The following is a 57,671-nucleotide window of genomic DNA, read 5'->3' as shown; positions in this document are numbered from 1 at the left end:
CAACCAACAACAGCTGCGGCTAATGCAAATAAAAAACCTGGTTTATTCATAAGCACAATATGCATTGCCATTAAACCACCAATAATGAGCGCTCCAAAAATAATGAGTAAACCTGTTGCAAACTTTTCATAATCATCCATATTTTGCTCCTTATAGCGCTCAATTATTACACACTTTTTAACGCATATGCACATAAAAACGAAATGTTTTTTATTGAATATGGTTAAAACGGGGGGTGTCTTTTATTGATCAGATGTAAAAAATGCAGGGATATGCTGTGGCCAACGCCAAGGTAAAATTGCAACCAAATCAAAGCGCACAGACAAAAGGGCATAATCTTTTTGCCGTGCGAGCCAAATATCAGCAGCTGCTTCAATTCGCCTTTCATTCATTCGGGAAACCGCTTCCATTGCTTCAACCAACGTTGAACGTGCTTTAACTTCAACGATTAACACAAGATTTCCGCGTCGTGCAATTAAATCAATTTCCCCACATTTTGTTTTAAAACGCCTTTCGGCAATGTGAAACCCTTTGCAACGTAGCCACCAAGCTGCCAATTTTTCTGCACGTACCCCTCGATAAAAAGACTTTTGTCTGCGTTTTTTTTGCATCATTTTATGCATTTTTTAAAAAGATTAATCGCTGAAAAAGTTCCTGCTTTTTTAAACCGGTTTTTTTTGCAACAAAAGCTGCCGCTTGAGCAGCAGAATATGTCCGTGCGCGTTCTAGTAGCATTTCATCAATTTCTTGATCACTTATCACATTTAAAGAAGAAGATGATTCTCCTACAACTACAACAATTTCCCCACGAATATGTGCTTGTTTTCTGTAATTTTCCAACAAGTTCCCCAAATTGGAAACATCTACTGTTTCAAACTTTTTTGTTAATTCACGACAAATGGCAGCAGGTCGATCAGCCGAAAAAAGTGTGACCATATCCTGTAAAGTTTCAACAAGACGATGCGGTGATTCATAAAAAATCAAAGTTGCTGGAATCTCTTTTAATTGTTCCAACCGTTTTCGGCGTTGTAGCTTTCGTGCACTCAAAAAACCTGCAAAAAAAAAGCTATCAGTAGGAAGCCCTGTCGGTATAAGAGCGGCTAAAAGAGCGGATGCTCCAGGAATAGGAATAATTTTATGACCAGCTTTACGGGCCTCTTCCACCAATCGAAATCCGGGATCAGAAATAAGTGGTGTTCCGGCATCTGAAACAAGTGCTACTGTTTTGTTTTCTGCTAAAGCCGCTAAGAGCTTTGGACCCGCTTTTTGCGCATTATATTCATGATAGAGAAAAGTTTTTTTTTGAATACCGTAACGTTCTAACAAAACACGTGTTACTCGCGTATCCTCACACGCTAAAATATCAATTCCTGCAAGCACTTGCAAAGCACGAAGCGTAATATCTGCAAGATTTCCGATAGGTGTTGCCACAAGATAAAGCCCTGATTCTATAACGGGTGCAGAATAAGCATGCGCACCTATAAAATATGCTTTTTCACACATGCTCTTTTCTTTTCATTAAATTCTCCTCACCACAAGATTTTTATCCATACTCATAAGCCATTTTGGCTTATTTTTTACCAGCACATTTTTTATCATTACAAAGGCTTACCTTACTCGAATAATCGATTACACTACAATAAGATAATTTCATATTTAACGTCTTAATTTAACATTATTATCTATTTTGGTCCGCATTATTTTTTCCAGTAAAACAAATTCCAAATGTAACCAATATTCTATCAGCCCCATGATTTTCTATAAAGTTTTTCCTTCGAGAACCAAAAAACAATTTTACCCATGTTATCATCTCATGCTTGGTTATGCTCTTTTAAAAGCTAAGCTTTTTAGATTATTTTCATAATGCCGATTTTTCAAATATTCTATTGATATCCAAACTGTTTTTCTGAGCAAATATAAACAGCCTCTTTTGAAGCACAAACAGTTAACTGGCAGCTGACTGTATTGTTATTGATTAAATATAAGCTCTTATCAGCAAAATACTTTATTTTTTCATATTCTCTATAGCTTTAACAGTATAATGAGTACCTTGGAAACGTTTAAGGCTAATTTTTATCTTAAAGATTTGATTTGTAATGGAAAATTTATTATTTTGCCTATTAATTAGGAGCTTTAAATATCGTAACATTATCTCAGCTCTTCTTATAGTCATTAATCAAAATTATTTTCGTGCATCTTGAAACTTTCTCAAAGCAAAGATTATCGCATCATTGGGGATCGCAGAGAAAATGATGCTGCTAGCTTGTACTTTTTATTTCGTAAATATAGAACTGTTCGTTCACAGGAGTGTGTTATACCTTTTTCGGATAGTGTCGCGAAATAATTGTTTGATATGAGAGCTATCTCTTAAAAACAAGCCCATGATTGAACAACACAAGTCTGCTTTAATTTTGGATACCTTATTTTTTTGAAGGATATGCTCCTATAAAAAAACTTAAGTAATAAAAGCGGGGACAATACGTTATCTCTTCTTTTTAGAGGATATTGTGATGCTTTTGAAAGTTTAAAAACCAAATGGACAGATGATAGTAAAGAGGAAAACAGGTTTTTTCCTTTCAGGTTTCATATTCTTGCTAAATGAAACTGTATTTTCGTTTCAGAGATTACTCAAATAGAATATGCAATATTTTTGCTCTAGCTACAAAATCTGGAACGGCGTGCAGAGCTTTCATTCATCTTAATCTTTCTTTTAAATATACCACTATGTTCAATTTGGATGTTGATTTACAAGCAACAGCGAAAGCACAAGCTTTATAAACAAACAACTCTATAAAACGCGTCATAGAGTGGTTATGAAAGCTATTTTGGTTTTTATCAGATGTTTTGCTAATAGCGATAGTCTCCATGGCTTGGTATCTGCTTATTCTTACGGTATTTGCATACATTCATTGCAGTATATTGATAAAGGGCAGTATATTGGTAAAGGTTAGATGCAAGGCGATTATCTTTAATGCAAAAATAAAAGGTTAATGTAAGATTTTTTCGTGTCATTATCATTAGAAACATAAAAAGGGCTTGAGCAAGCATGCTCTTTATCTCTTTATCTCGCAATGTTTTTTCTACATTTGTTTGTGGTTTTCTTGAGTGAGCATTACTTGCCAAGTGTAGGAGAAAAAATAAACTTGAAGTGTACCTCCGTAGGTTTTGCTCTTGGCTAGTTAAAACGATTGATGTTTCTTATGAGATGGCTAAAAGCATTTTGGATCATGTGGGAGAGGGGGTAAAGTAGAACGGGCTTATTTTCTTTCAGATTTTCGAGAACCGCGGTTTTTCCTTTATTGCAGAATTTTCAAGAATATATTCATTATTGTTTTGTTATTTAGATAAAAAAATTTTGATAAAAATATGTTATGTTTTTCTATTGAAAAAAGTCATGCGGTGAAGAGAGTATATTATATGAGAATAGAGTTCTTTTTACATTGTGAAAGAACGTATGAAGGAAGGTGATTGATAGATTTCTGATCTGGGAAATATTTTTATTCAATGTGTTTTGTATATTTCAATTTTAGGAAAATGAACAATGATTACATATTGGGATAGAAGGGGCCCTCATTACCTTGCGGACAGATCCAAGTGATATTTTGGTTTGGATCTTTGATATCGCATGTTTTACAATGTATGCAATTTGAAGCGTTGATCATATAAGTCAGATGATCATTATCCTCTAGCCACTCGTAGACAGCGGCGGGACAATAGCGTGTAGAGGGTCCTCCATAGATCGTATATTCAGAGTCTTTTTGTTTTTTTAATGAGGCTATTTTTAAATGACAAGGTTGATTTTCTTCATGATGCGTATTGGAAAGGGCAACACTTGAAAGGCGATCAAAGGTTACAACGTCATCTGGTTTTGGGTAAGAAATGGGTTGAAATTTTTCTGCTGGTTCAAGGCATGCATAATCTTCCTTTCCATGGGAGAGTGTTTTAAATAAGGAAAATCCGAACAGTTGTTGCCACCACATATCAAAACCAGCAAGTTTAATTCCATATTTTGTCCCATATTTTGCCCAAAGCGGTTTGGCATTTCGCACTTTATAAAGATCTTTTCCAATGAGCCCTTTTCGCCATTGTTCTTCGATTTCTTTAACCTCATCATGGGCACGCCCTTGTGCAAGAGCGGTAGCAATTTTATCGGCAGCTAATATGCCAGATAAGATGGCATTGTGTGATCCTTTGATACGAGGAACATTGACAAATCCAGCAGAGCAGCCAATAAGCGCCCCACCAGGAAAGGTGAGTTTTGGTACAGATTGCCAACCTCCTTCGCTGATAACACGTGCACCATAGGAAAGACGTTTTGCGCCTTTAAAGATTTTATAGAGTTTTGGATGTGTTTTAAAACGTTGAAATTCTTCAAAGGGAGAAAGGTAAGGATTTTTGTAATCTAAGTGCACAACAAAACCGACAGAAATGATATTGTTTTCTTGGTGATAAATAAAGCCACCGCCACCGGTATTATTGTCTAAGGGCCAACCAGTGAAATGTTGTACTAAACCGCGTTGGTGTTTGTTGGGGGCAATTTCCCAGAGCTCTTTGAGACCAAGACCAAATTTTTGTGGTTCTCGATTTTTGCTAAGATTAAAATGTTGTATCAGTTGTTTTGCAATTGAGCCGCGTGCTCCTTCCGCAATCAGAGTATATTTTGCCAATAAAGCCATCCCAGGCATATAATTTTTTCCAGGGGTTCCATCTTTGTTAAGCCCCATATCTCCGGTGAGAACACCAATAATAGCTCCGTTATCTTTTTGGATGATGGGTTCTGTTGCTGCAAAACCAGGATAGATTTCAACACCCAACGCTTCAGCTTTTTTGCTTAGCCAGCGGCAGACGCTCCCAAGCGAAACGATATAACATCCGTTATTTGATAAGATTTTAGGGTGCAAAATATTGGGAAATACTGTGGACTTTTGAGGCTTTAGAAAAAAAAATTGGTCCTGTGTGACAGGGGTTGTGAAGGGATGGTCGTTATCATTTCGCCATTCTGGTAAGAGTGTATCGATACCAATGGGGTCAACAACTGCGCCAGAGAGAATATGTGCACCAACTTCGGTCCCTTTTTCAACAATTGTGACAGAAAGCTCAGGATTAATTTGTTTAAAACGAATTGCGGCAGAAAGCCCTGCAGGTCCTGCTCCGACAATGACTATATCAAACTCCATACTTTCACGTTGGTCATGCAGAGGTGCTTTCATGGCTTATAAAGCTTTCTCCAATTCTGGAATAATTTGGTGGAGATCACCTACAAGGGTGTAATCGGCAATTTGCATGATGGGAGCTTCTTCATCTTTATTAATGGCAACAATAATTTGTGCATCCATTATACCGGCTACATGCTGGATTGCACCGGAAATGCCAACGGCGATATAGAGTTCAGGGGCAACGACTTTTCCTGTTTGTCCAATTTGCCAATCATTGGGAGCATAGCCTGCATCCACTGCTGCGCGGCTGGCACCTAAAGCAGCATTTAATTTGTTTGCAAGAGGAAGAAGCAGGGCCATAAATTTCTCTTGAGAACCAAGACCACGCCCGCCTGATATAATAACACGTGCTGAGGTGAGCTCAGGACGATCACTTTTGTTTGTCTCTGCTTTTACGAAAGAAGAAAGATTTGGATTGGGAGCTGGTGTTATTGTTTTAATGGGAGCAGAATTATTTTGGGAAGGCGTTGGGGTGAAAGAAGCGGTGCGAACTGTTATAATCTTTTTATAATCATTGGTGCGGACAGTTTCAAATGCATTGCCTGCATAAATTGGTCGTTTGAAGGTATTGGGTGAAAGAATGGCGGTAATATCTGAAATTTGCATAAGATCAAGAAGAGCTGCTACGCGCGGCATCACATTTTTCCCAGTACTGCTGGATGCTGCCATGATCACATCATAATCATTTGCTAACGTGAGAATTGTATCTGCCATAGGCTCGGCAAGTTGATGGGCTAAATAGTCTGCTTTTGCAATAAGAACTTGCCGCACACCATTAAGTTTAGCACTATTTTCCGCTATCGTTTGAATTTTTTCTCCGCAAACCAGAATATCGATATCATTACTGAGTACGCGTGCAGCGGTGAGTGCTTTTGCTGTTTCTTCTGTATTATGATCGGCCAATAAAAGAATTGCCATAAGTTTTTGCCCTTTTATGTGAGTGTTGCTTTTACTCTAGTGGTGAGAATATTAAATGCAGTTCTTCTGTTTTAAGGCTCTGACAAGTTCTACTACATTTGCCACTTTTATACCGGATTGACGGGGTTTTGGCTCTTCAACGCTTAAAATTGTTAAGCGTGCTTTCGTATCGACGCCAAGATCAGTAAGAGATTTTTGTTCAATGATTTTCTTTTTTGCTTTCATGATATTGGGGAGAGAGGTGTAACGCGGTTCATTGAGCCGTAGATCGGCGGTCATAACCATGGGAAGGGGAAGACAAAGGGTTTGTGTTCCATTATCAACTTCACGAGTAACTGTAGCATGCCCATTTTCTATGTTAAGATGTGAGGCAAAAGTTGCTTGTCCCCACCCAAGAAGAGCAGCGAGCATTTGTCCTGTTTGGTTGCTATCGTCATCAATTGCTTGTTTTCCTAAAAAGACCATATTAGGTTTTTCTTCATCAACAATGGTTTTGAGAACCTTAGCAATTGCTAAGGGTTCAAGTGTTTGATCCGTTGTGACAAGAAGTGCGCGATCAGCTCCCATTGCAAGTCCTGTTCGTAGAGTTTCTTTGGCTGCTTCTGGGCCAATTGAAACAAGAAGAACTTCTGAAATTTTACCGGATTCTTTTTGGCGAATGGCCTCCTCCACGGCTATCTCATCAAAAGGATTCATAGACATTTTTACGTGAGACAGATCAACGCCTGTATTATCAGGTTTGACGCGTATCTTGATGTTATAATCAACAACACGTTTGACAGCGACAATTATCTTCATAATGATCCTCTTTGTTTGTACGTCATAAGTTTATAGCAATACTCATAAGAAACCAAATTGTTTAGAATGAAGTCTCAATTTATAACTTGTGTTCTCTTTCATATAAGCTTTTTTTACGTTTACTTGTACTTTCTCGTCGTCATTTTCAATCTTCATATTTTTGCATTGCCATAATTGCCCTATTTGCTTGAATAAAAAGTAAAAAAATCAATTTGTCTTGTGAGAATATTTTTTTAGTTTCTTATGCTTTGTTTATGATGGTGCAATAGGTCCTTTATGCAATGAAAAATTAAGTAAAAAAGATAAAAATGGGGGAATGATTTTTCTCTTCAAATCTTGAATACAGAAAAATTAAAGATTTTTCTTTCAAATATTTTAGATAAAGATTGGGGAAAATATTTCTAACAAAAAAGTTTTTGGGAGTTCTTAAAGCTCTATTTACTAAAATAGAGCACACTTTCTCATCATTTGTTGCGATTCTTTTCAAAAAGGTTAATGAGGGGTAGGCGTTTGTGAATACGAAGGGTCATACGATCGGCCAGGCGACCAAACAGGTTAGGAACGATAAAGTCTTTTCTTTTGTTGAACAGAAAGAGAGCATGGATACTTCTGTAGAAGTAACGATGTCGGATATTGCTCAAAAATTACGCACCGTTTATGCGCAAATGCAAATGAAGCATTCGCCTCGTTCTTTAATGCAGCAGAGTTCGGTAGAAGAGCATTTTAAATCTTACTTAGATGATATTAGTCGGGCCATTTTGGCTGAACATTATATACGTCGTCAAAGAGAAAAAAAGCTTTTCCAGTCTTTGGAGCAGATTAAAACAATTGTTCAAAGTTTGCAGAGTGAAAAAAAAAGCTTAGAAGAAGCAGCGGTAACACGACGGGTGTCTCGTTCAAAATCACCTGATTCTGTTGTACAAAAACTTGCTCACATGGAATGTGAGGGAAATCAAGAACGCTTATTACTTCAAAAGGTGCAAAATTTTTCGAAAGAAAACAGCATAATTTCACTCCAAACAAATGTTGAAAATACGGTGCAGCAAGAAGATAGAAGCCCTTTGCCCAGTGATGCTCTGAAATCTTCTTTTAAAAAGGTTGAGGGGGTAGTGGAGCATGCTGTGATAGAAGAAAAAGGTATGATGGGTGCTCAGGCATCTAATCATTGTATTGAGAATGATTTTTCTTCTTTAAGGACGCAGTCTCGGGAACATGTGTCGTTTTTATCTTATTTGCTAAAAAAAGGTGTTCTTTGTTTTTTAACCGTTGCATTTGTGGTAGCGATAACGTTATGTTTTTATAGCTTTTTAAAAGGAGCTCGTTTTTTTTAATTTTTATGATGTTGATGTTAATAGATGTGAAATGTATTGCGCATTCGTGTTTGTGCGGAAGCTATAGCAACTAAAATTATCCTTTTAAACACGCAACAGAGATTATTGGAAAAGAGGATAATTGGAGAAGGATTCTCTAATTGTAAAAAAACCTCAAATTATCTTGAAGGTTCTGTAAGTGAGTATTTATTTACCAATTGCTGAAATGTCACTCAATATGCTGATCTTGATTGGTATGGGAGTCGTTGCTGGTTTTTTTTCAGGACTTTTTGGAATCGGTGGTGGGTTTCTCATCACGCCGTTATTGATTTTTTATAATATTCCTCCTGCTATTGCTGTTGGAACAGGTGCTAACCAGATGATTGCGTCATCTGTAACAGGAGCAATTACACATTTTAGAAGACGTACGCTCGATATTAAACTTGGTATTCTTTTGGCGATTGGAGGAGGGATTGGTTCTTTAATCGGGATTCAGGTTTTCTCTGTTTTGAAAAAGTTAGGTCAATTAGACTTAATGATTTCGCTTCTTTATGTGATTCTTCTTGGAAGTGTAGGAAGCTTGATGATCGTTGAAAGTTGGTATGATATGATGCGCAAGCGTAAGGCAGGAAAAGCCAATATTCGTCTTGCTGGTCGACATAATTGGATTCATCGCTTACCCTTAAAAATGCGTTTTCGGACATCTATGATATATGTTAGCATTATTCCAGTTTTAGGGATTGGTCTCATTGTGGGGTTGTTGTCTTCTATTATGGGAATTGGTGGGGGGTTCTTTATGATACCAGCATTGATTTATCTTCTGCGTGTTCCAACCAGTGTGGTGATTGGGACTTCACTTTTTCAGATTACATTTGTGTCTTCTTTCACGACAGTTTTGCAAAGTATGACTAATCAGTCCGTTGATATTGTCTTGGCTTTTTTGTTAATGCTTGGAGGAAGTATTGGTGCGCAATATGGAACACGGGTTGGACGGAAGTTAAAGGCTGAACAATTGCGTATGGCACTTGCATTTTTAGTGTTGATTGTGTGTATGCGTCTTGCTTTTCAATTATTTATACGCCCTGATAATCTTTTCTCTCTGGATATTCTTATGAGATAAAAATGGGTAGATTATTTTCTTTATACATCATTACAGGTTGCTTTTGTTTTATTTCTTTTTCTACATGGTCACATGTTGGGACGCCAGCTACATTCATTGATCAAGTTGACCACGAAACTGTCCAAATTATTGTAACAACGAATACGATTACTGTGGATGCAAATTTTGCTGGTCGTGATCTTTATATTGCTGGTGTTTTGGAAAATATTGATCCGTTATATTCTCGACAGAACCGTTATGATATTGTTGTAAGCTTGGAGGGACAAGATCGGACAATGGTGATGCGAGAAAAAAAACGCAATGCCGGTGTATGGGTCAATACAGATTCTCTTATTTTTAAAAAGGTTCCTCTTTTTTACTCTATGGTCACAACACGTGAAATTTACGATATTACGAGCATTGAAGATTATAAACGCTTAGGGTTAGGATTACTCTATTTGCCATTGCAGACGGATGAACAAGATCAGAAAAAAATACAAATCTTTCGCGATGAACTTATAAAATTGCAAAAAGCTAAAAGCCTTTATTATGAGGAAGTGGGTGGGGTTCGTTTTGGTTCTGACACACTTTTCACAGCGCATTTTCGTTTGCCAGCAAATATCCCGGTTGGACATTATAAAGTTCGTGCTTATCTTTTTCGTGATGGACAGTTTATTGATAGTGCAACAACGACTCTTGAAATTGTTAAAGCACATATCACCTATACAATTTTTTATGCAGCGCACAAGTATCATTTTTTATATGGTATTGTTGCAGTGATTATTGCTATTACTACAGGATTTTTGTGTCGTTTGATTTTTCGAAAAGATTAACGCAAGGAAAATGTTAAGGCTTTTATTTTTTATGAAAAATTCGTAAGATAAGAAAAATAGGCACAACAACAATAGCTCCTGTCATAGTTATATGGAAGAAATTTGTAAGCGTTATAAATCCTGCTTCCCATAGTGATTGAAAAAAATCGACTATTTTTTGTATGAGGTTTCGAGGTGTCCATCCCAAAAAATTCATTACGATACCAATGAAGAATGAAAGGATAAGCAATTTTAGACTAACGCGGCTTGATTTTTCTCCAAGAAACGCATGAAAAGAATCTAATAATTTTTTTTTTCGCTTCATTTTAATATACTTTCAAAGATCGTGTTTTTTATTGTATTATCATGGTACAGCGATGTTATTATCATAAAGGAAAAACATTTTTTTATTTTTTCTTACTTTTTGAGTTTATCACCTTAGTCTGGTTAACGGTGCTGGTTTTTGAAATATACACATGTTTTATTGCATTTTTTGCGATATTTTCATGGCCCTTTTTTATTAAATAAAGGGATATTCTTTCGTTTCTGAGAATTTGTAGAGAAATTTTATAACGTTTCGATATTTCACATCAGAGTGAGAGTTCTAGTATATTGAAGATTTTGTAACGAACTTATTATTGTCGTGTATAGAAATAATATTTCAAGACAGTTTACTTAAAAAAAGACTATCTATTCTAATAAGGGTGTGCTTATATAAGTATTATATTTAGATATTTCAACCTTGGTGCATTGAAAAGATCTTTTTTTCTGAAAAAATGTAAGCAATGATAAGCAATGAATTGAGTGTTGTTAAAGGAGCAAAGATATTAAAAATACGATATTGAAAAAAGTTTTGTTATGTATATCCGCGTGAGGGAATGTAAGAGGTTTGTGGTGCCCGTGCTCCTTTTATTTGGAAATAAGATATAATTAGAAGCCGTTATTTAGTGGGGAATTATGGAAAAATTCAAAATTCCTCTTGCAGAAGGGGTAGAGGTGTTTCATGTTAGCCGATGGGTGAATTTTTCTGTTTTGTTAAAATATCAAATTATTATTAGGGTTCTTCGTTATTAAGGCGCTTGAGTTAACAGGGGAGAGCCCTTTGATGGCATAAAAACGCTAGAAGAAAGAAGTGACAAGCTTGCCTGATAATAGAGAAGAAGTCTTTGTCTTATCGCGTTCAATGGTAGACGTTGTAATATTATCAATAGATTTGTGATGGGTTATGTCATTCATCATATATTAAATTGCTTTTCGGTGCATATTGGGGGCTTGTTAAGTATGGACAGGAGAAAAGGTTGGAAAGTGGTGCTGTTTGAAAGTTTTAATACTTTGTTTTAGGGGCCTATGGATCGTCTAACCTTATGATTAAGCATGTTCTTGTTGCGTGGGAAATTTATATAATAAACTTTATTTAAAAGGAAAAGTTATGAACTTGAAGAAAAAAATATTGAAAGGGAGCAGCTTTCTTGTTTCTGCTTTTATTGCACTGGGGGTAGTTGGACAACAGGTTTTAGCAAAAACACCGGCTGATACCCTTGTGATGGCTTGGAATCTTGATGCAATCAGTACGTTTGATCCTGCGCAGCTCAATGATGTTTATGGAAGTGAAATTGTTCGCAATGTTTGTGATAACTTGGTGAGTACTGCGACAGATGATCCTGCTAAAATGGTTCCTGCTTTAGCAACGCATTGGGATGTTTCAGGTGATGATCACAGTACGATGATTACTTTTCATTTGCGTGATGGTTTGAAGTTTAATAATGGCAGATCAGCCAATGCCAATGATCTTGTTTGGGGTATGAAGCGGGTTGTCAAATTGAAGATGGGTAATGCGGCAATTTTTAATGAATATGGAATTACAGAACAAAATGTTGATGATGCTTTGCAAGCTCCTGATAAGAAAACAGTTGTGATGAAATTTGATAAACCTTATCCAGCAGAACTTATTCTTAATAATATTGTTGCAAGTCCTGCAACAGCTTTGCTTGATCGTAACACGATTATGAAACACGAAAAAGATGGTGATTTGGGAAATCAGTATTTGAAGAGTCATGCTGCTTGTGTTGGTCCTTATCAGTTAAAAAGTTGGCGCCCTGGAGAAGCTCTTTTGTTGCGTGCAAGCTCTCACTATTGGGGACAAGCGCCTAAATTGAAGCAGATTTTAATTCGCCATGTTGCAGAGCCCGGAACACAACGCTTGTTGTTGCAAAAACATGATATTGATGTTGCTCGTAATTTGACACCTGAAGATCTTGCAGATCTGCAAAAAACAACAGATGTTAAAATCAAGGAAGTGTTAGAACCATCCATGATGTACTGGGGATTCAATATGACAAATCCCATTTTTGCTAAGGAAAAAGTACGCTTGGCGATGCGTTATCTTATAGATTATGAAGGTCTTGGCAAGAAGCTTCTTAAAGGGATTGGTGTTCCACGGGCCAGTTTTATTCCTCTTGGTAATCTTGGAGCTTTGGATGAAAAAGAGGGGCAACCCTTTAAGCTTGATATTCAAAAAGCAAAACAGCTTTTAGCAGAGGCCGGTTATCCGAACGGATTTGAAGCAAATTTTATTGTCTCAAATGCTCCTTATACTTTGTTACTTGCTCAGTCACTTCAAGATAGTGCAGCACAGGCGGGCGTGCGTCTTAAAATTGAACGTGTAGCAGGTACACAGTTGTTTTCAAAAGTGAATGCACGGGCTTTTGATACGGCTTTTATCGGATGGAATAATGATTCTGCGGATCCTCATACAATGGCTTCACGTCTTGTTTATAATCCAGATAATCGGCTTGAGGCTAAAAATACAGCCTATCCTAGTTGGCAGCATGGGTATTTTGATGCCAAAATGAATAAAAAAGTTGAAGAGGCGTTGTTTCAAAAAGATCCGCAAAAACGGGCACAAATATATGCTGATTTACAACGTGAACTTATGCAAAAAGGACCTTATGCGTTTATCTATCAGAAATATACTGTTATTGCGATGACGCCTGATGTCAAAAAGTGGGTTTGGAATAGTGCGCCACATATTTTTTATAGTAAAATTGAAAAATAAGAGTGTCTTCAATGCTGTTCAATAGATAAAGGGCATCGTCATGATATATTCGGCGTATTGTATAAATTTTCAAGTTTTGCAATGCGTCGAAGATCATAGGTAATGCGTGATATATTGTTGAATGTCTTTTCAAGACATTCGTTTAAAGATATTTTTCATTCTCATTAGAGGTGTATTTAAGTGGATGTTAAGATCGATATTTCAATTTCTCTGAATTAGAAAGTGGTCAATTTATTTGTTAAAAAACTGAGTATAACATAAAGAAACTAAGTGTAACAAATATCGCGGAATTTAGTGGTGCTAAAGGTGCAAAGGTTTTGCTGTGTTGAAGGAAAGTTTTGTTATGGGTGGGTACACAAGGGATATCAGTTTTTTATAGTGTTCATATTTTCTTTTGCTTTGAAAGATGATGAGATGTCATTTGGAGGGTGTTATTTTACGGGGAGTGATGAAAAAATTAAATTTTCTTTTGAAGAAGGAATAAAAGTCGTTGCACTTGGCAAACTGACAAATTTTCCTGTTTTATCAAATCGTCAAATTATTATGAAGGCTCTTTGTTATTAAGGTACTTGAGCCAAAAGGGGTAGTGCTTTGATGGTATAGAACACGCCGGAAGAAATACGAGACAAGCTTGCTTAATAAGATAGAAAAAATACAGGTTTTATAGTCTTTAATAGTAGGCGTTATGATATCGTGAATAAGCTCTGTTGTTGGTGAGCGTTCATTGTATATCAGAGTGTTTTCCTTTGTATGTTTTAGTTTGGCTTATAAGTGTAGACAGGAGGAGTCATTGACAAGAGGTGCTTGTTCTTGAAGGTTTTAAAGTTTGATCTTTAGGAGCCTATCGTTCGTCTAAACTTAATTATTAAGCACGTTTTGCTGCATGGGGAATTTATACAATAAACGTTAAAAGGAAAATTCTATGAACGTGAAAAGAAAAATATTGAAAAAGGGCGGTTCTTTTGTTTCTGCTGTTCTTGCAATGGGGATGTTTGTGCAACAAGTTTCAGCGAAAACACCTGCTGATACGCTTGTGATGGCTTGGAATCTTGATACAATAAGTACATTTGATCCCGCACAAATCAATGATCGTTATGGTAATGAAGTTCTTGTCAATGTTTGTGATAATTTAGTCGTTTCTGCTACAGATGATGCTGCTAAAATGGTTCCTTCGTTAGCAAAGAGTTGGGATGTTTCAAGTGATGATCAGAGTACTGTGATTACTTTTCATTTGCGTGATGGTTTGAAGTTCAACGATGGTCGTCCTGCGAATGCCAATGATCTGATTTGGAGCATGAAGCGGGTTGTTCAATTGAAGATGGCTACTGCGGCGACATTTAATGAATATGGGATTACAGAACAAAACGTTGATGAGGCTTTTCAAGCACCGGATGACAAAACGGTGGTGATGAAATTTGATAAACCTTATCCAGCAGAGCTTATTCTTAGCCATTTTGCCACTAGTCGTACTCTTGCTTTGCTTGATCGTGAGACACTGATGAAACACGAAAAAAATGGTGATATGGGAAACCGGTATTTGGCAAGTCATTCTGCTTGTGTTGGTCCTTATCAGCTAGAGAGTTGGCGTCCTGGAGAAGGGATTTTGTTGCGTGCAAGCTCCAATTATTGGGGGGAGGCGCCTAAATTGAAGAAGATTTTAATTCGCCATGTTGCGGAACCTGGAACACAACGTTTATTGTTGCAAAAACACGATATCGATGTTGCACGTAATCTGATGCCAGAGGATTTGGCAGATCTTCAAGCAACAACGGATATTAAAGTTGAAAGAGTGTTAGAGCCATCCGTGATCATATGGGGGTTCAATGTGACAAATCCAATTTTTGCCAATGAAAAAGTACGTTTAGCGATGCGCTATCTTATTGACTATGAAGGACTTGGTAAGACTCTTCTCAAAGATGTTGGTATTCCACGTGCAAGTTTTATTCCTCTTGGTAATCTTGGGGCTTTGGATGAAAAAGAAGGACAACCCTTTAAACTTGATCTCCCAAAAGCAAAGCAACTTTTAACAGAGGCAGGTTATCCGGATGGTTTTGAGGCCAGTATTTTTGCCGGTGCCTCTCCTTATCCTTTTGCTTTGCCTATTGCTCAGTCTCTCCAAGACAATGCAAAAAAGGTGGGGGTGCGTTTTAAAATTGAACGTTTCGTAGGCACGCAGTTATTTTCAAAACTATCTGCACGTACTTTTGATACGATTTTTTTCGGATGGAATAATGATTCTGCGGATCCCCATACAATGGCTTCACGCCTTATTTACAATCCTGATAATCGGTTTGAGGCTAAAAATACAGGCTATGCGAGTTGGTGCCATGGGTATTTGGATGAAACTATGAATCAAAAGGTTCAAGATGCATTGTTTCAAAAAGATCCAAAAAAACGGGCGCAAATGTATGCTGATTTGCAACGTGAATTTATGCAGAAAGGACCTTATGCTTTTATCTATCAGACGTATCACACGATAGCGATGACACCTGATGTTAAAAAATGGGTTTGGAATAGTGCACCACGTATTTTTTATAGTGCAATTGAAAAATAAGAAGGATCAGGTTTATAAAATATAAAAAACATGATCATGATATATTTGATGTATTGCAAAGCTCTTTAACACTTTGCAATACGTTGAATTTTATCTGGAATGGATTTCTATGTTGTGTAGAGAATTTTATTTCAGGAATTCTTATAAAAGATGTGTTTGTGTGAATGTTAAGATTGAATATTTAAACTTCTATTGATACAATTTTCGAATGAAATAATGACTCTAGATATCCCCATAAAACGGCTTCAAGTTTTTTTACAACCCTGATAATCGATTTGAAATTAAAAATATAAACTACTCTAGCCGGTGTTATGGGTATTTTGATGAAGCTATAAATCAAAAGTTTAAAGATGTGTTGTTTCAAAAAGATTCACAGAAACGGGCGTAAAGAATTGAAAAATGGTAAGTTTGTTTAGTGAAAAAACAGGTGTAACAAATGTGGCAGAATTCACTGTTTCCGAAATAGCAGGGGCCCTAAAGCGTGTTGTTGAAGAAAAGTTTGGTTATGTACGGGTACGTGGGGAGATATCAGGTTACCGTGGTACTCATGCTTCGGGACATGCTTATTTTGCTTTAAAAGATGATAAGGCACGGTTGGAAGCTGTTATTTGGCGTGGAATGATGGAAAAGCTCAAATTTCCTCCTGAAGAAGGGATGGAAGTGATTGCTGTTGGTAAACTTACGACGTATCCAGGATCATCGAAATATCAAATTGTCATTGAGGCTCTTGAACCAACAGGGATTGGTGCTTTGATGACACTCCTTGAAAATCGTAAGAAAAAGTTTTTAGAAGAAGGCTTGTTTGATGAAGCTAAGAAAAAAACTTTGCCTTATATGCCTCGAACTATAGGCGTTGTAACATCACCAACAGGTGCTGTTATTCGTGATATTATTCACCGTATATCCGATCGTTTTCCGTTGCATATTTTGGTTTGGCCTGTACGTGTTCAGGGGGAAACAAGTGGGAAAGAAGTGGCTGTTGCTGTTGAAGGTTTTAATGCGTTGCCTTTAGGAGGAGTTGTTCCTAAGCCTGATCTTATTATTGTTGCACGGGGAGGGGGAAGTTTAGAAGATTTGTGGGGGTTTAATGACGAAGCTGTTGTTCGTGCTGTTTATGAATCTTCTCTTCCTGTTATTTCTGCTGTTGGGCATGAAACGGACTGGACCTTGATTGATTATGTGGCTGATTGGCGTGCTCCAACTCCCACCGCCGCAGCAGAACGGGCTGTTCCTGTTAAGCTTGATCTTGAGGTGCTGGTGGCATCGCTTGCTGCACGTTTGCGCAAGGGACTAGCGCGTTATTTGGATTTTTATCGACAAAAATTGCGAGCTACTCTACGAGCTCTTCCGACTGCCGATCAACTTTTTGCTCTACCACGGCGTGGTTTGGATGAAACTTCAAGTCGATTGCAGCGTGCTCTTTGTGTGAGCTACGATAAAAAACGTTTTTCTTTTCATGCACTTGGTGTGCGTCTTTCACCGCGTTTGTTAAATAGTGAAAAAGCACAACGCAATACAAAGGAATATACGGCACGTCTTCAGCGTGCTTTTGTGCGTAGTGTGGAAAAACAACGTGCTGGGTTAGAGGTAGTATCTAGGCTTTTAAAAAGCACTTCATATCAGAATATTTTGGAGCGCGGTTTTGTTTTGGCTTTGGGGAAAGAGAATAAGCCCATTAAACGCTTGGCTCAGTTTCCAGAAACAGGGCACATAAATTTACGTTTTTTTGATGGAGATATCAGTGTTGCAACACAAGAGCCTATTTCCGCTAAACGTTCAAAACACAAGCAAATAAAGTCGCCTAGCGATGATCAAGGAATGCTCTTTTAATACGAGGGTTAATGCCATGCTTGCGGAAGGTCTTCTTAAGGGAGTGGATGGAAAAGTTCGTTGCGCATGGGCTGGAACGGATCCACTTTATTGTGCTTATCATGATACCGAATGGGGAAAGCCTATTTTTGAGGATATTCGTTTGTTTGAGAAAATTTGTCTTGAAGGTTTCCAAGCGGGACTTTCTTGGTTTACAATTTTAAAAAAACGCTTTTTTTTTCGCATTGCATTTGATCACTTTGACTTTGAAAAGATTGTTCATTATGATGAGCTAAAGGTGCAAATGTTAATGCAGAATAAAGACATTGTTCGCCATCAAGGAAAAATTCAATCAGTGCTTAATAACGCATTGAGAGCACAAGAAATTATAACAGAGTGGGGAAGTTTGTCCCACTATTTTTGGTCTTTTCAGCCACCACCATCAGAGCGTTATGAAAAAATAGATTTTCAAACACTGTTGGCTAACCCTATGACACCTGCTTCTCTTCGTCTTTCTCAAGACTTGAAGAAACGTGGCTGGACATTCGTTGGTCCCACAATTTGTTATGCTTTTATGCAGTCCGTAGGGATTGTTAATGATCATCTTGAAGGATGTTTTTGTCGATAAATTGGCAAACTGTCTTTTGTAAGAGTAATGATCAATAGGATAATAATTGAATTATTTAATAAATGTATAGATTATACAATTTCACTGTATAAGATAATTGAAATATACAAACTATACAATATTAATGATTTTCTACTGTTGTTGGCACTAAAAACGATAAAGGTATAATTTTGAGGATGAAAAAACAGACGCCAAAAGGAGTGATACCTTAACTGTTATGTATCTGAAGTGAGATAATGGTAATATCTTGTATGTTTTAAAGAAACATTTAGTACACCAAAACCCATTTCGCGGTGGCGCCTGTGAATGGTACAACGGTAAATCCATTGAGCACCTCCATCTTTACGCTTATGAAGGAGCAAATCGGCACCATCACACACTTTACTAGCTCTCAATGTTGTGCAACAGTCTTTGGCATTTGTAATGGTTGAGAAGAGTTTTTTTTATTTCTGTTAATGACATGACCGTTATAATTAATGAATATTTTATTCATGCTTATTGACGAATGCAAAGTGGTTTTTAGATGGGGTGCTGTTGTTGCATTGTTTTACTTTGCTTGTATGACTGTCGGTTTATTTATATGTAGGTCGATTGCTCAATGCTTACCTAGGTAATAAAAATAAAATACAGCGATGAAAAATTGAAGTTAAATGACTCAAGCTGCTTGTGTTGGGTTTTATTATCTGATAGCTTTCCTCTATTAGTAGAGTGATCTTGCCGCGTGTGCGCTCCAATTTTTTGGAAGATGATTAAGCTCATGCAGGCTTGTATCCACTACATTGCTTCGTTGAATCTCTGTATGTTTCCGCTGGAAACGAGAGTTCTGTTGCTGTATGTTGTTTTATGCTCTATTTTTATAGTGGCAAAGCAATGATGCACACTAAAGTTTAGAAGGGGTTATATTCGTTATGTCTTTAGGGGGGAAGCGTCTAATGAATTTTGTTTTTATCAATGGGGGAATGCATTTTAGTGTGTATTCTTTTATTGTAAGCTTTATTTTTCAAAAGATAAAGCGTGGAAGGAATGATTCTTCTCATTTTTCCTTTATCTTTGTTAACGCGTTTGGTTTTGTTGGTAAAAACGTAAAACTTTTGACACTTATTTTTCAAAAGATTAAGCAGCTTTTTGTGGGGGATAGCGTTTTAGAAAAGATATTTTCTTATGTCTTTCTGCTATTCCAGTGTCGTTTTTGTCATGTAGTAAAGATGCGCCGCATCTTGAAACTGAGTGTTTGAGGGGGATAACTATTTTTAAAGTTTGCATATTTTATTTTAAATATCGCCTAAAGGAATAGAATAATGAATTCATAAATTTTTGCGTAATGATTTTTTAAAGCTCACTATTTTTTGGGGCGATAAGGCTTATTGATGATTAATAGGGAACTGATATAGTGCATTATCATATGCAAAGAAAGGTTATGAAAAGAATGTAATACTGGTTAGTAAAACATATATTGTATGTTCGCTATGGTTTATTGAGACGTAAGTCAATGAATTTATCAAGTAGATGACTCTGTGTAGGTGATTAAAAATATAAGCGATTAGAACGTATTTATTCAATGTTATAATTATAAATTTGCTATATTATTTCAGCGTCATTAATTGATAAAAAATAAATAAAGGGAAAAGTTTATGAACTTGAAGAAAACAATATTAAAAAGTAGCAGCTCTCTTGTTGCTGCTCTTATGGCTTTGGGGGTAGTTGGACAACAGGTTTCAGCAAAAACACCGGCTAATACCCTTGTGATGGCTTGGAATCTTGATGCAATCAGTACGTTTGATCCCGCCCAAAGCAATGATGTTTATGCAAGTGAAATTATTTACAATATTTGTGATAACTTGGTGAGTACTGCGACAGATGATCCTGCTAAAATAGTTCCTGCTTTAGCAACGCATTGGGATGTTTCAGGTGATGATCACAGTACGGTGATTACTTTTCATTTGCGTGATGGTTTGAAGTTTAATGATGGCAGATCAGCCAATGCCAATGATCTTGTTTGGGGTATGAAGCGGATTGTCAAATTGAAGATGGGTAATGCGGCAATTTTTAATGAATATGGAATTACAGAACAAAATGTTGATGATGCTTTGCAAGCTCCTGATAAGAAAACAGTTGTGATGAAATTTGATAAGCCTTATCCAGCAGAGCTTATTCTTAATAATATTGTTGCGAGTCGTGCAACAGCTTTGCTTGATCGTAAGACGATTATGAAACACGAAAAAGATGGCGATTTTGGAAATCAGTATTTGAAGAGTCATGCTGCTTGTGTTGGTCCTTATCAGTTAAAAAGTTGGCGCCCTAGAGAAGCTCTTTTGTTGCGTGCAAGCTCTCACTATTGGGGACAAGCACCTAAACTGAAGCAGATTTTAATTCGCCATGTTGCAGAGCCCGGAACACAACGCTTGTTGTTGCAAAAACATGATATTGATGTTGCTCGTAATTTGACACCTGAAGATCTTGCAGATCTGCAAAAAACAACAGATGTTAAAGTTGAAAGAGTGTTAGTGCCAACTATGATGTACTGGGGATTCAATACGACGAATCCTATTTTTGCTAAGGAAAAAGTACGCTTGGCGATGCGTTATCTTATAGATTATGAAGGTCTTGGCAAGAAGCTTCTTAAAGGGATTGGTATTCCACGGGCCAGTTTTATTCCTCTTGGTAATTTTGGGGCTTTAGATGAAAAAGAGGGGCAACCCTTTAAGCTTGATATTCAAAAAGCAAAACAGCTTTTAGCAGAGGCCGGTTATCCGAACGGATTTGAGGCAAATTTTCTCGTGTCAAACACTCCTTATACTTTGTTACTTGCTCAGTCACTTCAAGATAGTGCTGCACAGGCGGGCGTGCGTCTTAAAATTGAACGTGTAGCAGGTACACAGTTGTTTTCAAAAGTGAATGCACGGGCTTTTGATACGGCTTTTATCGGATGGAATAATGATTCTGCGGATCCTCATACAATGGCTTCACGTCTTATTTTCAATCCAGATAATCGGTTTGAGGCTAGAAATACAGCCTATCCTAGTTGGAAGCATGGGTATTTTGATGCCAAGATGAATCAAAAAGTTGAAGAGGCGCTGTTTCAAAAAGATCCGCAAAAACGGGCACAACTCTATGCTGATTTACAACGTGAACTTATGCAAAAAGGACCTTATGCGTTTATCTTTCAACAATATAGCGTTGTCGCGATGACGCCTGATGTCAAAAAGTGGGTTTGGAATAGTGCACCGCGTATTTTTTATAGTGCAATTGAAAAATAAGTGTGTCGTTTTAATGTTGTCAAAGCTAAAAAGAGCTTAATCATATAAAAAGAGCTTAATCATAATTGCATGATGAAAATATTCTCCCATATAAAAGCTCTTCAGTTTTTTAAGGATGAAATTGTGAGGGATGTTTGTGCAGTAGCAGTATATAATTAAGATCGTTTATAGGGAGCGATGAATATAGAAAGTTATATTGGGGAGGATCTTTGTTTATAGTTATAGATTCTCTGCATCCAGAATATAGACTGATGTATAAGAAAATTATTTTATAGATGCTTAGTTTGATGAAATGAAATTGATGTCTAATGCTATGCTATTTAAAAGATGAAAGAGCAAAATCAAAATCACTTTGTGTGAAAAGGTAGAAGAATACAAAAGGAAGAGATAAAATGGGAAAACAAAGAATATTGAAAAATTTTTCTATTTTATTAAGCTCAATCGTTTTTTTTAATGGGGCTGTAACATCGGCATTCAGTGCTTCATCTAAAGATATATTGGTAATGGCGTGGAATATTGATTCAATTAGTAGTTTTGATCCAGCGCAAACTGTTGAGGTTGTGACGAGTGAGTTATTGACGAATATTTGCAGCGCGTTAGTGCAATATGACGAGCATGATCCTACAAAAATTCGCCCTGCTATGGCAAAATCTTGGGATGTTTTAGATAATGGCAAAAGAATAGTTTTTCATCTTCGTGATGATTTAAAGTTTAATGACGGAAGGACGGCTACAGCGCAAGATCTGGTATGGTCGATGCGACGGATTATTAAATTAGGATTAAGCTATGCTCAATCTTTAATGGATTATGGGTTTACCAAAAACAATGTTGAAACAAATATTCAGGCACTTGATGATAAGACTTTACAATTAAAATTAGATAAACCCTATCCTATTCAGCTCATATTGACTGTTATTGGACAATCTTATGCTTCTGCTTTGCTTGATCGGGAAACAATTGAAGCACAGAGTATTAACGGTGATATGGGGAATAAATATTTAGCAACACATTCAGCTTGTGTTGGACCTTATAAATTGGTGAGCTGGTCTCCAGGAGATAAAGTTGTATTAGAGGCGACACAGCATTATTGGGGCGATGTGCCTAAAATTAAGCAGATTGTTGTGCAGCATGTAGCGGATTCATCAAGTCAAAGACTTCTTTTGGAAAAAGGTGATGTGGATATAGTGCGTGATCTTTCTTCAGAGGATATTTTAGATCTTGAAAAAAAGGGAGGCTCAGTCAAAATTAGTCGTGTTTTGCGTCCGCAGATTATTTACCTATCGTTAAATAATAAGAATGCAATTTTTGCGAATGAAAAGGTCAGACTGGCACTTCGTTATTTGGTTGATTATGAAGGTCTTGGAAAAACTGTTTTGAAAGGAATTGCTATTCCTAGGGCAACTTATATGTCTTTAGGTGTTCCAGGTGCTTTAGATGAAAAAGAAGGTTTGCCTTTTCAGTTGGATTTGAAAAAAGCAAAACAACTGATTACTGAAGCTGGTTATCCTAATGGGTTTAAAGCTAATCTTTTAGTTGGAAGCCTTAGTTATATGTCGTCTGTTGCACAGTCTATTCAAGCCAATGCACGCAAAATTGGTGTTGAGCTTACAATTGAAAAAATGGCACAAAATCAATTGTTGAGCCGTGTACGTGGTGGAAATTATGATACTGCACTTATGGGGTGGGGGAGTGCTGATCCTGATGGACATCCTGCTTCATTAAATCACGTGTTTAACCCTGATCCAACATTTACAAAAAAGCACAATATGTATTTAGCTTGGCGCGCTGGGTATTATGATGAAAATATTAATAACATGGTGATGGATGCTTTGTTTGAGCAAGACCCCAATAAGCGCATTGTGCAATATCGTACTTTACAGCATTATGTGTTAGAGCATGGTCCTATGGTTTATTTATTTCAGACATATTATACCGTTGGTATGGGACCTGATGTCAAAAAATGGATTTGGAACAGTTATAGACTTTATTACAATGAAGCAGAAAAATAAAAGAAGCATGTTATAGAGAAGGATTGTAGAACATGCTTCATAAGAGGTTGTTTCGTTATATAAAAAGAGGTATTTGCTTTATGTTTTGTCGCTACAGAGGGGATTTTTATAATGGTTTTGCCACTTTCAGAGACTGAAAGAGCTGTATCAGAAAAGCAGAAAAAATTATTTTTATGGGATTTTTTATGCAAAGGATTGAAACTTCTTATTTCAGTTTTTATCACATTGCTTGGGTTGGTGACGATCACTTTTTTTCTTGGTCATCTTCTTCCTCTAGATCCGGTTCTGTCTATTCTTGGTGATAATATCAGTCAGGAAGCTTATGATGCAATGTATTATAAGCTGGGTCTTGATAAGCCGTTGATTGTCCAATATTGGAAGTATCTTCATAATGTATTTTTGTTTGACTTTGGAGATGCTTTAACTTCTGGGCGACCTGTTCTAGCCGATATTATGCGTGTATTTCCTGCAACATTAGAGCTTGCAACCGTTGCTATTGTTATTGGCACAACTCTTGGAATTCCATTTGGTGTTTTTGCAGCAATGTATCGCGATTCATTTATTGATTATGTTGTCCGTGTTTTTACACTTGTAAGTTATTCTACTCCAACGTTTTGGCTCGGATTAATGGCGTTGTTAATATTTTACGCCAAGCTTGGCTGGGTTGGTGGCCCAGGACGTATTGATTTTCTTTATGAATATTCTTTTGAACCAAAAACAGGATTTTTCCTTTGGGATACGGCAAGCCAAGGACAATGGGAGGCTTTTGGTAATGTTTTTAGTCACGTTATTATGCCTGCTTTGATCTTGGCTTTCGGTGCTATGGCTTATATTAGCCGTATGACTCGTGGGTTTATGATTGAGCAGCTTAATCAGGAATATATCATTACTGCACGTGTAAAGGGATTATCGTGGGCGCGAACCGTTTGGGGGCATGCCTTTCGAAATGCTGCTGTTCAAATTATTACTGTTGTTGCGCTTTCTTATGCTTTTTTATTAGAAGGGGCTGTTTTAACGGAGACAGTTTTTGCTTGGCCTGGTTTTGGACATTACTTGACAAATGCTCTTTTAGCCGGAGATATGAATGCAGTTGTAGGATGTACTTTACTTGTAGGATTTATCTTTGTCGCCATTAATTTATTTTCTGATTTGCTTTATCGCATTTTTGATCCAAGGACACGTTGAATATGACAGTAAGTAATCATCATAAATCGCAATCATCATCTTCTTTGGGTAGTTGGTTAAACGATCCTGTTCCAAACTCCATAATTCAAGCGAACATACAAAGAATTTATCACGCACTGGCTAAGTTTTTTCATAACTTTTCGGCTGTATTCGGTCTGCTTATTATTTGTATTATTATCATATGTGCATTTTTTGCTCCTTGGATTGCTACGCATGATTTTCTTAGCAATGATCTAGGGCATCGGTTGCAGCCACCCTCTATGGCGCATTATTTTGGAACAGATGAATTGGGACGTGACATTTTTAGTCGCCTTGTTTTTGGTTCCCGTATTACTCTTTATGTTGTTTTTCTTACAACAGTTATTGTAGGTCCAATAGGGCTTATTGTTGGAACTGTATCTGGTTATATGGGCGGATGGGTTGATACTGTGCTCATGCGTATTGTCGATATTTTTCTTGCTTTTCCAGGTTTGATTTTAGCTCTTGCATTTTCAGCCGCATTGGGACCAGGGATTGAAAATGCTTCTATTGCAATTTCAATTGCAGCATGGCCGCCAATTGCACGTTTAGCACGTGCTGAGACTTTGACAATACGTTCTTCTGATTATGTTTCTGTAGTTCGTTTGCAAGGGGCCTCTGCTTGGCGAATTATTTTGTTTCATGTTGCGCCCATGTGTATTCCTTCAGTGATTGTACGATTAACTTTGGATATGTCTGGAATTATTTTAACGGCTGCTGGTCTTGGTTTTTTAGGGTTGGGAGCTCAACTTCCAAGTCCTGAATGGGGTGCGATGCTTTCTTCAGGGCGGGAATTTATGATGACAAATTGGTGGTTGGCGGCAATACCAGGCTGTGCAATATTATTTGCAAGTCTTGCTTTCAACCTTTTAGGTGATGGTCTTCGTGATGTATTGGATCCACGCAATGGGTAATAAATTATTAGAAGTAGAAGATTTACGTATTTCTTTTCCTACAACGCGCGGCATTTCAGAAGTTGTGCGTGGCGTTAGTTTTTCTGTTGGAAAAGAAAAAATTGGAATTGTTGGTGAATCCGGATCTGGAAAATCGATGACTGGGCGCGCAATACTAAGGTTAAGTCCAAAAGCAGCCATTGTTAAAGCTAAAAAAATGCGCTTTGAGGATGTTGATTTATTGGCCGCAAGTGAACCTCAGATGCGAAAAATCCGTGGGAAACGTATTTCAATGATTTTACAGGACCCCAAATATTCACTTAATCCATTAATACGGATCGGGGAACAGATTATGGAGGCTTACCGTATTCATTATCGTGTTTCAAAAGCTGAAGCGCGGGAGCGCACCATATCTATGTTAGAATCTGTTCATATTCGTGATCCTGAACATGTGATGCGTCTCTTTCCTCATGAAATATCTGGGGGGATGGGGCAGCGTGTGATGATTGCAATGATGCTCATTCCAAAACCTGATTTAATTATTGCCGATGAACCAACATCTGCGCTTGATATTACGGTCAGACGGCAAGTTTTATCCGTATTAGATGAACTTGTTACAAAGTCTGGAACGGGACTTATTTTCATTAGTCATGATTTAAATATGATTGCTGATTTTTGTGATCGTATTTTAGTGATGTATGCGGGCCGTGTGCTAGAAGAGTTGCCTGCTTCTGATTTGTCTCACGCTTGTCATCCTTATACAAAGGCGTTGCTCGCGAGTTTGCCACGGCTTGATAATCCAGTTGATATTTTGGCTGTACCTGAGCGTGATCCTGATTGGTTGTATAATCCTACGATTGTTAATGGTGTTGAGGAGGTTCCTCATGACAAATTGTGAGAATATTATTGATGTTTCTAATTTATCTGTAACTTTTGGTCATAGGCATAAGGCAGTAACAGTTGTTAAAAATGTTAATTTTCATATTAAGCGTGGTGAAGCTTATGGTTTGATTGGTGAATCCGGATGTGGAAAGTCAACTATTTTGAATACATTGGTGGGGCTTATTCCAGATTATAGTGGAAAGTTTCTTTTTGCTGGACAAGAAGTTGAAAAGAAAAGAAGTAAGGATTTTTTACGCTGTATTCAAATGGTTTTTCAAGATCCTTATGCTTCGCTGCATCCAAGAAAAATGGTCCATACGGTTCTTTCTGAATCGCTCAAAATCCATGGGATGGATAATCAAAGAGAGCGGGTAGAGGATGCTTTAGATTCCGTTGGTTTAGATTCTTCATTTCTTTATCGTTATCCTCATGAGTTGTCTGGAGGGCAGCGTCAGCGTATTGCTCTTGCACGTGCTTTAATTATTGAGCCAGAGGTGTTATTGCTTGATGAGCCAACATCTGCATTGGATGTGTCGGTACAGGCTGAAATTTTAAACTTGTTGAAATCATTGCGCGTGAGAAAAAAGCTTACTTATTTAATGGTATCCCATGATCTTGCTGTTGTTGCACATATTTGTGAACGTGTTGGAATTATGCATAAAGGGATTATTCTTGAAGAGCTTAGCAATGATGAATTGCGTAATCTACGTGCGCAACACGATTATACAAAGGAGTTTTTTGAAGCAAGTATAGAGCCTATTGTCCATAGAGAGCAAAGAGCATGATCCATTTTACAGAAGAGAAAATGCAATTTTATTTGTTTTGAAGTTTCTGGTGATGTTTGGCGGTATTGTTAAGAGGGAAGGGCATAATAGGATTTTTCCAGTATGAATTTGCTGGGCAGTGTTTGAGCTATAATATTTTAAATCCTACTAGAACTCCCATTTTGAAATATACGAGTGACTTATAACATACATCCCTTTGTTTAATATTGTTACATTATTTTTACTTATCATTTTATGTTCAAAAGTTTTATTTTGGCATTTAAAGCATTAAATTTGTGAGAAATAACAAAAGATAGTAATACTGTATTTTCTAGAAAATCTTCACATTATTTTTCAATATTATTTTGTTTTTGGTTGTTCTCTTTTTACAGTTTTATTCTTTATAAAAAGAATTTTTTGTAAAAAACATTCAATGGTCAATGACAGTCTTCAAATATTTCGCTGTTCTCTATTTAAAAAAGCGCTTAAAAACAGCTTATAATAAGCCAAAAAGGCAGCAATATGCTGCCTTTTTGTTAAATTGAATGGGCTGTTTTTTACAGTCGTTATTTAAAACTGATAGCGTATTCTTCCTGAAAAGCTTGCACCACTTATACCAGTTTTTGAAGCTTTTGTTGATAGCTGACATCACCATGAAGGGAGAGGTTAGCGGACAATTGTGGCCCACCTTCAACGAAACTTCCCGAGGGGCACGTTTATAATTCTTATCGATATGGAGTGTCTGATCATCACCAAAGGTTTTGATCAAGTTTACTTTTCCATAGAAAGACATAGGACGGCTGTTTTCAGTGGCAATGGTTTTTTTCAAACGTCCACCAACACGGATTATCCATTGAGAAGGATTTTGCATGTCAATGGTCAGATTATCAGCATCTTTAATGGTATCAAACATCAAATGTTGATAGGCAAGTTGTGCCTGCGGTTCGAATGCTACGCCTTGGATACCCGTTGCAAATTGTTTGCCAACAGTTGTGGAGATCGCCAACATTTTTGCATTTTTCAATTTTGCGGTTGTACTAATGAGGGCATTGTGATCTTTCCCTTTAGGAAGCCATAGGATAACAGCGTATCAAGATAGAAACCACTGTCACGCTATTTACTGCCTTAGGCGGTGAGTTGAAATGACCATTTATTCAATATGCTCTTACTTGCTGTCTTGCATATTCTTTGGAGTGAAGGAGAGTTGCCCGTAGGTTCCGAAAAGACCAAAATGTATTGTAGATATTTTTCCTTTCTGCGCGACAAGGTTAACAGCTCCTTGTAGAGCAGCATAGCGAAGATGAGCACTGCTATAACGATATTTACTAGGAGCACTACTTATCAGAAAATAAGCTTCCTGTTTTCCATAGACGTATAAGAAGAAGCCATTCCGTTTGTCTTATTCTTTCCTTAAGACATCTGTTTTTTCAACTAACACACCAGAAGAACTGTGAAAAGAATCCGATAGTTTATATTTATTAGTGTAAACTCTGATGCGTATATCCATATTTTATCTCACAGCCAGAAAAAAAATCCCGTATCATATTTAACTGAAATGTATTCTCGTACTTTTTTCTATTTTCAAAATTAACTAAAATGAACTCGGGAGTAGCGATACATATTAGAGCTAACACTTCTGCCAAATCGAATCTCTCCGATAAAGTAATCGTCACACTATATGGTACGCTATCTTTTTTCATACACTCTATGTTATGCACCCACTTTTGTTTATATTTTTTACTGTCTAGATTTCTTATCTCTGAAATAACATCTGTGCCTATTTGTATCCCTAAAAAGAACGGATTACTCTTTAATAGCTTCAAATATGGTTGAATATAGATGTGCCCCCCTGTTGCAATCCGAAAATATTTTTTACAAATGAGACACATACAAGTATATTTATGAAGTAAATCATAATCGAGCTCAAAAGGCTCTCCACCAGAAAGAATAATAAAATCAGATTTTATGTCATTTATTGTATATAAAGATTCAGGCAACGCATCATCTCTCACCATACATTCCATCGAATACGGACAATGATTGCAGCCCGCACTGCAATTTTTATTACAAATTACAATATTATCGCCCATGAAATTTCTTATTCAAGTTCATATAATCCAATACTAATTGTTTCATGAAAATATTTTGGTATAGACAAAGATCAGAAATTTTTTTAGCCACAAACGCTTTTATCATTGGTAAAGCTTCATCCTTTGATATAGACAGCAAATGAGAAATATAGTCTATCCGTTCTTCTAAATTGAGAGATAATCTTGGACTGGTGAAAAATGTTAAGATATCCAATTCCGGACTGGCTTCTTGACATAAATCCCAATCCACTACCATAAAAGAACTATCAGGAGTAACAATGATATTATCAGGATGTAAATCTCCATGTGATAAGATTATATTCTTGCTTAATCGATCTTGAAAGATCTTATTGATTTGATCAATAATCGCCTTTTGATGTAGCAAATCCATTTGGCTCAATACAGTACCCCGGATAAACTCCCATTCGACTACTTCATCGCAAAGTGTTATCAAATTTGGTGCAGGATAGAGACTTTGTCGAAAAGAGCCATCCTTGATGTTTTCATTAATGCACGATGCTTCCGGATAAATTTGCCCATAGCAAAACTCTTGATGCTTGCGTTTCAAGAAATGTTGTTTTGACGATTGTGCATTTTCAGGCTGTAACCAAATGATTTCTTGTTTTCTGACAAAAATAATTAAAGCAGACACCCCAAAAATCACAGCCATAATCACTGCCAACCACAAATTAGCTTGCCAGAATGTTGAAAAAACATGACCGTATAAAAAACTGAATGCAAAGGATACAACAGCTGTAATAATGGCTGTGAATGATAAAACAGTCGCGATAGCTTTGGGATCAATCAGTGAATTTATAAGAAGAGACGACAGATAAGATCGATAAGCAGATTTAAAAACACATAGCAGTAAAAATCCTAATATAAGAGCCGCAATGATTTGAAATGACATGAGAAAAAAAGCAATGGTTACCATACAACCAATCATTAAGACGGGGAAAATAGGATTTTGAAACTTTGAAAAATACTTCTGAAACAATATATTGGAACTTGCTGAAAAAAAATTCCCAATGATAAAAATAATCGAAACCAAAATAGCAGGTTGAAATGGCAAAAAATCAGAAAATGCGATAGAAACAGTTCGATTATTAACCAAAATAGCAAAAGCTGAAACTGCACTTAAAAAAATAAGAGTGAAGCGATAAGGATTTTTGACTTCTTTACGGCTGGCGCACATAACTGTGAAAATATTCGGATGAGCGTTGATATGAAAACTATCTAATCCCTTCGTCAGTTTTGAAAACATAAAAATAGCAAAAATTAATGAAAGGACTTGAAAAATCACAGGCAATGCAGGATGCACATAATAAAGTATTCCCCCTAAAAAAATAAGTACCGTTGTCACACTATAGGTAACAGCAGCCACTTCGGACTTAACGGAAAACAGTGTGCGATGCTTTGGTACTACAGAAAAGAGTAAACTATCTTCCGCACCTGAGAAACAAGCGGCTGCTAATGTAATACACAACAAATAAGTGGCGTAAGCAAAATATGCATAATTCATAAAAAGAGCTAAAAAACCGCAAAGAAAGAAAAACAGCCCAGTATAAATAACGCGCTTACTTCCATAAACATCTGATAATAAACCCAAGGGGACTTCTAAGATCAAAGGAAGCAATAAAAAATAACTACCGATTAAAACAATATCCGCTTGCGATAAATGCAATTTTTCCGACAAAAAAAGTGGTAAAACAGCAACCACTATAGCAGTAGACTTGCTAACACTATAAATCTTAAATTGCTTAACCTTATCCACAAAATACCTTCCCACGACATCCGCTACATGCGCCAGATTCTTTCAAAGATTTTAAAACGCTCTGAGCAGACCAATCTATTGCCTCATAATTTTGTAGATTCCCAAAAGCTTCTGAATAAAAGCAATTTTTTAAATCTCCATTATAGTCCAATACCAAGGATGAAAATGGAAATAAACACATTAACGGCGACGAAACGTACATAGAATTTTCGCCTAAGTAATAATTAATACAATTTACAAAATTTTGTGACGTCCATGAGATTTTCCTTTCTTGGAACTTTTTATCTATATAAATCTGGAGGGGGGGATTCTTTCCTTGATAATTCATCTCTCAAATGAAAAAGTGAAGTGTTTGGCGGAAGAGTTTTGTTTCTTAAAGCCTTAGATCGATCCTTTGTATTATTTTTTCTAGAAAAACTAAATGACGACGTATCGAGCGGGCTGAATCCGATATAATCGACATCTTTGCTTATACAAAAATCGATAAAATTAATAATATTTTCTAGAATCTCTTTGGTAACTGTCGCTCTTATTCCTATACTTTGCAGAGGTTGAAGATTCTTAACTGTTTCAATGTTTTTCCACACGCGATCAAATTTATTCGCCCCCGTATATCATAATATCCTTGGATACTAGTCGAATCCATAGAAATAACAATACTTTATTCAGGAATCTCTCATCTTTAAAAAATATATGAAGAATCAATAACTGAATAGGAATGTAAAGCTATATGGTGGGCGATGAGAGCAAATAAAAAGCAAGTAAAATAAAATAGTTATGTCTAATATGAGGGAATAGGTGAATCTTGATTCTATTGAGTTTTTTTGCCTCTATCCCTCATCTTTTTGAAGCTTTTTTATGGCTTCAAGAGCAAGTTTTTTACGGTCTGCGCTCTTTGTGTAAAGAGATGCCATAGCGTCATCTGTCCAGCCAAAAATTGCTTTGAGTTGTGATACTGTTGCACCAGAGTTAGCTGCGCGTGTTGCTGCTAATTTTCTCAAGCCATGTGCTGATTTTTTGATTTCTGCTACGTTACAAGCCTCACGAAAAAGGTTGCCAAAACTTTCTTTAACTAGTTTTTTACCTTCTTTACCACAAATGAATGTTTCTGCTCCAATAGGACCTGCTTCAAGCGTTTTGGCTAATTCCGGTAAAATGGGAAGAAAAACATCTGTTTGGAATTTACTTTTCTCTGTTTTAAGATGAATGATGTTATTCTTTACATCTTTCCAGCCAATGCGGACCGCATCACCACGACGCAAACCCGTATACAAAAGGACATCAATCCAAACGCGTTCATGGGTACCATGGGACCATCTTTGATAATACTTCTCAACATCTTCTTCTGTCCAAACAACAAATCCATCTTTGTTGTTAAGAGCTGGTCTTCTTACTCCTGTTGTTGGATTATTTTCTAAAAGACCTTGATCAATTGCCCAATTAAAAAGTCCATTAAGGGCTTTCAGAAAGTTTCTAGCCATTGCTGGTGTTTCTTTACGCCGTTCAACACCGGCTATAATATGCTTCTTTTCAATTGCTTGGTATGGAATGTTTCCTATAGTATCACATACCTTCATAAGGATGAGTTCTTTTTGTTTTTTTGTAGCTTTAGTGTAACTATGCCAATTAGAGCTGTTAAAGTATTGTTTAAGCAGCCATGCAAATGAACCTTCAACAAGTTTACCGGTTTTGGATTTAGGAAGTATAAGCCCTTGTAACTCGGCAAGTGCGCTTTTGTAGTTATCAACAAACTCTTGCGTTCCATAGGTACCGCGTATTCTAATGCGTTTGCCATGACCAATACGTACATACCATACAATTTTGCCATGTTGAGTAATTTGTTTAACGAGATGAGGAGGACGTGGTTTTGGCATGGTATTTTACATCTTAGAGAGTGCGGTTTCGTAATATTCATTCTTTGACAAATCTAAAAGTTTGTCTGGGTGGTTAACTGAATTTGGTAGTGGAATATCGGATTTAAGATAGATAAGCAGTTCACCGGTAGGTTTGATTTCTACGAGTTCACAACCTTGTTTTTTAGCTTCTCTTAAAGCGCGAGCAATGGCTGGTTGCGTTATAGCAGCTGGACGAGGCGCCATATCTTTTCTCCTTACATTGAGATGCAATTCACGTGTGGCGTGAATCACGTATTACTTGAAAGTGTTAAGAAGGGTGGGGGTGCTCGTAGATATGCGGGGAACAAAACACCCCCATAAGGTTAAGCAGCTTTTGTTAAGAGTTGTTTTATCTCTCGTTCTATCTCTGCTAAAAAGGTTTCAACAGCTTGATTGATCTGTTCAATTTGTTGATCATCACGGAGAATACGCTTGACTTTCATGCGTAAGTGAAAGAATTCCCCCGTAAAACGTGGGTCATAGCTTACGAAATCACACCATTTTCGTTCTGTACAAGCCATTTGGAATTGCATTTGTGCGTGATATTCTGGTTTGATTTCGTCACCTATACAAAAGCGCATATGTGTTACTGATCTTGGGCATTTGACTTCGATTAAACCGTCTTCTCCAATGAGACCATCGGGGCTAGCCCCCGCCATTTCTATTGTGGGGTGTTGGATAAAGCCGCATTTTGTTATATCGGCATCATAAATGAAGCCATATTCTCTCAAGGCATCATCTTCATGCTCAATACCCCATCTCATATCTTCAGTTTCATAATAGGGGCTTGTTTCTCTTGTTAAACGTTCTGTTATGAGTTTGATTTTGTAGTCTTCATATTTGCTCGTAGGCAATCCTTTTGTAGTTTTACTGAGTACGCTGTAAATGTTTGATGCGGTGACTTTACCCAAGCGCGCTTGAAACCATTCTGCTGTTCTTTGTTCCATATCACACCGCCGTTCTTTGTTCTTGTGATACATATTCTATATCTTGGACGTGAATATATTCGGCATCTTGTATAGGCGCTTCTATTTGCTTTTGTTGTAGGAAAGATTGTTCTTTTTCATGCTGTCTCTTTTGCAAAATATCCAAAATCCTTTGTGCTACTTCATCAGGAAGATCTTCAAGCCTATCGACTTGTGCATAATCAAGCACTTTTTCTTCTTCTGTTTGAGTGATGTTTATTAATTGTTTGATTTGCGTAAGCACATCATAAGAAACTAACTTCGTTTGTACGTTATGGTTTGTTTCATTGATACGTTTTGCTTCATCTTCTTCATAAATACCGGAAAGCCCGAAAGCATAGCGAGCACACTGTATAGTAGCTTTATGGCGCAACATACGTGCGGGGTATTTTTTCCAAGGTTCACTTTTGTCTTGTTCGCATTCTTTGAGATATTCGGTGACTTCGATAGGGTCTTTAATTCCTTTGAGACGAATAGCACATTTGATAGCAATGATATTCCCATCTTCATTGAGTTGATCTTGAAAGGTCATGCCATCAAAGTCAGGATTTGATTTGATGATCTTTATCCAACCGTCGATAGAAACAACGGGTATGATGCCGCCGCCTTTTTTAGGGAATGCATAGATTTCTTTTGTTAAAGGGTTAAGTCCATAAGTATTGGCAACAAAAAGAAAAACGGCAAATTCTGCATCAGTGATGACATTAGCATTTTTATCTCCAATACAAGTTTTTATGATTGTGGTTCGAAATTCTTCAGCAGAAAATCCATATTTTTCTGCCATTTCTTTTAAAAAAGTAGAATTTGTCATCTTGATTTCCTACATTGCGCGCAATTCACCCGTGGCGTGAATCACGCTGGTGTTAAAAGGCTGGTTGGTTGTTAAATTTTTATGTCTTGAGGAATTCTCGTGTTTCCGCGAATATTAGCTAATCCACGAATTTCGGCATTTCTAAAGATCTTGACTGCGTCATAAATGCGAGCACTATCATAAACTTTTGCATCTCCAAAAATCTCAACATTTCCATAATTAATATCATCCTCATACGTGAAATTGGAGCATGATATAATGACATCACCATAAACTTTAGCATTGTTATAAATGAGAGCAGGACCACAAATTATTGCGTTCCCATATACACGAGCATTGTCGTAAATGTGGGCACTATTCTTTATTCGTGCATTCTCAAAAACTTCTGCGTCACCATAAATGAGTGCGCTATTGTAAACTTCTGCATCACCGTAAACATGAGATTTGTCGCGAACAACAGCATCACCAAAAACATGTGCACTACCAGAAACTTCGGCATTACCAAAAACAACAGCACGACTGTAAACTTGTGCATCAGAATAAACTGAAGCATTTCCACTAATACAGGCGCCATCAAATATCTTGGCATTATGAAAAATGGTAGCGCTTTCAAGCACCTTGGCATCATCATAGACCCAGCAATTGCCATCATGACCTAAGTTATATTCCTTTTCAATAAAGCCACCAAGATCTCCTTTTTTGACATCATCAAAATCCCTTAAAGCACGAATACGGTGAAGAGTTTTTCCATCAAACTGAATTGTTTCATCAGTAAGTTCGTATTTTTTTTCCATGGTTTATTTCCTTGATTTGCGTACAATTCACCCGTGGCGTGAATCACGCTTGTGTTTAAAAATGTTGTTTGGTTGTTAGAAACGGCTTATGTAGCTTATATCGCTTGCTGAATAGTCACTTTCGTAGATGATTGAATTGCGTCCACGAATTTCAAGATTACCAGAAATATTTACATTATCGAAAATATATACTCTATCTAGAATTTTCATATTTCCGGAAATGTGTGCTTTATCACTTATATAAGCATCTCCATAGACACGGGCATTGCCATAAACATGGCCCAAAACTCGAGCCTCACCATAAATTTGTGCATTGCCGTAAATTTGCGCATCATATTCAACATATGCTTCACCGCAAACTTTTGCATTTTCATAAACACGCGCCCTGCCTGTAATTTGTGCGCGTTCAAATACTTGTGCATTGCCGAAAATCTTAGCGTCACCACAAACCATAGCTTTATGCCAAACCCAACAATCGCCTTCATGCGATAGGTTGTCTTCTTTTTGTATATAGCCACCTAAGTAACCTTTTTTAATATTTCTAAAATCTCTTAATGCACGTATGCGATAAAGTTTTTTACTTTTATCGGTTCTTGCATCATAAAATTCTTTTATTTCATCAGTAAGTTCATATTTCTTTTCCATGATTACTATTTCTCACGTTCTACGATTACGGTGGAGCCACTAATTTTACAATTTCCAGCAATGTTTACACGACAGCAAATATATGCTTGATTGTAAATTTTAGCATTTCCGTAAACGTGTACACTTTCCCCTATAGCAGAATTCCCATAAATCCGCGCATAGTCAAAAACCTTGGCATTATCTCCAACAGAAGCACCACCAACTTCGGCATAATCATAAACTTGTGCATTGCCATAAACTTGTGCATTCCCATAAACCCGCGCATCATCATAAACTTTGGCATCACCGTAAACTTGTGCATTGCCAAAAATCCAACAGTCTCTCTTATGGCTTAAGTTGCTCTCTTTTTCTATAAAACCGCCTAGGTCACCTTTTTTGACATATCCAAAGTCTCTTAATGCTCTAATTCGGTGAAGAGTTCTTCCATCAAACACAATTTTTTCATCAGTAAATTCGTATTTTTTCATCTGGTTTGTTACCTAGTTGAGATTCTTTTATCGCCATCAATCCAGTCGTCCCAACATACACATGCTTCACCGTAAATTTTTGCATGACCGTAAACATGCGCATCACCGGAAACTTCTGCATTGCCGTAAACACGCGCCCTATCATAAATGTATGCCTTTTCGTAAACTTGTGCATTGCCATAAACTTCTGCATTATCAAAAACGTGCGGTTCACCGCAAATATATGCATCACCGTAAACTTCTGCATCACCGTAAATGCATGGTTCATCGCAAACTTCTGCTTTGCCATAAATACGAGAATTGTTGTAAACATGTGCATAACCGTAAACTTGTGCATTTTCGTAAACCTTAGCATCACCAAAAACCTTGGCATAACCATAGACTTTTGCATAATCCCCAATCCAGCAATTACCATGATGCGATAGGTTGTCTTCTTTTTGTATATAGCCACCTAAATCACCTTTCTCGACGTTTCCAAAGTCTCGTAATGCGCGAATGCGGTGGAGAGTTTTGCCCCCAACTTCGATTGTTTCATCAGTAAGTTCGTATTTCTTTTCCATGGTTTATTGCCTCATGCCCGTTGTGATGATTTCATCATTGATGATCTCTGCGTTTCCATGAATAAATGCATCACCACAGATTTTGGCATTTCCCCCAACTTTTGCTCTGATGGAAATCAATGGACTGCCATAGATTTTAGCATTTCCATAAATTTCAGCTTTTCCACTAATAAATGCACCACCGGAAACTTGTGCATTTTCGTAGATTTGTGCACTGGCAAAAACACGAGCATGTTCAAAAATCTGCGCATTACCAAAAATATTAGTTTCTCCGGTAACAGATGCACTACCAAAAACACATGCATTTTCGTAAATATCAGCAATGTTATAAATATAAGCATCACCATAAACCTTGGCTTTGTCATAAACTCTTGCATGACCATCTACACGAGCGTTTCCATAAACATGTGCATCACCAAAAACCTTGGCATAACCATAGACTTTTGCATCATCACCTACCCAGCAATTACCATCATGACTTAGATTGTCTTCTTTCTCGATATAGCCGCCTAGGTCGTCTGCTTTAACATCATCAAAATCCCTTAAAGCACGAATGCGGTGGAGAGTTTTTCTATCAAACTCAATTGTTTCATCAGTAAGTTCGTATTTTTTTCCATGGTTTTACTCCTTTAAGTTAGATTCTGCCTTTGTCGTTCTTGCAAAAGAACGGCATTGCATTGTGTGGTGAATTTTTTGAAAAGGTGGCGTCTTTTAAAAACGCCTTTAGCTTTTAAAGCACATCACAAGGACGCAAACGGTGTTGTTGTTCGTAAGAACCATACATTGCATCATCATATTCGCGCTGTTTTATATCATCTAAAAAAAAACCGTATGCTGTGCTGTGTAGAATAAAATCGTGAGGAATGTTTCCGTTGAAACACTGCTCTTCACATTCTTTAAGATAGAATTCGGCAATATCTTCAGAGATATCTTCGCAACGATTAGTCGTTGGTTCAATACGCAAAATTTGGACAGCATTATCGGCTTGGTCGATAAATTTGATCATGTCACTTTCTTCTAAGAAAGGACCAGATTTAGCGAGATTTTGCTCTTCATTTTCGCACATCACTAAGAGAATTTCATCAGAATTTATAAACACTGGTTTATTCACAAATGCCTCCATACTGCCTATTGGCAAAAGTTATTTTCTAAGATATGGAGTGAACATATTTTCGCTTTACGGTAATGTCAACATAAAAATACCGTATAACGAAAATTATTTTATGAGTATTCATCTAAAGATTAGTGTGTTTTTATAGATATTTGGAGATTTTATGAAAGGTTATAAGACTGCCAAAAGAAAATTTTTACAATTGTCAAATGAAGAAAAAACAGCAGTTATCGCTTTTTTGATTCGATTAAAGTATGAAGAAACGCTAAAACTGCCCTCCGTTCTTCTTCATTGCAAGACGAATATAGATCATAAAAATCTTGATCTATCTTGCTTAAAGCCGGATACGGAGGATACTCCTTAAAGAAACTGTGTAGCTTCACTAGCTCTTCTGCGGTGATATCACGGTAGGCTTTAGAGTCAGAGTCATCAATCGATAATAAGCGCGTAATAGATGATGGACTCAATCCTAAATGTTGCCCTAAAGCCTTACGGCTTCCATGCCCCATTTCATTTAATTTTTCATTAATCCACATTTTTATTAGCTTTTGAAAATCCATTTTATTTTTCTCTCTTAAAATTATTAAATAATCAATATTGCGTATTACGAAAATTTTGCTTATATTTGCGTAATACGTAAATATATGACAGAAATTTTGGATTACATGATTACTCCAGCAGTTATGATTATAAAATATTTAGGTGGTGCAAAACGTGTGTCGTTGATTTCTCAATGCCATGTGTCTGCTGTTTATAAATGGACTTACCCCTTTGAAAAGCGAGAGGGTAAAGGCGGCATCATTCCAGCTAAATACCAAATTATGCTTTTGAACTATGCACGTGAGCATGGGATAGATTTGCGTCCAGAAGATTTTTTTTATCCCGAGCGCTTGCAGAGATTAATGCAAGAGCAACACCCCCCATTGTCGAAAATTAGCAAGAGCTGCGGTGTTGATCACACCGGAGAAACTTTACAGCATTAAGGAGATAAAGATGGCTGTAGAAAAGAAATATGAATTCACGGATGAGACACGTGTTTTTGGTAATCACACACTTCATCGTATTAAAGCCTTAAGAGATTTTGGAGATGTGAAGGCTGGAGAGATTGGGGGGTATATCGAAAAAGAGAGCAACTTAAGTCATCATGGTGAATGTTGGGTTGCTCAGAAGGCTTGTGTTTTTGATAATGCCAAGGTTTATGAAAATGCATGGGTTTTTAATGGAGCCAATGTTTATGAAAACGCCCGTGTTTATGGCAATGCCCGTGTTGGTATAGATGCTTTTATTTATGGAGATAGTTATGTTTATGGCAATGCCCATATTTATGGCAGAGCTAGAGTTTATGAAAATGCTCGTGTTAGTGGGCATGCGCATGTTAGTGACCATGCCCGTGTTTATGGCAATGCCAAGGTTTGTGGCTATGTCTGTGTTAGTAATGATGCTTCGGTTTATGGCAATGCGCATGTGTATGGGAATGCTAAGGTTTGTGAAAATGCTCGTGTTTACGGAAATGCCAAGGTTTGTGGATATACCAAGGTTTGTGGCTATGGAGAGGTTAGCGATAACGACGAAGTTTACATGCGTAAACACGTTTCATATAGCACAAACGAAGCGCATAAGAATGATGATGGTAAGCCTCGTATAGAGCTTATACCGCCGTTGGCACTGATTGAAATCGGCAAAGTTTTAGAGTTTGGGGCAAAGAAGTACGGAGCAAACAATTGGCGTAATGGCATGCACTGGAGCAGGTTTCACGGTGCTGCTTTACGTCATTTATTAGCATGGTTTGGTGGAGAGCATAAGGATGCTGAGAGTGATTTATCACACTTGGCACATGCGGCTTGTTGCATTCTTTTTTTAATGGAATGCGAAGCACAACAGATTGGTCATGATGACCGCCCTCATAAAAATTAAAGGAGATAAAGATGAGTTCGAATGAAATTTTATGGATAGCAGTGGTTTCAGTTTTGCTCTTAAGCGGAGTGATGTTTCGTATTGCATTGCATTATCGCAACCAAGTTAAAGCACTTAAAGAGCAGGTTCAAGATATTAAGAAAAAAATGAAAGAGAATGAGTTTAGGTATTTAATGGAAAGCAAGCAGACAATTGATGAATGTGATGCGGATCTTGAAGAACGTGACGAGGAAATTGAAGAACTTAAGCAAAAGATAGATGCGTACCGAGAAGAGTTTAAACGGAAAAGTGAAAAGATACAGGCACTAAAAGCAGATGTTCAATCACGTGATACGGAAATTAAAGAATTGAAGCAAGAGATTGAAGAACGTGAGGAGGAAATTAAAGAACTCGAAGCAGATGTTCAATTACGCGACGAGGAAATTAAAGAATTGAAGCAAGAGATTGAAGAACGCGACGAGGAAATTGATGAACTGAAGCAAAAGATGGAAGAATGTGACGAGGAGGAAATGGAAGAACTGAAGCAAGAGATTGAAGAACGTGACGAGGAAATTGAAAAACTTAAACAAAAGATAGATGCGTACCGAGAAGAGTTTAAACGGAACAGTGAAACGATAGAGCTACTAACAGTACATGTTCAATCATGTGATGCGGAAATTAAAGAATTGAAGCAAAAGATAGATGCGTACCGAGAAGAGTTTAAACGGAAAAGTGAAAAGATACAGGCACTAAAAGCAGATGTTCAATCACGCGATACGGAAATTAAAGAATTGAAGCAAGAGATTGAAGAACGTGAGGAGGAAATTAAAGAACTCGAAGCAGATGTTCAATTACGCGACGAGGAAATTAAAGAATTGAAGCAAGAGATTGAAGAACGCGACGAGGAAATTGATGAACTGAAGCAAAAGATGGAAGAATGTGACGAGGAGGAAATGGAAGAACTGAAGCAAGAGATTGAAGAACGTGACGAGGAAATTGAAAAACTTAAACAAAAGATAGATGCGTACCGAGAAGAGTTTAAACGGAACAGTGAAACGATAGAGCTACTAACAGTACATGTTCAATCATGTGATGCGGAAATTAAAGAATTGAAGCAAAAGATAGATGCGTACCGAGAAGAGTTTAAACGGAAAAGTGAAAAGATACAGGCACTAAAAGCAGATGTTCAATCACGCGACGAGGAAGTTGAAAGACTAACACAAGAGCTTAAACAGCGTGATGAAGCAGTAAAAGCGCCGCCTCATAAGAATAAGAAGAGTAAGAAGAAGGGTAAGTGAGGAGATAGAGATGGGCTTAATTGCGCTTATTATATCTTGTTATGCAGCTTATACTGCTTTTAAAACCACAAAAAGGCTTAGACAAGAGATAAATGAAAAAGACGAAATAATACACGAGCAAGCAAAGCTCATTGAAAAATTATCTTTTCCTAACGTTTCTTATTGTGTGAATTGCAGTAAAATTGTGTGCAGAGAAGTCGTTTAAGCACCATTCTAAGAAAAAACCATCATTAAATGTAAGTGATTTAGATGCTTCATACAATCCTTTGTTTTGATCTAGGTACCAAAACGGGGTGGGCGTTTCGCAATGCCGAGGGTGACATATTCAGTGGTACCGTGAATTTTCAATCGCGCCGTTTTGAAGGCGGTGGAATGCGTTACTTGCGTTTTAAACAATGGCTATCAGAAATAAAGCAGACAGCAGGTCAAATTGACGTGGTGTATTTTGAAGAGGTGAGGCGTCATAAAGGTACAGATGCAGCGCATGTTTACGGTGGTTTGTTAGCAACGTTAACGGCGTGGTGTGAACAGCATCAGATACCGTATGAGGGGATACCAGTAAGTACGATTAAGAAAGCGACGACAGGCAAGGGGAATGCGTCGAAAGAAGAGATGATTAAGGCGGTGCGTGCAAAAGGGCACAATCCGAAAGATGATAACGAAGCAGATGCTTTAGCAATTTTATATTTAGTTAAAGAAAGGGAATTGGGGTATGTCAACTAAGTTGCCATGGACGAGGCTTTTTGCAGACAAGTGGCTTCTTACTCTTGGTTGTTTGTCGCCGACCGAGAAATGTATCTATGTCATGTTGCGACTTCTAATGCTCCATACTGGTGAACCTATTTTAAAGGACTTAACGGTATTAGCTTTTTGGGTTGGTTATCCAGTAGAAGAGTTTGAAGCAGCTTTGAATTCCTTGATTGAAGGTGGATTCATCATACGTTTAGACAATGGTGGGTTGTGGAATTCAGAAGTTGAAAAAGAACTCAATAACATCACTGAAGAGCTAGATAATTTCACTTGCAATAATAATAAAGAAAGGGAGGTGAAGTATGTCAACTAAGTTGCCATGGACGAGGCTTTTTGCAGACAAGTGGGCAATAGTTGTTGATTATTTGCCTGCTGTAGAGGGCAATATCTATATGCGATTACGGTTACGTATGTTGCATACTGGTGAACCTCTTTTTTATAATATTAAAGTTTTATCTAATTACACTGGTTATTCAGTGAAGAAGTTTGAAGCGGCACTGAATGTTTTGCTTGAAGAAGGATATTTCATTCGTTTAGCAGATGGTCGCTTGTGGAATTTAGATGTTGAGGAAGAACTCAATAACTCTAATGAGAATTTAAATAGACTCTCAGAAAAAGCTATAAAAGCTGCGAATACTAAGAGAAATAAGCAGAAAGATAATTCATCAAGAGAACATGATGATGTCATCATGACATCATCACGAGGTCATGATGACATCATGATGAGTTCATCACGACAACACATTAACAATAACAATAACAATAACAAAAAAAATAAAAATATTATTTTATCAAAAAGAGAAATTGATTTTGAAAATTTAGAAACAAACGATTTGGTTGACGAGCCAATCGAGTGTGATGATGTTCAATCAGAGCAAATCAAAACGATAGAAACCAAACAACCAATCATTCGCGAGCAAAATATCAATCTTTCAAACGAAGTTAACAACCGATGGCAAATTAACGAAGCGATGATTGCGAAATTGCCTTCACGAAAAGTTAAAAAGGTTGGAAAAAAACTTTCAGAAATCTTTGACACGATGATGCCTGCTTATTTTCCAGAGAAAGAAAACTTTTTTGAAGAAACTAAGAAAACAAGCGAAAAACAAGAAGTTGAAAGAATACTAGAAGATTTCAAACCCGATTTTCAATACGCAACTGAACAAGGATTAACGCATGATGAAGCCTTATCAGAATTTGAAAAATTTGTACGCTTTTCAAAATCCAACCCATGTCGAAATGCAAATGAACGCGATTGGCAAAGCGCTTGGGATAATTGGATTACGCATCCAGAATATGGACTGGTAATTAAGAAACACAAAAAATTAGAAACGGAAAAACTATATGCAACCGCATGCTATAAATCATCATCAAACAATTTCGCAAACAACCTTTCAGAAAGATTTAGCATACCCCCAACAGCGATCTACGCTTAAAGACACTTATGGATCAGAAATAGAGCTTTTTTCGGAAGCATCAGTCATGAAATTGTATTTAAAAGGATCCGAAAAAACAGCAAAGTAGTGAAATTTGCTGATGATTTTGAGAATAGAGATGCGTTTAAATTGACAGAAAGGCACCGTACAGAGCGATTTAAAGATTTTGTGATAAAAACCACATTGAAATTAAAAACGCTTCTGTACGGTCCATTTTGAGGCAAATAAACCCATTGGTAAAGTTATGGATTTAGATAGGGGATATTAAACCAGATGTTTTTAAAAAAACGTAAACAGAAAGGGCAAAAAAAGTGGGTTGCAACGGCGGTGGGGCATGCACCATGGGGATTAGGGGTAGCAGAACATTTTTATAACCTTTACGAATATGATGATGGCACAAGAGAATACGAAGAATTTGACGGTGGTCAGTATCATGAGATGCCTTGTAAAGTTGATTACAGTACCAAGGCGCAAGTGAAAGCTTGGATATATGGGGGTGGTATTCCGAAAAGCGTTCTCAATTACGAACCTCTTATAGACGAGATCAATAAAGAGATCAAAAAATTATCGAAAACCGCAGGAAATAAATATGTTTACAGATAAGCAGCTAAGAGCCTTGTTTGGTATTATAATTTTTATATTTTTATGCTTTCTAGGAATTAAAAAAAATCCCTATTTTATCCAAGGTATTTTGATATTTGCATCTTTTGGTTTGATAATAATAACAAATATTTTTGTAATTTTATGCAATTCTCATATTCCTTTTGAGTTGCAGAACAATCCAAAATACAAACGTGGCAATACAACAGGTTGGAAGACATTAACACGTGATTTACAACAGTATTTGCACAGACTTTTAAAGCTAATAAGTTTAGCACTTGTCGTTTTAATTTTTCCAAATAGTTATACTGTATTTTGGTATTTAGATATCGTTATTTGGTACTTTTTTTTAGTTTATTCATTCTTTCTCATGTTGCATACACGCAGTTTAATAAACATGTCCATTTACGCGATACAATCATCTATTAAAAAGAAAGAGAGCTAAAAAAAGCACTTGATATTCAATTAGGTAGGTATCAAAATGAAAAAAATTGAAAAAATAAAAAATACGTATTGACTTTAAAAAGTCATTCTGTTAAACGAATCACAAGTGCTTCAAAAACACTTAGCTATTAGCGGATGGGTTACGTAACAACCTTTCCCATGCCTTTAAAATACTGATTGTTTTTTATGCTATTATTAGCATATATTGATTACATCGGGTGTAGCTATGCCATACAATACCCTTCGCGAGGGAAAAGCATAGCGACGGACTAATAGCCGTGTTTTTGAGCGCCCGATGCCCTTATAGGGTTTTTAAATCAAAAACGTACTAACTATTAGAAAGGTTTTTTCAATGAAAGATCTAGTTACAATCAATGATGATGGCGTTGCAGTTACAAATTCTCTAAAAATTGCAGAGGGTGTGGGTAATAGCCATGCTACTGTTATTAGATTGCTACGTAAAAATATTAAAGATTTTGAAGAGTTTGGAAGGGTTGGATTTGAGATCGTACCCTTTAAAACAAATGGCGGATGTCAAAAAAGAGAAATCGCAATCCTTAATGAATCACAAGCAACTTTGCTCATGACATATATGCGCAATAATAATACGGTGCGTGCATTTAAAAAGGCGCTTGTTAAAGCTTTTTATGAATTAAAAAGCCAATCAAAAAATCATGATTTATTCTCTAGAGATAATGATTTATTTTCTTATGAAAGTTTAAAAGCTCCTGAGGGAATTGGTAAAGTTTTGGGAATGATTGCTGCGCGTTTATCGTATGTAAATGATCTACAAAAAGAGCTTGATCACTACAAATTGGTTACGACAGAAGCCAAGCGCGTTTTAACAAACGCTATTGCAAAAGCAGTTTAAATAACAGGCGTTGCGGGGGCGCCTTCTCAAATTTCCATTAAAATTTTATCGAATATTTAGATTAGGAGTAAAACCTATGACCACTAAAAATGTATCCAAAAAATATGAACTTACTAATGAAACTACAGAAGTTAAAGACCATCTCTATGGTAGAGTTAGAACACTTTATCGCATTAAAGCTTTAAGAAGTTTTGGAAGTGTTAAAAAAGGAGATTTAGGGGGCTTTATTGAAAGTGAATACAACTTATCACATGATGGCAATTGCTGGGTTGGTGATGATGCCAAGGTTTATAATGCTGCTATGGTTTGGGGGCATGCGAAGGTTTTTGAAAATGCAATAATTTGTGATGAGGCGTGTGTTAATGGGTTTGCGAAGGTTTACGGTAATGTACGTGCTTATGGAAAGGCAATTATTGGTGGCAGGGCGCGTGTTTTTGGAGATACGCAACTTATTTTGGGGGCATGGGTTACAGGAAGAAAAGAGATTTCTACAGGTTTAATATCCTTTTGTAGATAGATAAAGACTGTAGATAAATTGACTAAAGCGGCTTCTAAAAGATAGAATTAAAAAAAGCCGCGTCCTTTAAGACACGGCTTTTATTATCAAAACAGCTAGCGATCCAAATAAACGATTAAAATAACCAATCGAAATATAAAAGAACATCTCTTTATTGCACAAAACGTATCAAAACGCAAGCTGTTAAGTAAAATAAAAATGGGATTCACACTGTAGATTCAGTGATTTATAATTATCATTTATCAAATCAATTTAAATCATAATGAATAAAATGAGCGCTGTTAAATTACCTTCTTTTCAAACAGAAGAACAATCTTCTTTTCGTCAACTGCCCCATAATATTGAAGCAGAGAAAGCTTTGCTGGGTGCTATCATTATCAATAATAATGCTCTTGATAGCGTTTCTGATTTTTTAAAAGCAGAGCATTTTTTTGAACCGTTGCATCAAAGGCTTTTTAATATCATTTCACAAATTATTCAAAGTGGAAAAGTTGCAGATCCCATTACTATTAAGCCCTTTGTTGAAAATGATGAGAAAATTGGTGACATCACTGTATATAATTACGTGGTGCGTTTAGCTACCGAGGCAGTCACAATCATTAATACTAAAGATTATGGAATCGTCATTTATGATCTGTTTATCCGACGCTCTTTAATTAACCTTGGCACTCAAGTTGTGAATAGAGCTTATGATGTTTCTGTAGACCTTACAACATCACAACAAATTGAAACTGTTGAAAATCAGTTGTTTGAATTGGCAGAAAAGGGAAAATATGGGGGTGGGTTTGAAAACTTTAATACAGCCATTGCAAAAGCACTTAACATGGCAAGTGCAGCGAAAAAGCGTTCCTCAAGGCTCTCAGGGATAGCTACCCATATCAAAACACTTGATGAGAAAATGGGAGGGTTACAAGCATCTGATTTGATTATCCTTGCGGGGCGCCCTGCTATGGGGAAGACCTCACTGGCTACCAATATTGCTTTTAATATTGCCAATGCTTGCAAGCGTCATGATAACAGCCAAGCCAATGAAGGGGGTATTGTTGGTTTCTTCTCACTTGAGATGTCAACAGAACAGCTTGCAACTCGTATTATCTCAGAGCAAATAAAGGTTTCTTCTTCTGATATGCGCCGTGGTAATATCTCAGAAGAGCAATTTGCAAAAATTATTCACGCAATGCGTTCCTTACAAACAATCCCTCTTTATATTGATCAAACGGGGGGTGTATCCCTTGCACAATTGGCCGCCCGTGCAAGGCGTCTTAAACGACAACATGGTCTAGATGTCTTGATTATCGATTATATCCAACTCATGACAAGCGGTTCAAAGCGTTCATTAGAAAACCGCGTTCAAGAAATTACAGCCATTACCACCGGATTAAAAGCACTTGCAAAAGAACTCAATATTCCCATCATTGCTCTGTCACAACTTTCACGTCAAGTTGAAAACCGAACCGATAAACGTCCGCAACTCTCTGATTTACGTGAATCTGGTTCAATCGAGCAAGATGCCGACATTGTTCTGTTCGTTTATCGTGAAGAATATTATCTCAAAAATGAAGAACCCAAAGAAGGCACTGCTGAGTATAGCAAATGGCAAGATGCAATGGAGCAAGCCAAGGGTAAAGCCGAGGTTATTATAGCAAAACAACGCCATGGTCCGACAGGAATCGTTTCCCTTGCCTTTCAATCCGATTTTACACGCTTTAGTGATTTAGCACATAATGTAAAACATTAAATAATTGTTATTAGATAACTGAAAACATTGTAAAAACACATAAAACATGTTATGATCTTTACATCATTTAATGGGACTTACAAACATGCTTAATAAAGTGATTTTAATTGGTCATTTAGGTGCCAATCCCGAAAGCAAAACAATGTCATCTGGCATCGAGGTGGTCAATTTTCGAATGGCAACGTCTGAGAGCTATACAGACAAGGCAACCAATAAAAGAATAGACAAAACCGAATGGCATTCCATTGTGGTGTTTAATCCACATCTTGCAAAAATAGCACTCCAGTATCTGAATAAAGGCAGCAAAGTTTATATCGAGGGGCGACTACAAACCCGTAAATGGCAAGATAAAAACGGTGTTGATCGCTATGTAACAGAAGTCATATTGCCTCAGTACAAAGGCGAGTTAAAGCTTTTAGATGGCAAAAATGATGATAATCAAGATCAGTCATCTGCTTATGACAGAAGCATTTACAGACCTCTTGATACGCCCCATACCGTTATGAATGACAGTGTTCCTTTTTAAATAAAAGGCGGTGTTATGAAAAAAAATAAAAAGAGGGGACGCCCTAAAATAGCAGGGCAGGTAAGAGAACCAAACGGACGTATATCACGTGCAAAAGCACCGCGTGAAGCCGTTGATAAATTGGCAATAGAAATGCGTGCAAAGCGCTTCGGTTTAACGCTACAGGAGGCAAAAAATCCACTTTCTGGGTCTTACATAGGGCGGCTTTGCTTGCAAGGCGTGCTTACACAAGAGCAATATGACGCCGCCCAGCAATATCTACAGATAAGAAACGATTACCTTTGTGCAAAAGGCTTGCCTAATGCGATTTATGACGAAATGCCGTCATCTTCAGATGATAAGGCAAGAGATAAGTGGGTAGCATTTGCAACAGAGCAGTTTATAAACACGCAAGAGGCACTAAAAGAAGCCCAATGCCTCTATAGACAGTATAATCTTCATGCTGCGCTACAGTACCTCGTGATAGAAGATCAAATGTTACCACATCTTGTGAATTCGCTGCGTGTTGCTCTTAATGTGCTTCAGAAACATTTTGATCGTAAATGACAATCTCTATTACGGTTTCATTATATCATATATCGTTGGTAAGTCTCTGCAAAATCTAGCGACTTGTTTAGTGTTTTCATAATCACCGGTGCTCACGTCAGATACTACAACTATCATTTGTGTTTTGGGGCTAATGCCAGTTCCAGTCGAATTACTAAGAAATTTTTTTGCATAATAAATCATTGGATTTTTGCTGTTATTGGATTCGTTGTATGCCCACATAAAATCTCTTTCACTCCAATTATGTTCATAACGTAAACGACTTATTACATTGGGTAGCATTGCCCATGACATTTCTTCATTATACTCACCCCGCAATAAATTCACAAAGCGTCCACATAAAATAACGAATACGTGACGATGCAATACAGGATCAAATTTGGAAGGCATCTTATGATGGCCACGGCTGTATACAAATTCTTGTGCTTGGCTTAGCTTATTAAAATGCGTAAAGCCAGTATATTCTTTACTCGCGTATTTGTCGTAAAGTTGATTATACTTCTCTATAGTATCTACACTTGTAAACATACGCGTCAATTTGTCTATAAATCCAAATGACGCTGATGCAGGTAGCGCTGATATAGAAAAGAAAGCTATAAATGTTATGATGCGTGTTATGGATAATGATTTCATTATTTTGGATCCTTAATTATTCATAAGCGCTGTTTAACCGATTCCCTTTGAAATTATCAATATGTGTTATTTTAGTGTTGACAAAGTGTAGCAAATCGTATTTAATGACATTGCTGTACTTGGTCGTACTGTATCTAGACGAGAGGCAGTGCAGTTTGGAATCCCCGCATTTGCGGGGTTTTTTATTATCTGGAGGGCGTATTTTATGACATCAGAAAATACACATCAGGCTCCACAACCCATTAAAAAGCGTATACCACCAAAGGCAGGTCAAGGGCGTGTCAAAGGCGTTCCGAATAAGATGACGCGCATTTTAAAAGAAGCAGTGGTTAAGGCTGCTGAGAATGCTGGGAATAAAATTGGCAAGGATGGTTTGATCTCTTATTTGGAAAAACAGGCTATGGAATGCCCCGCTGCTTATTTAGCGTTGCTTGGTAAGGTGTTGCCTTTACAGGTAACAGGTGAAGATGGGGGAGCCATTAAGGTGATAACGCGTGTAGAAATCGCGCCTTTGGTCAATGACAACACGACAGATTAGTATTGTTCCAAAGCTTATACCGATTTTTACAGATAAGGCTTTGGTGCGTGCTGCTTGGGGTGGACGAGGGTCTGGAAAGACAAGATCATTTGCCTTGATGGCTGCTTTAAAAGGCTATCAATTTGGTATGCAAGGGATATCGGGCACTATACTTTGTGCACGTCAGTTTCAGAATTCTTTGTCAGAAAGTTCATTGGAGGAAATTAAGCGCGCCATTGAAGCACATGACTTTTTAAAGGACTATTACAAGGTTGGGGAGTCGTCGATTAAGTCGATAGATGGTCGTATAGCCTTTCAGTTTTCTGGTCTTGACCGCAATATAGCCAGTATCAAGTCTATGGGGCGTATTTTGCTTTGTTGGGTTGATGAGGCAGAGCCCGTTACAGAGACGGCTTGGCAGACGCTTATACCGACTTTGCGTGAAGAAGGAAAAGATTGGAATGCAGAATTATGGGTGACATGGAACCCGTTGCGAGAGAATGCCCCCGTTGAGAAGCGGTTTCGCTTTTCAGACAATGAGGCAATCAAGCGTGTTGAGATCAACTGGTTAGACAATCCGAAGTTTCCCAAGATCTTGAATGAAGCGCGATTGGATGATCTGAGAAACCGTCCAGAGACCTATAAGCATATCTGGGAAGGGGCTTATCTTACAGCGGTTCAAGGCGCTTATTATCAAAAGGAAATGTTGGCAGCCGAGCAGGAGGGGCGGATAGGGCGTGTTGCTCGTGATCCTTTAATGCAAATACGCGCCTTTTGGGATATTGGGGGCACGGGTGCTAAGGCAGATGCCACGGCGATATGGATAGCGCAATTTGTTGGTAGAGAGATCAGAGTGCTTGATTATTACGAAGCACAGGGGCAGCCTTTATCGGAGCATATCGGTTGGTTGCGTCAAAATGGTTATGAGAAGGCATTGATGGTTCTCCCCCATGATGGGGCAACCAGAGACCGTGTGCACAATGTGAGTTTTGAGAGCGCTCTTAAACAGGCAGGCTTTCAAACAAAAGTTATCCCTAATCAGGGAGCAGGAGCTGTTAAGATACGTATAGAAACAGTCCGCCGTGTTTTGCCTTCTGTTTGGTTTAATGAAAAGACGACGGTAGCAGGACGTAAGGCACTGAACTGGTATCACGAGAAATGGGATGAGAAGCGCAATATTGGCTTGGGAGCAGAGCACGATTGGTCCAGTCATGGGGCAGATGCCTTTGGACTGATGTGTATTTCATACAAACCACCAAAAGAAATACAAAAGCGACCAGCTTATAGCGGCAGAACGGAATATGAGAGTACCTCATGGATGGCAGAATGATGTATGATGAAGAGCATTTAGATAAAGAAAGTAACGCATCAGATTTGTCGACAGAAGGCTTATTTCGCAAGCTTGTGAGCTGGTACAAAGAAGATGTGGAGCATGTGAATAAATGGCGTGAACATGCGCGGGAGGATTTTGGTTTTTACAATGGTGATCAATGGAATGAAGAAGATTTATCGGCGTTAAAAAAGCAACGCCGCCCCGTTATGACCTTTAATCGTATTGCCCCATTGGTCAATGCCGTTGTGGGGTCAGAGCGTAATAACAAGCGCGAAGTGCAGTTTATTCCCCGTCAAGTAGGGAAGGCATTGCCTAGTGAATTGCTTACCGGTGCGGCAGAATGGTTTCGGGACATGGCGCATGCAGAATACGCTGATAGTGATGCTTTCCAAGATGCGGTTATCTGCGGCATGGGGTGGACTGATACACGGCTTGATTATGAGAACAGCCTCGATGGTGAACCGGTAATTACGCGTTTAGACCCGTTAAAGATGGTTTGGGATAGTGCAGCGGTGCAACCGAATTTAACCGATGCGCAACGTTTGTGGTATGTAGATCGCAAGCCGTTAGAAGTAGCTAAGCAGATGTTTCCCAAATCTCATTGGACAGAGCTGAGTGCAGATTGGGCAAGGGATGGTAGCTCTCATGAAGGTGTTCACCATAATGATCTTGATTATTACAGTGATGAAGGGAGCATTGATGTTGAAAACGGTCGTCGGATGGTTACACTTGTTGAATGCCGTTGGTTTGAAAGCGAGAGGTATTACAAAGCGCCCGATTTAAGCACTGGAGAACTTCGTGATTATAGCGAGGAAGAATTTAAGCAGCTACAGTGCATGATGCCCGATATCCAAGGGGCAGCTTTCAATAAAAAGGTTGTAAGACGTGCTTTTTTAGGGAGAAAATTGCTTGAATCCCCCGATCAACCCATGGTTCCAGCGGGTCAATTGGGTTGGGAGTGTATAACGGGGTATTTTGACAAGATAGAACGGCAATTTTATGGGGTTGTGCGTCCGACAAAAGATCCACAACGGTGGGCGAATAAATATTTCAGTCAAGTGATGTATATCCTTAATAGCCAATCCAAAGGGGGGCTTATTGTCGAGGAAGGGGCATTTAAGGACATCAGGCAGGCTATGCAAGATTGGTCGCGGGCTGATGCGTTGCTAGTTGCTGAAGATGGCGCCCTTGCACAAGGAAAGATCCAACCCAAACCCGTAGCAGAATTTCCAACGGGGTTTTTCCAACTGTTTAATGAAGCTAAGGAAGCAATTAATCAGGTGACGGGTTTATCGCCCGAATTCATTGGCACAAGAGAAGTGACACAAGCGGGTATTTTGGAGGCACAACGACGCCAATCCAGTTTAAATCTGCTTGCTTGTCTGTTTGATGGTTTACGTTTGTACCGCAAGCGGCAAGGTAAGATTATTTTGCACTTGATACAGAATTACTTGTCCGATGGTCGTTTGGTACGGATATCTGGTGAGGAGAATGCGCAATATATTCCATTGACGCGTGAAGAAGTAACGAGTGTCGAGTATGACATTGTTGTTGATGATGCGCCAACCAGCCCGAATGAGAAAGAGCGCACCTTCGGTATTATCACACAACTGCTCCCATTGCTTCAAAATGCGATTACGCCGGATATTATGCTTGATCTACTTCGTTATTCTCCATTGCCGGCGTCATTACTCAATCGTGTCAGTGAGAAGTTCCAACAGCAACAAATGGCACAACAACAGCAGATGGACCCCGAGCAGGAAATGAAGTTGCAGGAAAAGCAGCAAGATATTGCGGCTAAAAATCAGATGCAACAGATGGATTTACAAGGCAAGCAGATTGAATTGTTCATGCGTCAAAAGAGAGCAGAATTAGAAGCAGAAATGATGCAACAGCGCCATGACATTGAACGGCAGAAGCTTCTCAATGATCAGGCACACAATCAGATTATGCGAGAGCGAATAGCATTACACAGAGGTATGCATAGTTAAGAGAGGTGAAAGAATGAATGCAGAAATGAATGAAGCTATGAATGAAGATTACAGAGTTGGAGCACCGGTCTTTGATGATGAGAGCTCTTTTGATGCCGGCACTTATGATGGTGAAACGATTGATAATGATGATGTCACCTCTCCAGAGCCGGTTGCACAGCCCGTTGAAAAACCTTCAGAGATTGTTCCTAGTATAGAACAGCAGCGTATGGAGCAACAAGCCAAACAAGCCCGTGAAGCGCTTGTAAAGTTTTATGAACCCCAATCCCAGACGCCAATGGTTGAAGGTGAAAATGCACCCCCAGACCCTACACAAGACATTATTGGCTATATGAGTTGGATGGGAAAAAAGCTACAAGAGCAGGATGCGTATATTAGGGAACAGAAAGAAGCGCTAAGACAAGCTGAGGAACGGCAGCAGCATGATATACGTCTTGGTGAATTTTTTAATAATTCTGTTAAGTCGTTTCAAAATAAATCCAGTGATTTTGATGCCGCGGCAAATTTTCTTTATGAGGCACGCGCAAAGGAATTGAGTTCTTGGTCATCACTTTATCCTGAGTATGGACAACAAAACACAATAGATGCGATTATAAGAGATCAATTGCATGCTCTTGTAGCGACTTGTGCACAAAGAGATCTCAATCCGGCAGAAGAGATTTATAGAATAGCGCAAAATCTTGGCTATCAGAACCAAGGGGTTCAAGCGAATAATCAAGTTGCAGAACTTCAAAGCCGTCAGAATTCTGCGAGAACCTTAACGGCATCTGGTGGAGGGGGAAGTACAGGTCCACTTTCATGGGAAACGATGGACGCTATGACGGATAAAGAGTTTCAAGCGTGGTACAGTAATCCAAAAAACCGAGTGCTTATACGCAAATTGAGTGGTGCGGATGATGAAGATTAAGTGAAAGACTTTTAGAGAATAAGCCGCCTTTGGTGCGGGTTGGTGTTCCGGCTTTAAGCCGGTTTTTTTATAGCAAAGAAAGGTGAAATAAATGGCAACAACACATATAGGGATTAATGATCCACATGCGTTAAAAACATGGGCGAGAATACTTGATGCGGAGGTCTCCAAAGCAACCCCCATTGCTCCTTTGATGGGGCAGGATTCCAATAGCATTATTCAGGTGAAAACAGAGACGCAAAAAGGCAAAGGGGATTGTGTAACATTTAGTCTGCGAGCTCAGTTATCAGGACGTGGTGTGAGTGAGGGAGAAACCCTTGAAGGCAATGAAGAGGCACTCCAATTCCTTCATGATAAACTGTATATCAATGAACTTTATCATGGAACAAGAATTGCCAATGAAGGCACTATTGATAATCAGCGCACATTGTTTAATTTGCGCGAAGAAGCCAAAAACAGTTTATCAGATTGGTATGCGGACCGTTTGAGTTTGATGTTTTTCGTTCATGCTTGCGGTTATACCGCTAACAGGCTCCGTTTTGAGGGAGAACTGGTTGATCTTGATCCTCTTTTTTGGGGCTTTAATGCACCGTTAGCTCCAAGCAATAAGCGCATTGTGCGACCAGAAGCAAAAACCAAGGATGAAGATCTTACAGAAAAAGCCAAACACAGCTTTAATCTTAAATTGATAGATGAAGCGGTTCAGTGCGCTAAGCTAGCGAATCCTAAAATTAGACCGGTTCGTGTGAATGGCGAGAGTGTTTATGTGTTGTATTTGCATCCCATTCAGGTAACGCAATTGCGCACCAATACAGAGACGGGTCAATGGCTTGATATTCAGAAAGCCGCTTATACCGGTTCGCGTTCCAAAAACCCAATCTTTGATGGTTCTCTAGGCATGTACAACGGTGTGATTTTACGTGAATCAGAGCATGTCACCAATGGTGTTAAATCCACGGATAGTACACGTCTTGAAGGTGTGCGCCGTGCTGTTTTGCTTGGAGCGCAAAGTGTCGTTATGGCATTTGGTAAGAGTTACGGTAAGACCCGCTATAAAATCGAAGAAGAAACCTTCGACTACAAACGCGAATACGGTTTTGGAGTGCATACAATTATGGGCATGAAGAAAACGCGTTTCCAAATGCCCGGAAGAGCACAAGGAGCCCAAGATTTTGGAACGATAGTTATCCCCACCTACAGCGGTGAAGTTGAGTGATGAGGAAAGGAAATAGGACATGGTAGATGGCGTAACAGGACACTTACACGGCAGAGATCTTCATACACATCAGGTCAGTTTTTTGCGTTTGAATATCTCGTATAAAGATAAGCATTTGACACGCAAAATCGGGACTTTACCGCGTGGTGCGATGATCCTTTCGATTAAAGCGTTTGTGAAGACAGCGTTTTCGGATGCGAAATTAAAGATAGGTAGCACCTATGGTGGTAATGAGTTTAGTGAAAAGGACATCAAAACCCAAAGCACTCAAGATTTTACATCAACCAACCAAAAAGAGTTTGTTCCAGATGATCAAGAGCTTACGCTTTATGCAACACGGGATAAAACAACCGCGGCTGGAGAGTGTGTTGTGGTGGTGCAATTCGTGACCAATCGTTGAGAGGTATTTTGATGACACGTCATTATATTCGGGTTAAGACCGGAGGACCGATACCTGTAAAGCGAGATGTTTATCGTCATAAGAGAACACTTTCGCACTTAGTGTCGGTCATATGAGATATAATACTAAAAAATACAATAAAGTCAATAGGTTGAGTGTAATTATCTTATATGAATCCACTCAAGAATCCACACTTTTATACGTGATTCATTTGACCATTTTTTATAAACAATTGCCATGTATGAATAGACCATAAAAAGCTAATCATAAAGAAGTTTAAGAAGAAAAAACAACTTCAAAATGTCCTTCAAGCGTTTTAACTTCTTTCGGATTAACAATAATCTTTATATCGTTTCCCAATTTTGCCAAACACTCAAGCATTTTCATTTCACTAATTCCTCGAAATTCTCCACTTAAGAGTTTAGACAGTTTTGGTTGAGTCATTTTCAAAAGTTGACTAGCCTGTTTTTGTGTTAAGTTCTTTTCTTTCAGAATTTGACTAATCTTATGAGCAAGTTGCGCTTTGATAAGCATCTCTCTGGAATCTGAAAAGCCAAGATCCGCATAAACATTGGAACTACCGTGAAAAACATTGATCATTTTAATTCCCTTCTAATTGTTCTGCTAACTTGAGACGTTCTTTAATCAGATTAATGTCTGGTTTTGGTGTTGCAATGCCACGGGTCGATTTTTTCTGAAAACAATGCAACACATAAAGAGATTTTTTATATTGTATCGTATAAACAGCGCGATAAGTTCCTTGAATATCGCGTTCAATAATTTCTAGAACATTGGCAGATCCAAACCCCTTGAGAACCTTAACATTTTCTCCTCTATCTCCTATCTGAGCAAGATAAAGAGCATAACCAATCCTTTGTTGAATAAGATCAGGAAGACTTTTTATATCTTTGAGTGAAGAACCAAGCCATATGATACGTTTTATTTTACTCATGATTATTAATATACCCATATGGGTATATTTTCAAGTGGTTATTCTAATTTTGTGATTTTTTAATAACTATTATTAATAAAATTGACTTGATAAAAATGGTAACAAAAAACCATAATTGTTTATTTATCTTATGAAAAGCTGCTTTGTAAAAACCAACGCTTCCAAATGTAAAAAGAACGTTTTTTGCAGATATTTATTGAATATGCATTTGCTTTTGATTGGATTGTTAAAGCTACCGAGCGTTTTGATTTGTTTGATACGTTTGATAGCCATAACAAGCGTTATAGGTTTTCTCATTCAAATGAGTGATTAAAGATCATATGCATCATTTACATTCCTTTTGATAAGTTTTCATATCTCTCATAGAGCGCTTGCAATATGATACGTTTTGTATATATGCATTCATTACTCCATTGTGGATGATTCATTTTAATCAATAAAAAACGCTATTTGAAAGCCGCGTCATATCATTTGGCACGGCTTTTTTTTTATTTTACTCTCTCTTTTATGATATGTTTATAGCAATGCATTTTATATGCGTTTATAACCATAAAGAATGCACGCCCCCCATGTCTCTTTTTATTCTGTTTTATCAGTTATATTGACAACATTATCCCTTTCATACACCTCACAATTTTTTGGAACCAACCTTACTTTGCTTTTTTTATTGATTTTTGCATTGCCATAAACACGCCCCCAGATTGTTGCACAATATGAGATTTTAGCATTGCCATAAACAGAGCCATAAATCTCACAAGAGCCACTCACACAAGCATTTCCATAA

56 protein-coding genes and 4 pseudogenes (1 of these 60 running past the window's edge) are annotated in these 57,671 nt (G+C 37.7%); 35 read left to right on the top strand and 25 right to left on the bottom strand.

Going from position 1 to position 57,671, the window contains the following annotated elements; translation table 11 throughout:
• From ACFILN_RS03000 to ACFILN_RS02975, 6 genes are all read right to left on the bottom strand, one after another.
• On the bottom strand, positions 1-140 hold the 5' portion of the coding sequence (locus tag ACFILN_RS03000) for a hypothetical protein (RefSeq protein ID WP_273790715.1). 106 nt of this gene lie to the left of the window's left edge; only the first 140 of its 246 coding nucleotides appear in the window; it begins with the start codon at positions 138-140; its stop codon lies beyond the left edge, outside the window.
• Positions 141-242: 102 nt separating this feature from the next.
• Positions 243-611, bottom strand: coding sequence for a YraN family protein (locus ACFILN_RS02995; RefSeq protein ID WP_375667932.1), 369 nt, complete (start codon positions 609-611; stop codon positions 243-245).
• A 4-nt stretch (positions 612-615) separates the two neighbouring features.
• Positions 616-1,503 carry a 16S rRNA (cytidine(1402)-2'-O)-methyltransferase gene (gene rsmI, locus ACFILN_RS02990; RefSeq protein ID WP_273790716.1) on the bottom strand — a complete coding sequence of 296 codons (888 nt, stop codon included), beginning with the start codon at positions 1,501-1,503 and terminating at the stop codon, positions 616-618.
• A gap of 2,042 nt (positions 1,504-3,545) precedes the next feature.
• Positions 3,546-5,210, bottom strand: a complete 1,665-nt coding sequence (locus ACFILN_RS02985; protein ID WP_375664631.1) for a 4Fe-4S dicluster domain-containing protein — start codon at positions 5,208-5,210, stop codon at positions 3,546-3,548.
• Between the two features lie 3 nt (positions 5,211-5,213).
• A complete protein-coding gene (locus ACFILN_RS02980; RefSeq protein ID WP_273790718.1) occupies positions 5,214-6,134 on the bottom strand; it encodes an electron transfer flavoprotein subunit alpha/FixB family protein in 921 nt (306 codons plus the stop codon).
• A gap of 51 nt (positions 6,135-6,185) precedes the next feature.
• The gene (locus tag ACFILN_RS02975) at positions 6,186-6,932 is read right to left on the bottom strand and encodes an electron transfer flavoprotein subunit beta/FixA family protein (RefSeq protein WP_375663188.1); all 747 of its coding nucleotides are present in this window, start codon (positions 6,930-6,932) and stop codon (positions 6,186-6,188) included.
• Between the two features lie 512 nt (positions 6,933-7,444).
• Between ACFILN_RS02975 and ACFILN_RS02970 the strand changes: the two genes are divergently transcribed.
• The 3 genes from ACFILN_RS02970 to ACFILN_RS02960 all read left to right on the top strand — a co-directional run bounded on the left by ACFILN_RS02970 (position 7,445) and on the right by ACFILN_RS02960 (position 10,174).
• On the top strand, positions 7,445-8,263 hold the full coding sequence (locus ACFILN_RS02970; protein WP_375631209.1) for a hypothetical protein: 819 nt from the start codon (positions 7,445-7,447) through the stop codon (positions 8,261-8,263).
• 178 nt (positions 8,264-8,441) lie between these two features.
• The gene (locus ACFILN_RS02965; protein ID WP_375613503.1) at positions 8,442-9,362 is read left to right on the top strand and encodes a sulfite exporter TauE/SafE family protein; all 921 of its coding nucleotides are present in this window, start codon (positions 8,442-8,444) and stop codon (positions 9,360-9,362) included.
• Positions 9,363-9,364: 2 nt separating this feature from the next.
• The gene (locus ACFILN_RS02960) at positions 9,365-10,174 is read left to right on the top strand and encodes a TIGR02186 family protein (protein WP_375670828.1); all 810 of its coding nucleotides are present in this window, start codon (positions 9,365-9,367) and stop codon (positions 10,172-10,174) included.
• Positions 10,175-10,196: 22 nt separating this feature from the next.
• Here ACFILN_RS02960 and ACFILN_RS02955 read toward each other — a convergent pair whose 3' ends face one another.
• Entirely contained in the window at positions 10,197-10,478 is a 282-nt protein-coding gene (locus ACFILN_RS02955) for a DUF6460 domain-containing protein (RefSeq protein ID WP_273790723.1), read from the bottom strand.
• A gap of 1,104 nt (positions 10,479-11,582) precedes the next feature.
• On the opposite strand from ACFILN_RS02955, the gene ACFILN_RS02950 reads away from it, so the two are divergent.
• The 6 genes and pseudogenes from ACFILN_RS02950 to ACFILN_RS02930 all read left to right on the top strand — a co-directional run bounded on the left by ACFILN_RS02950 (position 11,583) and on the right by ACFILN_RS02930 (position 18,199).
• Complete coding sequence (locus ACFILN_RS02950; RefSeq protein WP_375670826.1) at positions 11,583-13,208, top strand: ABC transporter substrate-binding protein; 1,626 nt, start codon at positions 11,583-11,585, stop codon at positions 13,206-13,208.
• 378 nt (positions 13,209-13,586) lie between these two features.
• The gene (locus ACFILN_RS02945) at positions 13,587-13,772 is read left to right on the top strand and encodes a hypothetical protein (protein WP_375637873.1); all 186 of its coding nucleotides are present in this window, start codon (positions 13,587-13,589) and stop codon (positions 13,770-13,772) included.
• A 358-nt stretch (positions 13,773-14,130) separates the two neighbouring features.
• A complete protein-coding gene (locus ACFILN_RS02940; RefSeq protein WP_375670824.1) occupies positions 14,131-15,762 on the top strand; it encodes an ABC transporter substrate-binding protein in 1,632 nt (543 codons plus the stop codon).
• A gap of 212 nt (positions 15,763-15,974) precedes the next feature.
• Positions 15,975-16,147: pseudogene (locus tag ACFILN_RS09690) on the top strand (ABC transporter substrate-binding protein); the annotation flags it as partial.
• A 14-nt stretch (positions 16,148-16,161) separates the two neighbouring features.
• Entirely contained in the window at positions 16,162-17,592 is a 1,431-nt protein-coding gene (gene xseA, locus ACFILN_RS02935; protein WP_375660258.1) for an exodeoxyribonuclease VII large subunit, read from the top strand.
• Positions 17,570-18,199 (top strand): DNA-3-methyladenine glycosylase I, encoded by a 630-nt coding sequence (locus ACFILN_RS02930; RefSeq protein ID WP_375657937.1) that lies wholly within the window; start codon positions 17,570-17,572, stop codon positions 18,197-18,199. The genes xseA and ACFILN_RS02930 overlap by 23 nt, the downstream gene beginning before the upstream one ends.
• A gap of 245 nt (positions 18,200-18,444) precedes the next feature.
• On the opposite strand, the pseudogene ACFILN_RS02925 reads toward ACFILN_RS02930, so the two are convergent.
• A pseudogene (locus ACFILN_RS02925) lies at positions 18,445-18,624 on the bottom strand (integrase); the annotation flags it as partial.
• Positions 18,625-19,830: 1,206 nt separating this feature from the next.
• On the opposite strand from ACFILN_RS02925, the gene ACFILN_RS02920 reads away from it, so the two are divergent.
• The 6 genes from ACFILN_RS02920 (at position 19,831) to ACFILN_RS02895 (ending at position 27,228) form a co-directional block, all read left to right on the top strand.
• The gene (locus ACFILN_RS02920) at positions 19,831-21,456 is read left to right on the top strand and encodes an ABC transporter substrate-binding protein (RefSeq protein ID WP_375670821.1); all 1,626 of its coding nucleotides are present in this window, start codon (positions 19,831-19,833) and stop codon (positions 21,454-21,456) included.
• A 392-nt stretch (positions 21,457-21,848) separates the two neighbouring features.
• Entirely contained in the window at positions 21,849-23,465 is a 1,617-nt protein-coding gene (locus tag ACFILN_RS02915) for an ABC transporter substrate-binding protein (RefSeq protein WP_375670820.1), read from the top strand.
• Positions 23,466-23,576: 111 nt separating this feature from the next.
• Positions 23,577-24,650 (top strand): ABC transporter permease, encoded by a 1,074-nt coding sequence (locus tag ACFILN_RS02910; protein ID WP_375631682.1) that lies wholly within the window; start codon positions 23,577-23,579, stop codon positions 24,648-24,650.
• 2 nt (positions 24,651-24,652) lie between these two features.
• On the top strand, positions 24,653-25,582 hold the full coding sequence (locus ACFILN_RS02905; protein WP_273790732.1) for an ABC transporter permease: 930 nt from the start codon (positions 24,653-24,655) through the stop codon (positions 25,580-25,582).
• Positions 25,575-26,459 carry an ABC transporter ATP-binding protein gene (locus tag ACFILN_RS02900; RefSeq protein ID WP_273790733.1) on the top strand — a complete coding sequence of 295 codons (885 nt, stop codon included), beginning with the start codon at positions 25,575-25,577 and terminating at the stop codon, positions 26,457-26,459. Before ACFILN_RS02905 ends, ACFILN_RS02900 begins: the two co-directional genes overlap by 8 nt.
• Positions 26,446-27,228, top strand: coding sequence for an ABC transporter ATP-binding protein (locus ACFILN_RS02895; RefSeq protein WP_375631680.1), 783 nt, complete (start codon positions 26,446-26,448; stop codon positions 27,226-27,228). The genes ACFILN_RS02900 and ACFILN_RS02895 overlap by 14 nt, the downstream gene beginning before the upstream one ends.
• A gap of 549 nt (positions 27,229-27,777) precedes the next feature.
• Here the strand turns inward: ACFILN_RS02895 and ACFILN_RS02890 are convergent.
• The 13 genes and pseudogenes from ACFILN_RS02890 to ACFILN_RS02830 all read right to left on the bottom strand — a co-directional run.
• A pseudogene (locus tag ACFILN_RS02890) lies at positions 27,778-28,606 on the bottom strand (autotransporter domain-containing protein); the annotation flags it as partial.
• Between the two features lie 79 nt (positions 28,607-28,685).
• Positions 28,686-29,297 carry a hypothetical protein gene (locus ACFILN_RS02885; protein ID WP_375667211.1) on the bottom strand — a complete coding sequence of 204 codons (612 nt, stop codon included), beginning with the start codon at positions 29,295-29,297 and terminating at the stop codon, positions 28,686-28,688.
• Entirely contained in the window at positions 29,287-31,071 is a 1,785-nt protein-coding gene (locus tag ACFILN_RS02880; RefSeq protein ID WP_375667212.1) for an MFS transporter, read from the bottom strand. The genes ACFILN_RS02885 and ACFILN_RS02880 overlap by 11 nt, the downstream gene beginning before the upstream one ends.
• 830 nt (positions 31,072-31,901) lie before the next feature.
• Entirely contained in the window at positions 31,902-32,945 is a 1,044-nt protein-coding gene (locus ACFILN_RS02875; RefSeq protein WP_375658293.1) for a tyrosine-type recombinase/integrase, read from the bottom strand.
• A 6-nt stretch (positions 32,946-32,951) separates the two neighbouring features.
• Positions 32,952-33,170, bottom strand: a complete 219-nt coding sequence (locus ACFILN_RS02870) for a hypothetical protein (protein ID WP_273791657.1) — start codon at positions 33,168-33,170, stop codon at positions 32,952-32,954.
• A 119-nt stretch (positions 33,171-33,289) separates the two neighbouring features.
• Positions 33,290-33,913, bottom strand: coding sequence for a lambda exonuclease family protein (locus tag ACFILN_RS02865; protein ID WP_375670818.1), 624 nt, complete (start codon positions 33,911-33,913; stop codon positions 33,290-33,292).
• A 1-nt stretch (position 33,914) separates the two neighbouring features.
• Entirely contained in the window at positions 33,915-34,742 is an 828-nt protein-coding gene (bet, locus tag ACFILN_RS02860; RefSeq protein WP_375658291.1) for a phage recombination protein Bet, read from the bottom strand.
• Positions 34,743-34,813: 71 nt separating this feature from the next.
• Positions 34,814-35,536 (bottom strand): hypothetical protein, encoded by a 723-nt coding sequence (locus tag ACFILN_RS02855; RefSeq protein ID WP_273791663.1) that lies wholly within the window; start codon positions 35,534-35,536, stop codon positions 34,814-34,816.
• 75 nt (positions 35,537-35,611) lie between these two features.
• Complete coding sequence (locus tag ACFILN_RS02850; RefSeq protein WP_273791664.1) at positions 35,612-36,181, bottom strand: hypothetical protein; 570 nt, start codon at positions 36,179-36,181, stop codon at positions 35,612-35,614.
• Between the two features lie 5 nt (positions 36,182-36,186).
• On the bottom strand, positions 36,187-36,648 hold the full coding sequence (locus tag ACFILN_RS02845) for a hypothetical protein (RefSeq protein ID WP_273791665.1): 462 nt from the start codon (positions 36,646-36,648) through the stop codon (positions 36,187-36,189).
• Between the two features lie 8 nt (positions 36,649-36,656).
• The gene (locus ACFILN_RS02840) at positions 36,657-37,208 is read right to left on the bottom strand and encodes a hypothetical protein (RefSeq protein ID WP_375612599.1); all 552 of its coding nucleotides are present in this window, start codon (positions 37,206-37,208) and stop codon (positions 36,657-36,659) included.
• A gap of 730 nt (positions 37,209-37,938) precedes the next feature.
• The gene (locus ACFILN_RS02835) at positions 37,939-38,319 is read right to left on the bottom strand and encodes a hypothetical protein (RefSeq protein ID WP_273791750.1); all 381 of its coding nucleotides are present in this window, start codon (positions 38,317-38,319) and stop codon (positions 37,939-37,941) included.
• Between the two features lie 227 nt (positions 38,320-38,546).
• Positions 38,547-38,879, bottom strand: coding sequence for a hypothetical protein (locus ACFILN_RS02830; RefSeq protein ID WP_375626997.1), 333 nt, complete (start codon positions 38,877-38,879; stop codon positions 38,547-38,549).
• Positions 38,880-38,984: 105 nt separating this feature from the next.
• On the opposite strand from ACFILN_RS02830, the gene ACFILN_RS02825 reads away from it, so the two are divergent.
• From ACFILN_RS02825 to ACFILN_RS02760, 14 genes are all read left to right on the top strand, one after another.
• Entirely contained in the window at positions 38,985-39,302 is a 318-nt protein-coding gene (locus ACFILN_RS02825; RefSeq protein ID WP_375670850.1) for a hypothetical protein, read from the top strand.
• Between the two features lie 10 nt (positions 39,303-39,312).
• Positions 39,313-40,233, top strand: a complete 921-nt coding sequence (locus ACFILN_RS02820) for a dATP/dGTP diphosphohydrolase domain-containing protein (RefSeq protein ID WP_375667458.1) — start codon at positions 39,313-39,315, stop codon at positions 40,231-40,233.
• A gap of 11 nt (positions 40,234-40,244) precedes the next feature.
• Entirely contained in the window at positions 40,245-41,510 is a 1,266-nt protein-coding gene (locus ACFILN_RS02815; RefSeq protein WP_375670816.1) for a hypothetical protein, read from the top strand.
• A gap of 10 nt (positions 41,511-41,520) precedes the next feature.
• Positions 41,521-41,715, top strand: a complete 195-nt coding sequence (locus ACFILN_RS02810; protein WP_375637963.1) for a hypothetical protein — start codon at positions 41,521-41,523, stop codon at positions 41,713-41,715.
• Between the two features lie 44 nt (positions 41,716-41,759).
• Positions 41,760-42,233, top strand: a complete 474-nt coding sequence (locus ACFILN_RS02805) for a crossover junction endodeoxyribonuclease RuvC (RefSeq protein WP_375670814.1) — start codon at positions 41,760-41,762, stop codon at positions 42,231-42,233.
• Positions 42,223-42,573: a DUF1376 domain-containing protein gene (locus ACFILN_RS02800; RefSeq protein ID WP_375670812.1), complete on the top strand. Its 351-nt coding sequence runs from the start codon at positions 42,223-42,225 to the stop codon at positions 42,571-42,573. The genes ACFILN_RS02805 and ACFILN_RS02800 overlap by 11 nt, the downstream gene beginning before the upstream one ends.
• A complete protein-coding gene (locus ACFILN_RS02795; RefSeq protein ID WP_375670810.1) occupies positions 42,563-43,696 on the top strand; it encodes a hypothetical protein in 1,134 nt (377 codons plus the stop codon). The genes ACFILN_RS02800 and ACFILN_RS02795 overlap by 11 nt, the downstream gene beginning before the upstream one ends.
• A 273-nt stretch (positions 43,697-43,969) precedes the next feature.
• Positions 43,970-44,299, top strand: coding sequence for a hypothetical protein (locus tag ACFILN_RS02790; RefSeq protein WP_375670808.1), 330 nt, complete (start codon positions 43,970-43,972; stop codon positions 44,297-44,299).
• On the top strand, positions 44,286-44,741 hold the full coding sequence (locus ACFILN_RS02785) for a hypothetical protein (protein ID WP_375654789.1): 456 nt from the start codon (positions 44,286-44,288) through the stop codon (positions 44,739-44,741). The genes ACFILN_RS02790 and ACFILN_RS02785 overlap by 14 nt, the downstream gene beginning before the upstream one ends.
• Positions 44,742-45,092: 351 nt before the next feature.
• Complete coding sequence (locus ACFILN_RS02780; protein ID WP_375670806.1) at positions 45,093-45,611, top strand: Rha family transcriptional regulator; 519 nt, start codon at positions 45,093-45,095, stop codon at positions 45,609-45,611.
• 76 nt (positions 45,612-45,687) lie between these two features.
• Positions 45,688-46,128: a hypothetical protein gene (locus tag ACFILN_RS02775; RefSeq protein ID WP_375620303.1), complete on the top strand. Its 441-nt coding sequence runs from the start codon at positions 45,688-45,690 to the stop codon at positions 46,126-46,128.
• Positions 46,129-46,390: 262 nt separating this feature from the next.
• Entirely contained in the window at positions 46,391-47,866 is a 1,476-nt protein-coding gene (locus ACFILN_RS02770) for a replicative DNA helicase (protein WP_375670804.1), read from the top strand.
• Positions 47,867-47,951: 85 nt separating this feature from the next.
• Positions 47,952-48,392 carry a single-stranded DNA-binding protein gene (gene ssb, locus ACFILN_RS02765; RefSeq protein ID WP_375631940.1) on the top strand — a complete coding sequence of 147 codons (441 nt, stop codon included), beginning with the start codon at positions 47,952-47,954 and terminating at the stop codon, positions 48,390-48,392.
• Between the two features lie 15 nt (positions 48,393-48,407).
• Positions 48,408-48,938 (top strand): hypothetical protein, encoded by a 531-nt coding sequence (locus ACFILN_RS02760; protein ID WP_375663006.1) that lies wholly within the window; start codon positions 48,408-48,410, stop codon positions 48,936-48,938.
• Between the two features lie 9 nt (positions 48,939-48,947).
• Here ACFILN_RS02760 and ACFILN_RS02755 read toward each other — a convergent pair whose 3' ends face one another.
• On the bottom strand, positions 48,948-49,571 hold the full coding sequence (locus ACFILN_RS02755; RefSeq protein WP_026017333.1) for a hypothetical protein: 624 nt from the start codon (positions 49,569-49,571) through the stop codon (positions 48,948-48,950).
• A gap of 205 nt (positions 49,572-49,776) precedes the next feature.
• Between ACFILN_RS02755 and ACFILN_RS02750 the strand changes: the two genes are divergently transcribed.
• The 6 genes from ACFILN_RS02750 (at position 49,777) to ACFILN_RS02725 (ending at position 55,935) form a co-directional block, all read left to right on the top strand.
• Complete coding sequence (locus ACFILN_RS02750) at positions 49,777-50,109, top strand: hypothetical protein (protein WP_375663005.1); 333 nt, start codon at positions 49,777-49,779, stop codon at positions 50,107-50,109.
• Positions 50,090-51,418, top strand: a complete 1,329-nt coding sequence (locus ACFILN_RS02745) for a PBSX family phage terminase large subunit (protein ID WP_375670802.1) — start codon at positions 50,090-50,092, stop codon at positions 51,416-51,418. Before ACFILN_RS02750 ends, ACFILN_RS02745 begins: the two co-directional genes overlap by 20 nt.
• On the top strand, positions 51,403-53,412 hold the full coding sequence (locus ACFILN_RS02740; RefSeq protein ID WP_375667362.1) for a portal protein: 2,010 nt from the start codon (positions 51,403-51,405) through the stop codon (positions 53,410-53,412). The genes ACFILN_RS02745 and ACFILN_RS02740 overlap by 16 nt, the downstream gene beginning before the upstream one ends.
• A gap of 13 nt (positions 53,413-53,425) precedes the next feature.
• Entirely contained in the window at positions 53,426-54,319 is an 894-nt protein-coding gene (locus tag ACFILN_RS02735; protein ID WP_273791510.1) for a hypothetical protein, read from the top strand.
• Positions 54,320-54,410: 91 nt separating this feature from the next.
• On the top strand, positions 54,411-55,535 hold the full coding sequence (locus ACFILN_RS02730; RefSeq protein ID WP_375654812.1) for a N4-gp56 family major capsid protein: 1,125 nt from the start codon (positions 54,411-54,413) through the stop codon (positions 55,533-55,535).
• Between the two features lie 19 nt (positions 55,536-55,554).
• The gene (locus tag ACFILN_RS02725) at positions 55,555-55,935 is read left to right on the top strand and encodes a hypothetical protein (protein ID WP_375667364.1); all 381 of its coding nucleotides are present in this window, start codon (positions 55,555-55,557) and stop codon (positions 55,933-55,935) included.
• A 276-nt stretch (positions 55,936-56,211) separates the two neighbouring features.
• Here ACFILN_RS02725 and ACFILN_RS02720 read toward each other — a convergent pair whose 3' ends face one another.
• From ACFILN_RS02720 to ACFILN_RS02710, 3 genes and pseudogenes are all read right to left on the bottom strand, one after another.
• Positions 56,212-56,535 (bottom strand): helix-turn-helix domain-containing protein, encoded by a 324-nt coding sequence (locus ACFILN_RS02720; protein ID WP_015856199.1) that lies wholly within the window; start codon positions 56,533-56,535, stop codon positions 56,212-56,214.
• 1 nt (position 56,536) lies between these two features.
• Entirely contained in the window at positions 56,537-56,887 is a 351-nt protein-coding gene (locus ACFILN_RS02715; RefSeq protein WP_041581387.1) for a type II toxin-antitoxin system RelE/ParE family toxin, read from the bottom strand.
• A 579-nt stretch (positions 56,888-57,466) separates the two neighbouring features.
• Positions 57,467-57,671 (bottom strand): annotated as a pseudogene (locus ACFILN_RS02710) (hypothetical protein); the annotation flags it as partial.

Source organism: Bartonella sp. CL434QHHD (genome assembly GCF_042195145.1).
In the GTDB taxonomy this organism is placed as follows: domain Bacteria; phylum Pseudomonadota; class Alphaproteobacteria; order Rhizobiales; family Rhizobiaceae; genus Bartonella.
Note: the sequence above shows the minus strand (reverse complement) of the source record. Positions and strands in the feature narration are given on the sequence as shown.

Excerpts from the sequence above, each read along its gene's own strand:
- ACFILN_RS02995 (WP_375667932.1), bottom strand. The coding sequence starts at position 611 with ATGCAAAAAAAACGCAGACAAAAGTCTTTTTATCGAGGGGTACGTGCA.
- rsmI (WP_273790716.1), bottom strand. The coding sequence starts at position 1,503 with ATGTGTGAAAAAGCATATTTTATAGGTGCGCATGCTTATTCTGCACCC.
- ACFILN_RS02985 (WP_375664631.1), bottom strand. The coding sequence starts at position 5,210 with ATGAAAGCACCTCTGCATGACCAACGTGAAAGTATGGAGTTTGATATA.
- ACFILN_RS02980 (WP_273790718.1), bottom strand. The coding sequence starts at position 6,134 with ATGGCAATTCTTTTATTGGCCGATCATAATACAGAAGAAACAGCAAAA.
- ACFILN_RS02975 (WP_375663188.1), bottom strand. The coding sequence starts at position 6,932 with ATGAAGATAATTGTCGCTGTCAAACGTGTTGTTGATTATAACATCAAG.
- ACFILN_RS02960 (WP_375670828.1), top strand. The coding sequence starts at position 9,365 with ATGGGTAGATTATTTTCTTTATACATCATTACAGGTTGCTTTTGTTTT.
- ACFILN_RS02955 (WP_273790723.1), bottom strand. The coding sequence starts at position 10,478 with ATGAAGCGAAAAAAAAAATTATTAGATTCTTTTCATGCGTTTCTTGGA.
- ACFILN_RS02950 (WP_375670826.1), top strand. The coding sequence starts at position 11,583 with ATGAACTTGAAGAAAAAAATATTGAAAGGGAGCAGCTTTCTTGTTTCT.
- ACFILN_RS02940 (WP_375670824.1), top strand. The coding sequence starts at position 14,131 with ATGAACGTGAAAAGAAAAATATTGAAAAAGGGCGGTTCTTTTGTTTCT.
- xseA (WP_375660258.1), top strand. The coding sequence starts at position 16,162 with ATGGTAAGTTTGTTTAGTGAAAAAACAGGTGTAACAAATGTGGCAGAA.
- ACFILN_RS02930 (WP_375657937.1), top strand. The coding sequence starts at position 17,570 with ATGATCAAGGAATGCTCTTTTAATACGAGGGTTAATGCCATGCTTGCG.
- ACFILN_RS02920 (WP_375670821.1), top strand. The coding sequence starts at position 19,831 with ATGAACTTGAAGAAAACAATATTAAAAAGTAGCAGCTCTCTTGTTGCT.
- ACFILN_RS02915 (WP_375670820.1), top strand. The coding sequence starts at position 21,849 with ATGGGAAAACAAAGAATATTGAAAAATTTTTCTATTTTATTAAGCTCA.
- ACFILN_RS02910 (WP_375631682.1), top strand. The coding sequence starts at position 23,577 with ATGGTTTTGCCACTTTCAGAGACTGAAAGAGCTGTATCAGAAAAGCAG.
- ACFILN_RS02905 (WP_273790732.1), top strand. The coding sequence starts at position 24,653 with ATGACAGTAAGTAATCATCATAAATCGCAATCATCATCTTCTTTGGGT.
- ACFILN_RS02900 (WP_273790733.1), top strand. The coding sequence starts at position 25,575 with ATGGGTAATAAATTATTAGAAGTAGAAGATTTACGTATTTCTTTTCCT.
- ACFILN_RS02895 (WP_375631680.1), top strand. The coding sequence starts at position 26,446 with ATGACAAATTGTGAGAATATTATTGATGTTTCTAATTTATCTGTAACT.
- ACFILN_RS02885 (WP_375667211.1), bottom strand. The coding sequence starts at position 29,297 with ATGGGCGATAATATTGTAATTTGTAATAAAAATTGCAGTGCGGGCTGC.
- ACFILN_RS02875 (WP_375658293.1), bottom strand. The coding sequence starts at position 32,945 with ATGCCAAAACCACGTCCTCCTCATCTCGTTAAACAAATTACTCAACAT.
- ACFILN_RS02870 (WP_273791657.1), bottom strand. The coding sequence starts at position 33,170 with ATGGCGCCTCGTCCAGCTGCTATAACGCAACCAGCCATTGCTCGCGCT.
- ACFILN_RS02865 (WP_375670818.1), bottom strand. The coding sequence starts at position 33,913 with ATGGAACAAAGAACAGCAGAATGGTTTCAAGCGCGCTTGGGTAAAGTC.
- bet (WP_375658291.1), bottom strand. The coding sequence starts at position 34,742 with ATGACAAATTCTACTTTTTTAAAAGAAATGGCAGAAAAATATGGATTT.
- ACFILN_RS02855 (WP_273791663.1), bottom strand. The coding sequence starts at position 35,536 with ATGGAAAAAAAATACGAACTTACTGATGAAACAATTCAGTTTGATGGA.
- ACFILN_RS02850 (WP_273791664.1), bottom strand. The coding sequence starts at position 36,181 with ATGGAAAAGAAATATGAACTTACTGATGAAATAAAAGAATTTTATGAT.
- ACFILN_RS02845 (WP_273791665.1), bottom strand. The coding sequence starts at position 36,648 with ATGAAAAAATACGAATTTACTGATGAAAAAATTGTGTTTGATGGAAGA.
- ACFILN_RS02840 (WP_375612599.1), bottom strand. The coding sequence starts at position 37,208 with ATGGAAAAGAAATACGAACTTACTGATGAAACAATCGAAGTTGGGGGC.
- ACFILN_RS02830 (WP_375626997.1), bottom strand. The coding sequence starts at position 38,879 with ATGGATTTTCAAAAGCTAATAAAAATGTGGATTAATGAAAAATTAAAT.
- ACFILN_RS02825 (WP_375670850.1), top strand. The coding sequence starts at position 38,985 with ATGATTACTCCAGCAGTTATGATTATAAAATATTTAGGTGGTGCAAAA.
- ACFILN_RS02820 (WP_375667458.1), top strand. The coding sequence starts at position 39,313 with ATGGCTGTAGAAAAGAAATATGAATTCACGGATGAGACACGTGTTTTT.
- ACFILN_RS02815 (WP_375670816.1), top strand. The coding sequence starts at position 40,245 with ATGAGTTCGAATGAAATTTTATGGATAGCAGTGGTTTCAGTTTTGCTC.
- ACFILN_RS02810 (WP_375637963.1), top strand. The coding sequence starts at position 41,521 with ATGGGCTTAATTGCGCTTATTATATCTTGTTATGCAGCTTATACTGCT.
- ACFILN_RS02805 (WP_375670814.1), top strand. The coding sequence starts at position 41,760 with ATGCTTCATACAATCCTTTGTTTTGATCTAGGTACCAAAACGGGGTGG.
- ACFILN_RS02800 (WP_375670812.1), top strand. The coding sequence starts at position 42,223 with ATGTCAACTAAGTTGCCATGGACGAGGCTTTTTGCAGACAAGTGGCTT.
- ACFILN_RS02795 (WP_375670810.1), top strand. The coding sequence starts at position 42,563 with ATGTCAACTAAGTTGCCATGGACGAGGCTTTTTGCAGACAAGTGGGCA.
- ACFILN_RS02790 (WP_375670808.1), top strand. The coding sequence starts at position 43,970 with ATGTTTTTAAAAAAACGTAAACAGAAAGGGCAAAAAAAGTGGGTTGCA.
- ACFILN_RS02785 (WP_375654789.1), top strand. The coding sequence starts at position 44,286 with ATGTTTACAGATAAGCAGCTAAGAGCCTTGTTTGGTATTATAATTTTT.
- ACFILN_RS02780 (WP_375670806.1), top strand. The coding sequence starts at position 45,093 with ATGAAAGATCTAGTTACAATCAATGATGATGGCGTTGCAGTTACAAAT.
- ACFILN_RS02775 (WP_375620303.1), top strand. The coding sequence starts at position 45,688 with ATGACCACTAAAAATGTATCCAAAAAATATGAACTTACTAATGAAACT.
- ACFILN_RS02770 (WP_375670804.1), top strand. The coding sequence starts at position 46,391 with ATGAATAAAATGAGCGCTGTTAAATTACCTTCTTTTCAAACAGAAGAA.
- ssb (WP_375631940.1), top strand. The coding sequence starts at position 47,952 with ATGCTTAATAAAGTGATTTTAATTGGTCATTTAGGTGCCAATCCCGAA.
- ACFILN_RS02760 (WP_375663006.1), top strand. The coding sequence starts at position 48,408 with ATGAAAAAAAATAAAAAGAGGGGACGCCCTAAAATAGCAGGGCAGGTA.
- ACFILN_RS02755 (WP_026017333.1), bottom strand. The coding sequence starts at position 49,571 with ATGAAATCATTATCCATAACACGCATCATAACATTTATAGCTTTCTTT.
- ACFILN_RS02750 (WP_375663005.1), top strand. The coding sequence starts at position 49,777 with ATGACATCAGAAAATACACATCAGGCTCCACAACCCATTAAAAAGCGT.
- ACFILN_RS02745 (WP_375670802.1), top strand. The coding sequence starts at position 50,090 with ATGACAACACGACAGATTAGTATTGTTCCAAAGCTTATACCGATTTTT.
- ACFILN_RS02740 (WP_375667362.1), top strand. The coding sequence starts at position 51,403 with ATGGATGGCAGAATGATGTATGATGAAGAGCATTTAGATAAAGAAAGT.
- ACFILN_RS02735 (WP_273791510.1), top strand. The coding sequence starts at position 53,426 with ATGAATGCAGAAATGAATGAAGCTATGAATGAAGATTACAGAGTTGGA.
- ACFILN_RS02730 (WP_375654812.1), top strand. The coding sequence starts at position 54,411 with ATGGCAACAACACATATAGGGATTAATGATCCACATGCGTTAAAAACA.
- ACFILN_RS02725 (WP_375667364.1), top strand. The coding sequence starts at position 55,555 with ATGGTAGATGGCGTAACAGGACACTTACACGGCAGAGATCTTCATACA.
- ACFILN_RS02720 (WP_015856199.1), bottom strand. The coding sequence starts at position 56,535 with ATGATCAATGTTTTTCACGGTAGTTCCAATGTTTATGCGGATCTTGGC.
- ACFILN_RS02715 (WP_041581387.1), bottom strand. The coding sequence starts at position 56,887 with ATGAGTAAAATAAAACGTATCATATGGCTTGGTTCTTCACTCAAAGAT.